General features: G+C 61.6%; 61 protein-coding genes and 1 tRNA gene (2 of these 62 cut by a window edge). 13 read left to right on the forward strand and 49 right to left on the reverse strand.

Annotated features, from left to right (window positions below; all coding sequences use genetic code 11):
- Positions 1-59, forward strand: the final stretch of a protein-coding gene (locus HALAL_RS0101730) for an SGNH/GDSL hydrolase family protein (protein WP_025272349.1). The gene continues 736 nt to the left of window position 1, outside the view; 59 of the gene's 795 nt are visible here — the last part of the coding sequence; the start codon falls outside the window, past its left edge; the stop codon is at positions 57-59.
- 71 nt (positions 60-130) lie between these two features.
- Here HALAL_RS0101730 and HALAL_RS0101735 read toward each other — a convergent pair whose 3' ends face one another.
- The 3 genes from HALAL_RS0101735 to HALAL_RS0101745 form a co-directional block, all read right to left on the reverse strand.
- Complete coding sequence (locus HALAL_RS0101735) at positions 131-730, reverse strand: TetR/AcrR family transcriptional regulator (RefSeq protein ID WP_025272350.1); 600 nt, start codon at positions 728-730, stop codon at positions 131-133.
- Between the two features lie 68 nt (positions 731-798).
- Entirely contained in the window at positions 799-1,536 is a 738-nt protein-coding gene (locus HALAL_RS0101740) for an ABC transporter permease (protein WP_025272351.1), read from the reverse strand.
- The gene (locus tag HALAL_RS0101745; protein WP_029767197.1) at positions 1,536-2,276 is read right to left on the reverse strand and encodes an ABC transporter ATP-binding protein; all 741 of its coding nucleotides are present in this window, start codon (positions 2,274-2,276) and stop codon (positions 1,536-1,538) included. The genes HALAL_RS0101740 and HALAL_RS0101745 overlap by 1 nt, the downstream gene beginning before the upstream one ends.
- Positions 2,277-2,485: 209 nt before the next feature.
- Between HALAL_RS0101745 and HALAL_RS0101750 the strand changes: the two genes are divergently transcribed.
- Both HALAL_RS0101750 and HALAL_RS0101755 read left to right on the forward strand, forming a co-directional pair.
- Positions 2,486-3,487, forward strand: a complete 1,002-nt coding sequence (locus HALAL_RS0101750; RefSeq protein WP_029767198.1) for an ABC transporter substrate-binding protein — start codon at positions 2,486-2,488, stop codon at positions 3,485-3,487.
- A complete protein-coding gene (locus HALAL_RS0101755; RefSeq protein WP_245598011.1) occupies positions 3,477-4,520 on the forward strand; it encodes a FecCD family ABC transporter permease in 1,044 nt (347 codons plus the stop codon). The genes HALAL_RS0101750 and HALAL_RS0101755 overlap by 11 nt, the downstream gene beginning before the upstream one ends.
- 77 nt (positions 4,521-4,597) lie before the next feature.
- On the opposite strand, the gene HALAL_RS0101760 is transcribed toward HALAL_RS0101755, so the two are convergent.
- Complete coding sequence (locus tag HALAL_RS0101760; protein WP_051462672.1) at positions 4,598-5,623, reverse strand: ABC transporter substrate-binding protein; 1,026 nt, start codon at positions 5,621-5,623, stop codon at positions 4,598-4,600.
- A gap of 176 nt (positions 5,624-5,799) precedes the next feature.
- Here HALAL_RS0101760 and HALAL_RS0101765 point away from each other — a divergent pair, with 176 nt between their 5' ends.
- The 3 genes from HALAL_RS0101765 to HALAL_RS0101775 are packed head-to-tail and all read left to right on the forward strand — an operon-like array spanning position 5,800 to position 8,686.
- Complete coding sequence (locus HALAL_RS0101765; RefSeq protein WP_025272356.1) at positions 5,800-6,825, forward strand: FecCD family ABC transporter permease; 1,026 nt, start codon at positions 5,800-5,802, stop codon at positions 6,823-6,825.
- Positions 6,822-7,892 carry a FecCD family ABC transporter permease gene (locus HALAL_RS0101770; protein WP_025272357.1) on the forward strand — a complete coding sequence of 357 codons (1,071 nt, stop codon included), beginning with the start codon at positions 6,822-6,824 and terminating at the stop codon, positions 7,890-7,892. Before HALAL_RS0101765 ends, HALAL_RS0101770 begins: the two co-directional genes overlap by 4 nt.
- A 5-nt stretch (positions 7,893-7,897) precedes the next feature.
- A complete protein-coding gene (locus tag HALAL_RS0101775; RefSeq protein ID WP_029767199.1) occupies positions 7,898-8,686 on the forward strand; it encodes an ABC transporter ATP-binding protein in 789 nt (262 codons plus the stop codon).
- A 53-nt stretch (positions 8,687-8,739) separates the two neighbouring features.
- Here the strand turns inward: HALAL_RS0101775 and HALAL_RS16405 are convergent, their stop codons facing one another.
- The 23 genes from HALAL_RS16405 to HALAL_RS0101890 form a co-directional block, all read right to left on the reverse strand.
- Positions 8,740-9,345 carry a hypothetical protein gene (locus tag HALAL_RS16405; RefSeq protein WP_025272359.1) on the reverse strand — a complete coding sequence of 202 codons (606 nt, stop codon included), beginning with the start codon at positions 9,343-9,345 and terminating at the stop codon, positions 8,740-8,742.
- A 20-nt stretch (positions 9,346-9,365) separates the two neighbouring features.
- Positions 9,366-10,310 carry an alpha/beta hydrolase gene (locus tag HALAL_RS0101785; RefSeq protein WP_025272360.1) on the reverse strand — a complete coding sequence of 315 codons (945 nt, stop codon included), beginning with the start codon at positions 10,308-10,310 and terminating at the stop codon, positions 9,366-9,368.
- An 8-nt stretch (positions 10,311-10,318) separates the two neighbouring features.
- Positions 10,319-11,002 (reverse strand): 2-hydroxychromene-2-carboxylate isomerase, encoded by a 684-nt coding sequence (locus HALAL_RS0101790; RefSeq protein ID WP_025272361.1) that lies wholly within the window; start codon positions 11,000-11,002, stop codon positions 10,319-10,321.
- A gap of 9 nt (positions 11,003-11,011) precedes the next feature.
- The gene (gene fabG, locus HALAL_RS0101795) at positions 11,012-11,722 is read right to left on the reverse strand and encodes a 3-oxoacyl-ACP reductase FabG (protein WP_025272362.1); all 711 of its coding nucleotides are present in this window, start codon (positions 11,720-11,722) and stop codon (positions 11,012-11,014) included.
- A complete protein-coding gene (locus tag HALAL_RS0101800) occupies positions 11,719-12,183 on the reverse strand; it encodes a 3-hydroxyacyl-ACP dehydratase FabZ family protein (RefSeq protein ID WP_029767202.1) in 465 nt (154 codons plus the stop codon). The genes fabG and HALAL_RS0101800 overlap by 4 nt, the downstream gene beginning before the upstream one ends.
- Positions 12,183-12,560 carry an ApeI family dehydratase gene (locus HALAL_RS0101805; protein ID WP_025272364.1) on the reverse strand — a complete coding sequence of 126 codons (378 nt, stop codon included), beginning with the start codon at positions 12,558-12,560 and terminating at the stop codon, positions 12,183-12,185. Before HALAL_RS0101805 ends, HALAL_RS0101800 begins: the two co-directional genes overlap by 1 nt.
- Positions 12,560-12,808: an acyl carrier protein gene (locus HALAL_RS0101810; protein WP_025272365.1), complete on the reverse strand. Its 249-nt coding sequence runs from the start codon at positions 12,806-12,808 to the stop codon at positions 12,560-12,562. The genes HALAL_RS0101805 and HALAL_RS0101810 overlap by 1 nt, the downstream gene beginning before the upstream one ends.
- A gap of 29 nt (positions 12,809-12,837) precedes the next feature.
- Positions 12,838-13,896 carry a beta-ketoacyl synthase N-terminal-like domain-containing protein gene (locus HALAL_RS0101815; protein WP_025272366.1) on the reverse strand — a complete coding sequence of 353 codons (1,059 nt, stop codon included), beginning with the start codon at positions 13,894-13,896 and terminating at the stop codon, positions 12,838-12,840.
- 31 nt (positions 13,897-13,927) lie between these two features.
- Positions 13,928-14,347 carry a hypothetical protein gene (locus tag HALAL_RS0101820; protein WP_025272367.1) on the reverse strand — a complete coding sequence of 140 codons (420 nt, stop codon included), beginning with the start codon at positions 14,345-14,347 and terminating at the stop codon, positions 13,928-13,930.
- On the reverse strand, positions 14,347-14,757 hold the full coding sequence (locus tag HALAL_RS0101825) for a DsrE family protein (protein ID WP_025272368.1): 411 nt from the start codon (positions 14,755-14,757) through the stop codon (positions 14,347-14,349). Before HALAL_RS0101825 ends, HALAL_RS0101820 begins: the two co-directional genes overlap by 1 nt.
- The gene (locus tag HALAL_RS0101830) at positions 14,757-15,080 is read right to left on the reverse strand and encodes a hypothetical protein (RefSeq protein WP_025272369.1); all 324 of its coding nucleotides are present in this window, start codon (positions 15,078-15,080) and stop codon (positions 14,757-14,759) included. The genes HALAL_RS0101825 and HALAL_RS0101830 overlap by 1 nt, the downstream gene beginning before the upstream one ends.
- Positions 15,077-15,895, reverse strand: coding sequence for an SDR family oxidoreductase (locus HALAL_RS0101835; protein WP_025272370.1), 819 nt, complete (start codon positions 15,893-15,895; stop codon positions 15,077-15,079). The genes HALAL_RS0101830 and HALAL_RS0101835 overlap by 4 nt, the downstream gene beginning before the upstream one ends.
- Position 15,896: 1 nt before the next feature.
- Positions 15,897-16,769, reverse strand: a complete 873-nt coding sequence (locus tag HALAL_RS17240) for a beta-ketoacyl synthase N-terminal-like domain-containing protein (RefSeq protein ID WP_025272371.1) — start codon at positions 16,767-16,769, stop codon at positions 15,897-15,899.
- Positions 16,769-17,917: a beta-ketoacyl synthase N-terminal-like domain-containing protein gene (locus tag HALAL_RS0101845; RefSeq protein WP_025272372.1), complete on the reverse strand. Its 1,149-nt coding sequence runs from the start codon at positions 17,915-17,917 to the stop codon at positions 16,769-16,771. The genes HALAL_RS17240 and HALAL_RS0101845 overlap by 1 nt, the downstream gene beginning before the upstream one ends.
- Positions 17,914-18,870, reverse strand: a complete 957-nt coding sequence (locus HALAL_RS0101850) for an acyl-CoA thioesterase family protein (RefSeq protein WP_025272373.1) — start codon at positions 18,868-18,870, stop codon at positions 17,914-17,916. The genes HALAL_RS0101845 and HALAL_RS0101850 overlap by 4 nt, the downstream gene beginning before the upstream one ends.
- Before the next feature lie 4 nt (positions 18,871-18,874).
- Positions 18,875-19,654 (reverse strand): alpha/beta fold hydrolase, encoded by a 780-nt coding sequence (locus HALAL_RS0101855; protein WP_025272374.1) that lies wholly within the window; start codon positions 19,652-19,654, stop codon positions 18,875-18,877.
- Entirely contained in the window at positions 19,647-20,600 is a 954-nt protein-coding gene (locus HALAL_RS0101860) for a beta-ketoacyl synthase N-terminal-like domain-containing protein (protein WP_025272375.1), read from the reverse strand. The genes HALAL_RS0101855 and HALAL_RS0101860 overlap by 8 nt, the downstream gene beginning before the upstream one ends.
- Positions 20,587-21,720: a beta-ketoacyl synthase N-terminal-like domain-containing protein gene (locus tag HALAL_RS0101865; protein WP_025272376.1), complete on the reverse strand. Its 1,134-nt coding sequence runs from the start codon at positions 21,718-21,720 to the stop codon at positions 20,587-20,589. Before HALAL_RS0101865 ends, HALAL_RS0101860 begins: the two co-directional genes overlap by 14 nt.
- Positions 21,717-22,967: a beta-ketoacyl-[acyl-carrier-protein] synthase family protein gene (locus HALAL_RS0101870; protein WP_025272377.1), complete on the reverse strand. Its 1,251-nt coding sequence runs from the start codon at positions 22,965-22,967 to the stop codon at positions 21,717-21,719. The genes HALAL_RS0101865 and HALAL_RS0101870 overlap by 4 nt, the downstream gene beginning before the upstream one ends.
- A gap of 12 nt (positions 22,968-22,979) precedes the next feature.
- The gene (locus HALAL_RS0101875; protein WP_025272378.1) at positions 22,980-23,234 is read right to left on the reverse strand and encodes an acyl carrier protein; all 255 of its coding nucleotides are present in this window, start codon (positions 23,232-23,234) and stop codon (positions 22,980-22,982) included.
- A 211-nt stretch (positions 23,235-23,445) separates the two neighbouring features.
- Positions 23,446-24,153 carry a hypothetical protein gene (locus HALAL_RS0101880; protein ID WP_156937553.1) on the reverse strand — a complete coding sequence of 236 codons (708 nt, stop codon included), beginning with the start codon at positions 24,151-24,153 and terminating at the stop codon, positions 23,446-23,448.
- A gap of 371 nt (positions 24,154-24,524) precedes the next feature.
- Entirely contained in the window at positions 24,525-25,049 is a 525-nt protein-coding gene (locus HALAL_RS0101885; protein WP_025272380.1) for a DinB family protein, read from the reverse strand.
- Between the two features lie 42 nt (positions 25,050-25,091).
- On the reverse strand, positions 25,092-25,625 hold the full coding sequence (locus HALAL_RS0101890; protein WP_156937554.1) for a hypothetical protein: 534 nt from the start codon (positions 25,623-25,625) through the stop codon (positions 25,092-25,094).
- Between the two features lie 211 nt (positions 25,626-25,836).
- On the opposite strand from HALAL_RS0101890, the gene HALAL_RS0101895 reads away from it, so the two are divergent.
- The 3 genes from HALAL_RS0101895 to HALAL_RS0101905 all read left to right on the forward strand — a co-directional run bounded on the left by HALAL_RS0101895 (position 25,837) and on the right by HALAL_RS0101905 (position 27,345).
- On the forward strand, positions 25,837-26,460 hold the full coding sequence (locus HALAL_RS0101895; protein ID WP_025272382.1) for a class I SAM-dependent methyltransferase: 624 nt from the start codon (positions 25,837-25,839) through the stop codon (positions 26,458-26,460).
- Positions 26,461-26,639: 179 nt separating this feature from the next.
- Positions 26,640-27,041, forward strand: coding sequence for a hypothetical protein (locus HALAL_RS18770; protein WP_035534309.1), 402 nt, complete (start codon positions 26,640-26,642; stop codon positions 27,039-27,041).
- Position 27,042: 1 nt separating this feature from the next.
- On the forward strand, positions 27,043-27,345 hold the full coding sequence (locus HALAL_RS0101905) for a transcriptional regulator (RefSeq protein ID WP_025272384.1): 303 nt from the start codon (positions 27,043-27,045) through the stop codon (positions 27,343-27,345).
- A gap of 65 nt (positions 27,346-27,410) precedes the next feature.
- Here HALAL_RS0101905 and HALAL_RS0101910 read toward each other — a convergent pair whose 3' ends face one another.
- From HALAL_RS0101910 to HALAL_RS0101925, 3 genes are all read right to left on the reverse strand, one after another.
- Positions 27,411-27,989: a hypothetical protein gene (locus HALAL_RS0101910; protein WP_035534311.1), complete on the reverse strand. Its 579-nt coding sequence runs from the start codon at positions 27,987-27,989 to the stop codon at positions 27,411-27,413.
- A gap of 1,370 nt (positions 27,990-29,359) precedes the next feature.
- On the reverse strand, positions 29,360-31,645 hold the full coding sequence (locus HALAL_RS0101920) for a LamG domain-containing protein (RefSeq protein ID WP_025272387.1): 2,286 nt from the start codon (positions 31,643-31,645) through the stop codon (positions 29,360-29,362).
- Positions 31,646-32,220: 575 nt separating this feature from the next.
- The gene (locus HALAL_RS0101925) at positions 32,221-34,059 is read right to left on the reverse strand and encodes a prealbumin-like fold domain-containing protein (RefSeq protein WP_025272388.1); all 1,839 of its coding nucleotides are present in this window, start codon (positions 34,057-34,059) and stop codon (positions 32,221-32,223) included.
- Positions 34,060-34,510: 451 nt separating this feature from the next.
- On the opposite strand from HALAL_RS0101925, the gene HALAL_RS0101930 reads away from it, so the two are divergent.
- Complete coding sequence (locus HALAL_RS0101930) at positions 34,511-35,824, forward strand: ISL3 family transposase (RefSeq protein WP_156937556.1); 1,314 nt, start codon at positions 34,511-34,513, stop codon at positions 35,822-35,824.
- 92 nt (positions 35,825-35,916) lie between these two features.
- On the opposite strand, the gene HALAL_RS0101935 is transcribed toward HALAL_RS0101930, so the two are convergent.
- From HALAL_RS0101935 to hemW, 13 genes are all read right to left on the reverse strand, one after another.
- Positions 35,917-35,993, reverse strand: a tRNA-Met gene (locus tag HALAL_RS0101935).
- Positions 35,994-36,161: 168 nt separating this feature from the next.
- Complete coding sequence (era, locus tag HALAL_RS0101940; protein WP_025272390.1) at positions 36,162-37,079, reverse strand: GTPase Era; 918 nt, start codon at positions 37,077-37,079, stop codon at positions 36,162-36,164.
- Positions 37,072-37,410 carry a hypothetical protein gene (locus HALAL_RS0101945; RefSeq protein WP_025272391.1) on the reverse strand — a complete coding sequence of 113 codons (339 nt, stop codon included), beginning with the start codon at positions 37,408-37,410 and terminating at the stop codon, positions 37,072-37,074. The genes era and HALAL_RS0101945 overlap by 8 nt, the downstream gene beginning before the upstream one ends.
- Positions 37,403-38,701, reverse strand: coding sequence for a hemolysin family protein (locus HALAL_RS0101950; protein WP_084471811.1), 1,299 nt, complete (start codon positions 38,699-38,701; stop codon positions 37,403-37,405). The genes HALAL_RS0101945 and HALAL_RS0101950 overlap by 8 nt, the downstream gene beginning before the upstream one ends.
- Before the next feature lie 18 nt (positions 38,702-38,719).
- Entirely contained in the window at positions 38,720-39,184 is a 465-nt protein-coding gene (gene ybeY, locus HALAL_RS0101955; protein WP_025272393.1) for an rRNA maturation RNase YbeY, read from the reverse strand.
- A gap of 14 nt (positions 39,185-39,198) precedes the next feature.
- Positions 39,199-40,212 (reverse strand): PhoH family protein, encoded by a 1,014-nt coding sequence (locus tag HALAL_RS0101960; protein WP_025272394.1) that lies wholly within the window; start codon positions 40,210-40,212, stop codon positions 39,199-39,201.
- Positions 40,213-40,406: 194 nt separating this feature from the next.
- Positions 40,407-40,769, reverse strand: a complete 363-nt coding sequence (locus HALAL_RS0101965; RefSeq protein WP_025272395.1) for a histidine triad nucleotide-binding protein — start codon at positions 40,767-40,769, stop codon at positions 40,407-40,409.
- Between the two features lie 9 nt (positions 40,770-40,778).
- Entirely contained in the window at positions 40,779-41,759 is a 981-nt protein-coding gene (locus HALAL_RS0101970) for a DMT family transporter (protein ID WP_025272396.1), read from the reverse strand.
- Between the two features lie 105 nt (positions 41,760-41,864).
- On the reverse strand, positions 41,865-42,590 hold the full coding sequence (locus tag HALAL_RS0101975; RefSeq protein WP_025272397.1) for a 16S rRNA (uracil(1498)-N(3))-methyltransferase: 726 nt from the start codon (positions 42,588-42,590) through the stop codon (positions 41,865-41,867).
- Between the two features lie 74 nt (positions 42,591-42,664).
- Complete coding sequence (dnaJ, locus tag HALAL_RS0101980; RefSeq protein WP_025272398.1) at positions 42,665-43,801, reverse strand: molecular chaperone DnaJ; 1,137 nt, start codon at positions 43,799-43,801, stop codon at positions 42,665-42,667.
- A gap of 24 nt (positions 43,802-43,825) precedes the next feature.
- Positions 43,826-44,839 (reverse strand): heat-inducible transcriptional repressor HrcA, encoded by a 1,014-nt coding sequence (gene hrcA, locus HALAL_RS0101985; RefSeq protein ID WP_025272399.1) that lies wholly within the window; start codon positions 44,837-44,839, stop codon positions 43,826-43,828.
- Between the two features lie 176 nt (positions 44,840-45,015).
- Complete coding sequence (locus HALAL_RS0101990; protein WP_025272400.1) at positions 45,016-46,146, reverse strand: CapA family protein; 1,131 nt, start codon at positions 46,144-46,146, stop codon at positions 45,016-45,018.
- Between the two features lie 81 nt (positions 46,147-46,227).
- Positions 46,228-47,403 carry a radical SAM family heme chaperone HemW gene (gene hemW / locus HALAL_RS0101995; protein ID WP_025272401.1) on the reverse strand — a complete coding sequence of 392 codons (1,176 nt, stop codon included), beginning with the start codon at positions 47,401-47,403 and terminating at the stop codon, positions 46,228-46,230.
- Positions 47,404-47,454: 51 nt separating this feature from the next.
- Here hemW and HALAL_RS0102000 point away from each other — a divergent pair, with 51 nt between their 5' ends.
- Together HALAL_RS0102000 and HALAL_RS0102005 are read left to right on the forward strand one after the other, a co-directional pair.
- Positions 47,455-48,222, forward strand: a complete 768-nt coding sequence (locus HALAL_RS0102000) for an enoyl-CoA hydratase-related protein (protein ID WP_025272402.1) — start codon at positions 47,455-47,457, stop codon at positions 48,220-48,222.
- Positions 48,188-49,117, forward strand: a complete 930-nt coding sequence (locus tag HALAL_RS0102005; RefSeq protein WP_156937557.1) for a hypothetical protein — start codon at positions 48,188-48,190, stop codon at positions 49,115-49,117. The genes HALAL_RS0102000 and HALAL_RS0102005 overlap by 35 nt, the downstream gene beginning before the upstream one ends.
- A 32-nt stretch (positions 49,118-49,149) precedes the next feature.
- On the opposite strand, the gene lepA is transcribed toward HALAL_RS0102005, so the two are convergent.
- Positions 49,150-50,997 (reverse strand): translation elongation factor 4, encoded by a 1,848-nt coding sequence (gene lepA / locus HALAL_RS0102010; protein WP_025272404.1) that lies wholly within the window; start codon positions 50,995-50,997, stop codon positions 49,150-49,152.
- A 308-nt stretch (positions 50,998-51,305) separates the two neighbouring features.
- Here lepA and rpsT point away from each other — a divergent pair, with 308 nt between their 5' ends.
- Positions 51,306-51,578 carry a 30S ribosomal protein S20 gene (gene rpsT, locus HALAL_RS0102015; RefSeq protein ID WP_025272405.1) on the forward strand — a complete coding sequence of 91 codons (273 nt, stop codon included), beginning with the start codon at positions 51,306-51,308 and terminating at the stop codon, positions 51,576-51,578.
- A gap of 146 nt (positions 51,579-51,724) precedes the next feature.
- Here rpsT and HALAL_RS17245 read toward each other — a convergent pair whose 3' ends face one another.
- Positions 51,725-51,994 (reverse strand): hypothetical protein, encoded by a 270-nt coding sequence (locus HALAL_RS17245; protein ID WP_029767212.1) that lies wholly within the window; start codon positions 51,992-51,994, stop codon positions 51,725-51,727.
- Positions 51,995-52,065: 71 nt separating this feature from the next.
- Positions 52,066-53,040 carry a DNA polymerase III subunit delta gene (gene holA, locus HALAL_RS0102025; protein WP_025272406.1) on the reverse strand — a complete coding sequence of 325 codons (975 nt, stop codon included), beginning with the start codon at positions 53,038-53,040 and terminating at the stop codon, positions 52,066-52,068.
- Positions 53,041-53,178: 138 nt separating this feature from the next.
- Positions 53,179-55,449 (reverse strand): DNA internalization-related competence protein ComEC/Rec2, encoded by a 2,271-nt coding sequence (locus HALAL_RS0102030; protein ID WP_051462680.1) that lies wholly within the window; start codon positions 55,447-55,449, stop codon positions 53,179-53,181.
- Positions 55,446-56,195, reverse strand: coding sequence for a ComEA family DNA-binding protein (locus tag HALAL_RS0102035; RefSeq protein ID WP_025272407.1), 750 nt, complete (start codon positions 56,193-56,195; stop codon positions 55,446-55,448). Before HALAL_RS0102035 ends, HALAL_RS0102030 begins: the two co-directional genes overlap by 4 nt.
- Positions 56,192-56,195, reverse strand: partial view of a DegV family protein gene (locus tag HALAL_RS0102040; RefSeq protein WP_025272408.1) — the final stretch only. 947 nt of this gene lie beyond the right edge of the window; the window shows 4 of its 951 coding nt (coding positions 948-951); its start codon lies off the right edge, out of view; it ends in the stop codon at positions 56,192-56,194. Before HALAL_RS0102040 ends, HALAL_RS0102035 begins: the two co-directional genes overlap by 4 nt.

A 56,195-nucleotide genomic window follows, 5' to 3' on the forward strand; every position in this document is an offset into this window, starting at 1 on the left:
ACCCCAACGCCTTGGGGCACTACTCCGGATTCCTACCCGAGCTGCGAGCCGTCGCCTAAATCGAAGTCGTCAGAGAAACGGGAGCGCTCAGAATGACGGTATTCTGAGCGTTTCCGATCGGATTCAGCCGTTACAGCTCCATATCCACGATGCCTTGCAGGTCCGGACCGAGAACGTCGATCAGCTCCCCGGCGGACAGGTCCGACAGCGGTTCCAGACCGATGATGTAGCGAGTGGTCACCAGGCCGAACACATGCATGGCGATCAGGGAAACCCGAAGCTCAATCCGGTCGACGCGCCCTTCCAAGACGGGTTTGACCGCGCGCAACACCTGTTCCTGAAAGATATTGCGTAGCAGGTTGGTCTGCGCGGGGTCGGCCAGAGCGTTACGCATGATCGCCAGAAGACGGTCGCTGTGCTCGCTCTCCCAGACGCCGACCACCGTACGTGCCACGTGGTGACCGATCTCGGACAAGTCCACGTCGCCCAGCCCGGCTCTGATCCGATCGGCCACGTCCAGCGGAAGGTCCACGGCGTCGTGGAACAGATCTCGTTTCGTCCCGAAGTAGTGGTGGATCAAGGCGGGGTCCACCTCCGCCCGGTCGGCAATGTCGCGGATCGTGACCTGTCGAAACGTATTCAGTGCGAACAAATCGCGAGCGGCGGTGAGAATATCGTCCTTGGTATCGGGGTTACCGCTGCGCCGCCCGGCTTTCTTCTCTTCGCTCACGGCCTCATTCTAAGGTTCCGGCAATCCCCGCCTCACGGTGTCGGGAACAGCGGTGACCGGAGGGGTGTTCATCGAGTACGACGATGCAGGGTGGCCGCACCGCAGGCGATGGCCACGACCGTGGCACCGACGACGATCGCGACGTTGCCCCAGTACTCCGACGATACGGACGCCTCCTGTTGGACGTCATGGAGCGCCTTGACCGCGTAGGTCAGAGGAAGGACGTCGGCGACCGTCTGTAGTGGTTCGGCCATCAACTCACGCGGCCAGATCAATCCACAGAGAAACAGCTGCGGTACCACGAACACCGGCATGAACTGCATGGCTTGAAACTCGGTGGTGGCGAAGGCGGAGACGAACAGCCCCAGAGCCATTCCGAACAGAGCGGTCGAGACTGCCGTGACCACGACCGCCCACGCGGGCCCGGCCGTGTCGAGACCCAGCCAGGTATAGGCCAGCAAAGACGCCAAGCTGGACTGCACCGCCGCCGCCAGGCCGAAGGCCAGAGCGTATCCGGTGATGAGGTCGCCTTTGGCCGTCGGCGTGGTAAACAGCCGCTCCAGGGTTCCCGACGTTCGCTCCCGCAGCAGGGTGATGGAGGTGGTCATGAACATCAACATGAACGGGAACGCCGCCAGCAGAATCAGTCCGACGGTATCGAAGATCGCCGGGCTGGAGTCCATGATATAGCGGATGAGCGCGATCATAACGGTCGGCACGACCAGGATGAGCGCCAAAGTACGACGGTCGCTGATCAGCTGTCCCAATACGCGACGCGCGGTGATGAGCGTGATCCGGAGTGACATCAGTTCTCTCCTTCGTTCGACACGGGCCGGGTCTGTTTGATGAGTGTCAGGAACGCGTCGTCGAGGTTGCCGGTGGCGGTGCGACGTTTCAGATCGTGCGGCTCCGCATCGGCGACGAGTTCTCCCTCCCGCAACAGCAGGATGTGGTCGCAGCGATCCGCCTCGTCCATGACATGGCTGGAAACCACGAGCGTCTTTCCAGCCGACGACAGGTCACGGAAATGGTTCCACAGTTCCTCACGCAGCAGCGGATCGAGCCCCACGGTCGGTTCGTCGAGAACCAGGATCGACGGGTCGGCCACCAGTGCACAGGCCAGTGACGTGCGTGTCTTCTGCCCACCGGACAGGCGATCGGCACGTTGATCGGCGTGGTCGGTCATTCCCACCTGTTCCAGGGTCTCGTCGACCGCAACCCGATTCCGACCGAACAGAGACGCGAAATAAGAGACGTTTCCCTGCACGGTCAAGTCCGGATAGACGGCGTTTTCCTGGCTGACATAGCCGATACTGCGGCGCAGCGGTTTACTGCCGGCTTTATGGCCGTCGACCCACACATTGCCGCTCCGAGTTTTCTGCGCCCCGACAATGGCACGAATCAAAGTGGTCTTCCCGGCCCCGGACGGCCCCAGGAGTCCGGTCACGGTTCCCGATGCGATGACGGCGTTGAAGTCTTTCAATACCGTGCGTTGCCCACGGCGCACGGTGAGGCCATCGACGGTGATGGAGTGATGCGGCAACATTGACTTCCTCCAAATTCATTGCATGTTGAATTCAGACTATCATATTTCATTGCATGATGAAATCTCTGCGCACTCCTCACCTGCCCTTATTGCAATGAACTGGCAATAGTGACTCAGGCATCTTTGGCCGTACGCCTGGACGCGAGGTAGCATCCCGACTCCTAGGATTCTCATGAGACTCATTCGGATCACAGACCTCAGGAGCCACATTGTCGCGTCGCGTCCCAGCCTTGTCCCTCAGTGCTCTCATTGCCGCCGTCGCCGCCACCTCTGCCTGCGCCGCAGACGAATCCGCGGACACCGACGATACGGCGACCAGCCTCAGCAACTGTGGGCACGAGGTGGAGACCTCGGGAGTTCCACAGGAGGCCATTACCCTGGATCAAAACAGCCTGGAGACCATGCTGGAGCTGGGACTGTCCGATCGGATTCGCGGCGCGGCCAATCTGCGGGTCGACATTCCCGATCGCTACCAGGAGGACTTCGACGTCGTCGAAGTCCTCAACGACAGTTGGCTCACCGGAGAGCAATTGCGCGAAGCGGCGCCCGACTTCGTTTACAGCGGATTCGAATCGCACTACTCCACCGATGGAGTCGGCACTCGTGAGGAGTTGGCCGAGCTGGAGGTCGCCACTTACGCCTCCGAGGTCGACTGCCCGGAACAGTCGCCCGACAAGGGCGCCTTCGACCGCCTGTTTACCGACTACCGCAATATCGGCGAGCTCTTCGACATCGATCAGAAGGCCGACGAACTCGTCGCCGATCAACGGGACACCATGGAGACGGCCGGTGAGCTCAAGTCGGATCTCAACTCCGAGGTGAGCGTGGTCTACATCTACTCCTTCTTCGACGGGCAACCGTACGTAGCAGGAAACGGCGGTATGCCGCAGGCCTTCAGCGACGTCACCGGAGTGGACAACGCCTTCGCCGACGTGGACGGACTGTGGCCGGAGGTCTCTCTGGAGGACATCGCACTGCGCGATCCCGACGTGATCGTCATCGGCGACCTGTCCGAACGCGGCATGCCCGGTGACGCGGCCTCCGAAAAGCGCGAGGAACTCGAGAGTCACCCCGTCAGCTCCGAGCTCGACGCGGTGATCAACGACCGCATCATCGAGATTCCCGGCATCGCCATGGATCCCAGCGTGAGGTCGGTGGAAGCGTTGGAGCAGTTCGCGAACGGCGTCCGCGACCTCGGCTATGTCGATTAAGACCCCGTCGCCCACACAGGTCGGCCAAGGCATGCCGCGCTGGTTTTATCTGGTCGGTCCCGCCACGTTGCTCGTCTCCATCGCGTTGGCAACGCCCTTGGGGATCGACGACATCACCTACGGCGGCAGTGTGGAAAGTGCCGTCGCTCGTTTGGGTTGGGGATCGTCGCCGTATCCACCGCTGTTGGATTCACTGTTGTGGGACCTACGCTTGCCACGCGTCTTGATGGCGGCCCTCGTCGGAGCCTTGCTGGCCGTCTGTGGGGCGACCTTGCAGACGGTGACGGGCAATGCCCTGGCCGAACCGTATCTACTGGGGATATCGTCCGGCGCCTCCACCGGTGCGGTGGTCGTCGTCGTTTTGGGTTGGGGCGGTAGCACCGTCGGTTTGACCGGCGGGGCGTTTCTCGGAGCCGTGGCGTCGTTTGCCTTGCTGCTGCTGTTGTTGTGGGGACGCACCTTGCGGCCGTTGACGATCGTGTTGACCGGTGTCGTGATCGGACAACTGTTCTCGGCGGTGTCGTCTCTGATCATCATGTCGAGTGCCGATGCCGACGCCACTCGCGCCCTGACTCATTGGCTCCTGGGATCGTTGGCGCCGTCGCGATGGGAAAACGTGGTGATCTGTGGAATCGCCGTCGCCGTAGGGTTCGGCTTGATCTGGTCGCGACATCGGGCCCTGGACGGCCTGGCCTTGGGGTCCGACACCGCAACGGCTCTGGGTGTGCGGGTCACTGCCACCCGACTGGTCCTGTTGGTGGCCACGGCGTTTCTGACCGCCGCGGCGGTCGCGTCGGTCGGCGCGATCGGATTCGTCGGCTTGATCGTGCCGCACGCAGTCCGCTTTATTGTGGGAGCCGGGCACCGTGCTTTGCTTCCCGCCTCGGCTTTGGTGGGCGCGGTGTTTTTGATCTGGACCGACGCCTTGGCGCGAATCGCCTTCGCTCCGCAGGTGGTTCCGGTGGGGGTGTTCACCGCCTTGATCGGGGTGCCGGTGTTTTTGCTGCTATTGCGGCAGCGTGGGGATATTTAAGCGCCCGTGGCGTCGGCGGTCCCGTCGCCGGTGGAGCCGTACCCCACCGACAACGGAGTCAGACGGCGTGTCGTCTCTTAGACCACCTTCGTGGCGTTGGCGATCATGTCGGCGAGCGCCTGCACCGGTCCGGCCGCTCCCGCGTAGGAGAAGCGGGGTTCGGCGTGCCAGGCGACGACTTGTCCGGCCTTGACGGCGGGCAGTTCCTTCCAGGTGGGGAAGTCGGCCATGTCGTCGGGCTGGAGCGCTTGGGCGCGGGCGTCGACGAAGAGGATGTCGGCTTCGTACTTATCGGCGTTTTCCCACGACAGTCCTTCGTAGTATCCGGCGTCGTCGGGGTTGTCGGGGACGATGAATTCGACGCCTTGTTCCAGGTAGTAGCGGAGGTCGCAGCTCATGTCGGGGACGGAGGCGTAGAAGATCTCTTCGGCTCCGGAGCAGGCGAGTACGGTGACGGGGTTGTCGGCGGCGGCTTCGGCGAGCGCGGTGACGGCGGATTCGAATTCGGCCTTGTCATCGGCGAGCTTGTCGCTGTCCAGGTCGGCTCCGAGCGCACCGGCGAGCTCGGCGTGGCGTTCGATGACGTCGGCGAGGGTGTTGCTGCCGTCGTCGACGTTGATGGCCGCGCTGGGGGCGAGGGAGAGGATTTCGTCGGCGTCTTCGGCGGGGACGTACCAGAGGCTTTCGGGGTCGTTGTGGTAGTGGGTGAGGAGGACCTGGGGGTTCATTCCCGCGTATTCTTCGACGTCGAATTCTCCCCAGGTGTTTCCGAGGACGGTGAGTTTGTCTTTGTCCAGCCCTTGGGCTTCGGGCAGCAGGTTGCCGTCCTTGTCGAGGGTGGGTCCGAAGACGCCGGTGACGTTTTTCGCGCCGAAGTCGCTGAGGGCGGCGGCCATTCCGGTGTAGGCGACGGCGGTGGTCAGTCCTTCGACGTTGACCGTTTCGTCGCGGTCGTCGGTGAAGTCGAAGTCGAGTTCGTCGCTGCCGCCGGTGGTGTCGTCTTCGTTGCCGCAGGCGGATACGGCGGTGGCCATTCCGCCGGCCACTCCGAGGATTCCGGCGGTGCGTAGGAGGTTGCGTCGGTTCAGCTGGGATGTCGTCATCGTAGGTCCTTCCATTATGTGGGCCAAGAACACACCGGAGGGCGGTTGGTGTTCGTGCCTGGTCCGGATTTGTACGTGTCGTGGACAACTCCCCGACAGTCAAGTCAGGACAGGCTCAACTAACATTTATTAGGCTAGCCTAAGAACAATATCGGTTCGGAACCTGGAGTCTATACGTGTCAACCGCCACCCTCACGCAGTCACCGCCCCGACAGCGCTCCCCCTCGCGTCGTCTCGGCCTGGTCGTCGTCCTCACCTCTCTGGTCGTCATCGCGGTACTGTCGCTCATGTTGGGGGCCAAAAGCATCGCCGTCGGCGACGTCTGGGGCGGATTGACCGATCCCGACTCCTCGCACTACGCCGTCGTCCACGGCCTGCGCCTGCCGCGTACGATTCTGGGACTCGCCGCCGGTGCCGCACTGGGCTTGTCCGGTGCCCTCCTGCAAGCGGCCACCCGCAACCCTCTGGCCGACCCGGGGCTGCTCGGGGTCAATTCCGGGGCCGCCGTCGCGGTCGTGTCAGCCACCTACTTCCTGGGCGTTTCCACCTACTCGGCCACGCTCCCTTTCGCCTTCGCCGGAGCCGCCGTCGCCGCGACCGCCTGCTACCTCATCGCCGGAGCCGGGCGCGCCACCCCGGCCGCACTCGCCCTGGCCGGAGCGGCCATCACCGCCGCCGGACTCTCCTATGTGCAGGGAATACAAATCCTCGACGCCGCCACGCTCAACCAAATGCGTTACTGGCAGGTCGGCTCACTCGTCTCCGCCCACTCCACGCCCCTGACCGTCACCGTCGCTCTCATCGCCGCCGGGCTGGCACTCGGGCTCCTTCTCGCCCGCCCGCTGAACTCCCTCGCACTCGGTGAGGCGACCGCGCGCGGCCTCGGGCTCAGCCCCACCAAACTGCGTATCGGCATCATCCTCGCCGTCACGGTCCTGGCGGGAACGGCCACCGCCGCGTGCGGACCGATCGTCTTCGTCGGACTCGTCATCCCGCACGTGGTGCGCTTCTTCGTAGGAGTCGACAACCGCTGGATACTCCCCTACAGCGCCCTCGTCGGAGCCCTTTTTCTCGTCACGGTCGACATCCTCGGACGCCTCCTCGCCCGCCCCGGCGAAGTACAGGTCGGCGTCCTGTGCGCCGTCATCGGCGGTCCGTTCTTCCTTTACCTCGTCAGTCGTCGAAAGGTGGCCGCGCTGTGACACTCACCCGAACCGACCGAACCCCCACCACCCACGTCACCGTCCGCGCACGTTCCTACTCCCTACGCCTGCACCGACGCAGCCTCCTGGTCGGAAGCGCCTCCCTTCTCGGCCTCGCCGCGCTCGTCGTCTTCGCCCTGACCTCAGGCGACACCGGCCTAGGACTGCCACGAACCGTACAGACGCTCCTGGGCAACGGCACCACCGCCGAAGAGTTCATCGTTCACACGATCCGGCTTCCCCGCCTGACGGCGGCACTCGCCGTCGGCGCAGCACTCGGCTGTGCCGGGGCGATTTTCCAAAGCCTCACCCGCAATCCACTCGGCAGCCCCGACCTTCTCGGGATCACGTCGGGAGCCGGTACCGGAGCGATGATCTGCATCGTCTACGGAATCGCCTTCTCGCCAATGGCGATCACCCTGGCGGCGGGAATCGGGGCGCTCGCGGTCGGTACATTGATCTACGCCCTCATGGGCAAGGGCGATCCAAGCGGATACCGCCTCGTCCTCATCGGTTTGGGGACCGCCGCGCTCCTGACCGGCGTCAACGGATATCTGCTGACCAAATCGACCGATATCACCGTCGCGTCGCGGGCGGTGTTCTGGCTGACCGGCGACCTCAGTGGGCGCGATTGGGATCAAAGCGCCATCGTCGCCGCTGCCGCAGTCGTCGGCATCCTCGCCGCGATGGCGTTGTCACGCCCCTTGGACGGCCTGCGCTACGGCCCCGGCGTGGCGACGGGACTGGGCATCGGGGTGCGACGCACGACGACTCTGGCGCTCGCCTTGGCCGCGCTGCTGACGGCGGCCGGGGTGGCCGTCGCCGGTCCCCTGGCCTTCGTCGCGCTGTCGGCTCCGCATATTGCCCGCACCCTCTGCCGGGGTGATAAACCCAATGTTTGGATCGCGTCGATGTACGGGGCGGCTATCGTAGTCGCGGCGGACATGTTCGCGCAACACGCCATCGACGAGCGGCAGCTGCCCACCGGCGTCGTCACCGGTGCGATCGGGGGACTGTACCTGATCTGGCTGCTCATCGCTTTCCGCAAGAAGGGAACCCAACTGTGAACGACATGCGCCTCAACGCCTCCGACGTGACCTTGAGCTACGGTAAGCAACCGGTGTCCGAATCACTGTCGGTCGACGTTCCCGACGGGGAGTTCACCGTCATCATCGGCCCCAACGCCTGTGGAAAGTCCACCTTGCTGAAGGCGTTCGCTCGGACCTTGCGGCCGCAGGCCGGAGAGGTCCTTCTCGACGGGACCGACATCCATTCCCGTCCCACGCGAGAGGTCGCCAAAACCCTGGGTCTCTTGCCGCAGTCGCCGGTCTCTCCTGAGGGAATCACGGTTGCCGACCTGGTCAGCCGGGGCCGGTATCCGCACCAAGGTCTGCTGAAACAATGGTCGGGACACGACGAAACCGTGGTCTCCCACGCCATGGACGCGACCGGGATCGCGGACTTGGCGCACCGGGGCGTCGACGAACTCTCCGGCGGGCAGCGCCAGCGCGTGTGGATCGCCATGGTGCTGGCGCAGGAAACCCCGATCATGTTGCTGGACGAGCCGACCACCTTCCTGGACATCACCCACCAGTACGAGGTACTGGACCTGTGTTCCCAGTTGCACCGCGACGGGCGCACCCTCGTGGCCGTGTTGCACGACCTCAACCAGGCGGCCCGCTACGCCACCCACCTGATCGCCATGCGCGAAGGCGAGATCGTGGCGGAAGGGTCCCCTCGCGAGATCGTCACCGCCGCCATGGTCGAAAAGGTCTTCGACCTACCCTGCCAGGTCATCGACGACCCTGAGAGCCACACTCCTCTCGTGGTACCCCGGCAACGATTGAGCGAATGGAGCTAAGCGACCGACCATGGTGAGATCCGGCCCGTTGAACACCGAGTCCGGGCCAGACCTCACTCCCTCACGCAATGCTCGAAACGGCGACACCGGTCGATTAACGACCTTTGACCGGTACGCAACGGGTCTTTCTCCGCGAGTTCTTTGAACACCAACAGCTGCTTGCGCATCATCATCAGGTCCCCCCAGGCCAAGAACCGCCGACGCAGTCGCGAGCGCACCGTCTGGTCGTCGATGTTTCCAACCGCCAGCTTCACTATCAGACGGGTCCGGTCGTCTCCCACCGGTTCGACCACATAGGTCACGATGAATAGTCCGCACAACGCCAAGGCGCGTTGGTCGGTCATGCGCAATACCATGGATTCGTTCCAACGGTAGTCGGCGAGGGTGAAGATCGTCATGACCTCCTGCCCTATCGCCAGATTCTCCGCGCCGGGGGTGAGTTCCCGGGGGCTCTGCCGCCCACGGTTGTCCAGCAGGTCGTAGCTGTAAGGGGCGACCTTCAACTGGCACAGCCAGCGGAACACCGTCTCCACTGGAGCGTCCACTGTGACCGCACGGTACCATTCTTCGGCGGGCCGTGGTCCATGGTCGTCGCCGGGAAACCGGCGGTCGACGTCGCGACGATCGGTTCCCCATCCGTGCGGTAGAGCCAGGTCCATCGCCGATCTCCTTTCGGTTGTCACTGTGGCGTTGACCGGTCGTCAGTCTGCCAGGCGCGCCCCAGAAAGTCGAGCACGGCGGCGGCGTAGTCGTCGGGATGACGTTTCATGCCTTGCAGATGCGCGGTGTCGGGCAGGCTGTGTATCTCGGCCTCCGGAAACCGGCTGCCGAAGTCCTTGACCGCGTCGACGGTGACGATCGAATCGTCCTCTCCGGCCATGAACAGTATCGGCGTGGTGAGGTAGTGGCCGGTGGCCGGGGGCGGCCAGTGGGCGTTGAGAGCCCGGATGGCGTTGGTGGAGAAGCTGTCGATCGTGGGCTGCCGCGACGGCCCGTGCCGATAGATCGCCGGCAGCGGCAGCCCGGCTTGATCGACGAATCGACCGAAGACGTCGGAGAGGTCCACGACCGGCCCGCTGTCGCAGACGACGGCGTCGACGGCGTGGTCACGCAGCACGTACGTGGCCGGGAAGCACGAGAAGGAGAACCCGTAGACGGCGATGCGAGCGTGACGGTAGGCGGTGTCGCCGCGAAGATGGGTGATGAGGGTGGCGATGTCGTCGGTGAACCGTTGGGCCATATTGTCACTGGCCGTCTCCGAACCGCTCAGGCCGTGATTGCGGTGGTCGAACATGAGCACGGTATAGCCCGCTTCGTGCAGAAACGCCGCGTGCGGCAGGCTGGCCGATTTGCTGAGCCCGATCCCGTGACCGAGGATGACGACTCGGTTGTCGTCGCCGGGAATCAGCCAGGTGTCGAGTTCTTCCCCGGCATCGTTGAACGGCAGGCGCCGTTTCTCCACGTCCAGACCGAATTCCTTGGGTTGTTTGTGGTTGCCCCGCCGAGGCGGATGGAATATCTTGCGGGCCAGCGTTTTACCCATCCACCCTGCGGTGGGGCGGGCGGCGACGGAGCCGACGGCGGTGAGCGCTCCGGTCCGAGGGCGCTGTGGTTGACGTGTCAACTGTGGTCCTATCCGCAGCCACCGGCGTGGCCTTCGTCGGTGGCGTGCTGTCGTGTGTCCTGTGTCGGAGCGGCGGGTGACGGGGTCGGCAGGGCCTTGACGAAGGCCTCCAAGCGGTCTATCCCCCAGTACTTGTCCCAGCCGCGGGTAAAGAAGGGGACGCCGAACACCGCATCGCGTTCGACGGCGGTCAGGGATTCTCTCCCGCGCCGCCGCAGTTCGGGGTCGGAGGAGGCGTGATAGGCCGGGTCGGGGTCGAGACCCAGTTCGGTGAAGATCCCCGCGATGACCTTCGGATCGCAGACGTCGTCGCCTTCCTGCCAACGAGCGCGATATACCGCTTGGATGTAGTCGTGCCCGCGCCCCTGATCGACGGCGAGGTAATACGGTAGGTGCGTCACCTCCCAGTCGGTGTGTTCGTCCATCGGCCAGGCTATCGTCAATTCCCGCTCCCGGGCTAGACGCCGGACGTCGCGCAGGATGTAGTGATGTTTGGCGGCCGACATGGGCGTGTAGAGGAAACGTACTCCCTCGTCGTTCAGCTCCTGTTCCATGTGCTCGCCGGGTTCCCAGAAGGGGATCCATTCCAGCCGGTCGATCAGGTGCGGGTGGCGGTGGCGCAGGTCGTGATAGGCGAGCCAGGAATAGGGACTGCGAAGGGAGAAGTAGAACTTCGGTGTTTTATCGACCATTATTGATCCTTACAGGATGATTCCGCCGTCGACGGGCACTACGGCTCCGGTCATGTAGGTGGCTCGAGGTGAAGCGAGGAAACCGACCAGGTGGGCGACGTCGTCGACGCTTCCCATGCGCCCCAGCGGGATGTTCTCAACGGCTTTCTTCTTCACCGATTCGGCCAGGTCGGCGGTCATGTCGGTTTCGATGAAGCCGGGGGCGACGACGTTGACGCGGATGTTGAACCGCCCCAGTTCCTTGGACAGCGCCTTGCTGAATCCGATGATTCCGGCCTTGGAGGCGGAGTAGTTGCTCTGGGTGGGGTTGCCCTGGATCCCGGCGACCGAGGAGAGGTTGATGATGCTGCCGTTTTTGCGTTTCATCATGGAGAAGGCCATCGAGCGGCACATGTTGTAGGTGCCGTCGAGGTTGGTGCGGATGACGTCGTTCCAGTCGTCACCGGTCATGGTCAACAGTGGACTGTCACGCACGATACCGGCCGAGTTGATGAGTACGTCGATGTCGCCGACTTCGTCCTCGACGGTGGTGATGAGGTCTTTGCAGGCGTTGCCGTCGCTGACGTCGACCTGATAGTGGTGGACGTCGAGCCGGTTCTCCGCGTCGGGGATCGAGCGGGAGGCGACGGCGACGGTGAATCCGTCGTCCTTCAGCCGCTGCGCGGCGGCGCGTCCGATGCCGCGGGTTCCGCCGGTGATGAGTACTACGGGTGGTGTCATTGCGAGTCGGTACCTCCGGTGAGTTCCTGCGCCGGTCGCATGGCCATGACGATGCGGTCGACGCTGAGTACGGTCTGATCGTCGACGGTGGTGTGTCCACCGCAGAGAACGGTGTCTCCCAGGTCGCGTTGCAGTTCCACGTGGTGGATGAGAGTGTCGCCCGGGAAGACGGGCCGGTGTACGTCCACATCCGACATTCCGCCGAAGAGCATGACCTTGCCTTCCACGACGGAGGGATTGGGTTTGTCCGCGGCTACCAGCACTCCGGCCGCCTGACACCAGGATTCGACGAGTAGAACGGTGGGATAGGCGTCGGAGTCGGAATGGGCATACCACGGTTCGTTGCCGCTGACGGCCTTCGCGGCCCGCAGACTCGTTCCCGGTTTGAGGTCGAGAATGCGGTCCACCAGCAGCATGGGGTAGCGGTGCGGGAGGATTTCCTTGATGTCGGTGTGCTGCATCAGTTTTCCTCCTCGTCGTACAGGAGCGTCGCTGAGGCCGCCGTTCCCGACGCGGCGACCACTCGACCACGGCAGGACCATTGCCCGTCCCGCTGTTTCCACTCCACGAACACGTCTACTTCGTCGCTGGGAAAGACCGGGCCGGTGAAGCGGGTGGAGCGGATGCGACGCAGCCTCCGTTGTGGATGGTGCTCCTGTGCGGTCTGGACGATCAGGTCCAGAAGGCACACTCCCGGAAAGATCGGGAAGTCGGGGTAGTGTCCCGCCAGTAGTGGCTCGTCCTTGGCCACCAGGTAGGTGGCCTGCGCGGCCTCCGACGAGTCAATACGCACGTCGGGACCGCCGCGCAGCGGGCTCGTGTGAGCGAGCGGGGACATTACTTCTCCCCCAGCTTGTGCGTCATGAGAGCGTGAGCCTTGTTGAGGGTGGTGATCTCCTTCAGTTCGTCCTCGGTGAGTTTGACGCCGAACTTGCGTTCCAAAACCACCATGACCTCAAGGGCCATCAGCGAGTCCACTTCCAGGTCGTCGATGAAGTGGGTCTCGTCGCCGACTTCGTCGACCTCGACGTCGAGTACCTCGGAGACGAGATTGCGCAGTTCTTCACGGTCGATTGTTACGTCCATTGTCGGATTCCTTTCGTTCTGTCTTTCTGTTATCGATAGAGGCGCAGCAGCGCGCCGCCCACACAGCCGTCAACGTCCACACCGGTCATCAAGGCGAGGCGCGGTTGATCACTCGGTTGGGAGGCCGACCGGGCGAGAAGCGCCGCGAGTTGAAAACCGCCCGACGCCGCACCCGTGTCGCCGATCCAGTCACCGACGGTCAGTTGTTCGGCCTCCGGAACATGGGTGTTCAAGGCCTCGGATTCCGCCGCCGCGTACGGTCCGGGAGCGTCCGAACGGGCGACCGCCCACAGTGGTTCGTCCGTGGACTGACGCAAGCGCTGAATCCGGTCGCCCAACACTCGAGCCACGTCGTCGGCGTCACGAGCGACGCCCATGGACACGGACACGACCTCGGCCCACGGCTGTCGTCCGGCTGACCGTGCTTCGGCTTCGGACTCCAGCAGCGTCACCGCGCAGCCTTCGGCGAGCGAGTGGTGCGGTGGCCCGACGCGGTGGCGCTCGGACAGTCGACTGCGGGTCGGCGACATTTCTTCCACCGCCCCGCACACGATCTGGCGAGCGCGGTTGAACCGCGCCAGGCGCAGGGCGTATTGCAACGTGGCGATTCCCGAACAGCGTCCGGCCGCAACGGTCGTATTGGGTCCTTTGAGTTGGTGCCAGATGGCGCTTTGCCCTGCCGCGCAGTTCATGACGGTATTGGGAAAGCGAGTGGGGTCGACGAAGTAGGGTTTCTTCTGGGTCAGCGATTCGGTGGTGAAGCCGAGCATGCTTTCGGCACTGCCGGTGGTGGTTCCCAGGACGAGACCTGTGTCGTCGGCGATGCCGGGGAGGCGCCGTCCGTCGCGGTCGTGCAGCAGTTGGCCCACGGTCGCCACGGCCAGGCCGGTCACCCGGTCCATGGATCGGGTTCCCTTCTTACCGAGGAAGTCGCGTACCTCGAAGTTCGGAACGTGACCGGAGCCGTACGGGTCGGAGGGTGAAGTGGGTGGCTGTGCCAGGTGCTCGATGAACTCGTCCTTGCCGATACCCAGCGGCGAGGTCGCTTCCCAGTCGCTGATGACCACCCGGGATGGTGCCATGGTCATGATTGTCCTTCCTGCTTGGAGACGCGTCGGTTTAGAAGAACCAGACGTGTCGGTAGTGGGGCCATTGGGCGGTCATGTCCTCGGCCGCGATCCGTCGCACTCCGCTGAGCAGTGCGGTTCCGGAGCGGTTGAAGTGGTCGCAGTCGGAGGCATCGGCCAGGACGGTGACGTCTTCGGAGATCAACGCCCGAATGGTGGCGCGCGGATCGGGGAGGGTGTCGATGTTCTGTCCGGACAGCTCGACCGCCGGTGGCCCGGGGCGGTCGAGGGCGTAGGTGACGGCGAAGTCGCGGAGGTATACGTCCAGCCCGCCTTGCGGGTCGGGCGGTTTCAGATCCCCCATCTGTCGATTGAGTTCCCGGATGAAGTACAGGGAATCGACGAACTGTGCCTCCACCGCACCTCGATAGGCTTTTTCGATGATGATGAGGACGCGATCGCGCTCGGCCATCAGACCACTCCCATCATGACGGTGGTGTCGGCGGCTTCGACGTGTTTGTTGAATGCGAACGGCGGACGCAGTCGGACATGGTCGACGTGGTCGGTCGCGCCGCGTTCCTCGCTGCAGAAGCGGCAGGAGTACCAGCGCAGATGCTCCGGGTGTTGAGCCACCAGGCCGGTGATGACCTCGGCCACGCTGGGATAGTGTGTCTGCCAGTCCAAGAGGTTGCGCGGCTTGTCGTCTCCCAGGCTCTTCTGCGTGAGCATGGTGGCGTATCCGCAGGTCCATACTTGGACATTCGCCTCACGAGCCAGGCTTGCCTCGACCAAGCGCAGGGCGGTGGTCGCCATGTCGTTGTCGTGTGGCGCGCCCATGAGCGCGACCAGTAGATCGCTGCGTTGCAATGCGGTCGGTGCCATCAGTGCCACACCACCGCGGGTCGTTCGGTCAACAGGTAGTCGGCGAGCCAGTCCATTCCGGTGACCGCGAGGCGCGGATGCAGGTCGTCGACGGTGAGTCCGCGTTGCCGCAGCGAGAAGCCGTCCACACGGACGGTTCCGCCGGCGGTGAGGAACTCTTCCAGGTCCGGGTTGTCGATACCGGCGGTGACTCCGTTTTCCAGCAACAGAACCGTGGTGTCGATGCCGAGTCCGAGGAGAGTACTGCCCCGCCGGTAGCATTCCGGTCCTTGGGGTGTGCGGACGGTGTGGGTCTCGACCAGCAAATGCGGTTGAGCGGTCATGAGGTCAAGGCCTCCCCGCCGTCAATGCCGATGACGTTGCCGGTCAACCAGGACGAATCCAGCTGGGACAACTGCGCGATCCAGGCGGCGACGTCTTCGGGTTGAGTCAATCGGCCGTGGGGATTGCGTTCTTCGGCGGTGGCCAACAGCGCCTTGTGTTCGGGGATGCGTTCCAGAGACGGCGTCACCGTCACCCCGGCCCGCAGCAGGTTGACCGCGATACCCGCCGGGGCCAGTTCCACGGCCAATTGACGGGCATGGGCGGCCAGGGCGCACTTGGCGGCCGAGACCGCACCGTAGGAGGCGGTCACCTTTTGGTCTCCGGCACTGGTCATGGCAAAGATCTTGCTGCCGGACCGGAGAAGCTCGGCGGAATGGAGCGCTTGGGTCCAATACACCAGACTGTGGGCCATCACGTCGGCGGTCATGGAGACCTGACGCGGATTGATCGCCTCGTCGGCCTCGGCGATGTAGGGCTGCAGAGTACCGAAGGCCAGCGAGTGCAGCAGCACTCGTACACCGCGCTCGGCCAGCTGTCCCTGTAGTTCCTCAACGACCTCGGCACGGGCTCTCTTATTGGCGGCGTTGACGTTGTGGAAGGTGACCTCTACGCCGTGGGAGCGCAGTTCGGCGGTCAGTGCGTCGACTCTGTCCTGTTCGGTGGCGGTGTCGAAGTGCACCCCGACGATGTTCATTCCCTGCCGAGCCAAGGTCTGGGCGCAGGCGGCCCCCATACCGCTGGAGGCTCCCAGAATCAACGCGTTGTGTCCTTTGAGGTCTTGCGGCCCGACTGCGGGCCCCTGAACGTCTGACATTTTAATCGTCACTCCGTTGTATATAGGCGAGGGACAGGTTTCCATATGGGGAGACGACCAGGACGGCGCTCTCGGTCGGACCCGACATCAGATTGCGGCGTATCAGCGCGGCGGCGGTCAAGCAACCGTGTCCCACCTCGGTGAACGCCGCCCACTGGCCCGCATTGGCGTTGGGGGCGACCAGGTGAATCGGAACGTCGTCCGCTGTCGTCCAGCGGCTCAAGGTCTCGTGGCACCAGCGTCGTAGACTGTCGGGATCGTCCGCGACGTCGGGGACGAATCGACTGGCCGCCCGCACGGTTCCATAGCGCGGTCGCGTCGTGTCGGCCGCTTCCGTCACCAGCGACACCGAACCGTCGTCGGCACCGCCGAAGGAGGCCACGGGCGACTCGACCGCTCCCACGATTACGCGTTCGGCGCGCCCCAGAGACAGGGATCGAGCGCCCAAGGCCAGAGCTTCCACTCCCGCCGTGTGCGGGGTCGTCACGCTGACGTTGAAGCCGCGTAGACCGTGCTCGGTCCCCAAACGCGACGCGATCAGGTTGACGGAGAAGTACGGGGCGGTCGCCGGACTCAACGCCTCGGCGTTCTCGTCGCGAATCGTCGAGTCCATCCCGGCGTGAAGATGGCGCACCGATTCGTTGGTGCCCACCGCGACGCCAAAGTCCTCCCCGTTTCCTTCCCCGAGTTCGACGGACGCGTCGGCGAGAGCGTCCTTGGTGGAGGCCAGAAGGTACTGTGCCGCGCGTGGCAGATACTTGTATCCGCGCCTACCGAGCCGACTGCGATAGTCGAACCACTCGTCGTCCGCCGCACCGGCGGGCAGGGCGCTGCCGAGACCGGTAACGGCCACACTCAATTCAGGCGACGTCATCAGCGCACCCCTTCCAGCAGCAAGGAAATGTTGTTGCCTCCGAAGGCATAGGCGTTGACCATCACGCGCGAACGATCCAAAGCGACCGACTCACGATTCAGATTGACCGCGCACGCGTCGTCGGTGGGGCCGACCGCCACATTGTTCGGAACCTCGCCGTGACGCAGCATCAGTACCCCGGCCACCACCGCGAGCGCCCCGGCGGCTCCGCCGGTATGCCCCAGCAATGCCTTCAGGCTATAAGCGGGCGGGCGGTGTTCGAGCGCTTCGGCCAACACCTGCCCTTCGATCTGGTCATTGAGTTCGGTTCCCGTTCCGTGCGGTATGACTGCGCCGACGTCGGCGGGTTTGGCGTCGGCCTCACGCAGTGCCGTGTCGATGGCCCGGCGGATCTGCCGCCCGTCCGGTTCAGGTGCGGTGGCATGGTGGGCGTCGCAGCTCCACGCGCTCGCACTCAACACCGCCTGCGGGGTCGCTCCGCGCCGCCGGGCGTGTTCGGCGGATTCGAGAACAACGGCGGCCGAGCCCTCTCCGAAGACGGTTCCGGCGCGGTCGGCGCTGAAGGGGCGGCAGCGTTGCGGATCGACGGCTCCCAGGCGGTTGAAGCATCCCAGCGCCACCCGCGAATAGGCTTCGCTGCCTCCGGCCACGGCGACGTCGACCGCACCGCTGCGGATCAGGTCGGCGGCCATGGAAACGGCGAATCCACCGGCGGCGCAGGCGTTGCTGACGCTGTGTACGGGCCCGTCGCAGCCGGTGCGGCGGGCAACGTCGGCGACCGTGGCGAACAGGGTGTTCTCTTCAGACGGAGGCTTCCCTTGGGAACGCTCTTGGTCGACGACACGCGACTGCCCCATGCCACTGCCGAGGACGAGGCCGGTGTTCGATCCACTCGCCGGGTCCCAGCCGGACTGCCGCAACGCTTCGGTCACAGCGGCATGTCCGAGGTCGGCGGCCGACGGCTCCGGTCCCACGTCGGTGTCCGACGGGACGAGGTACATGAGTGGGTGGGCCATGTTGGCCTGGGGATCGTCGACCGGGCGCGGAGTACTGTGTGCGCCTTCCATGCCCTCCCACAGCACGGTGGCCCCGGCTCCGAGGCAGGAGACCGCCCCGACTCCGGTGACCACGACATCGCGGTCGTTCACTGCTTCTCACCTCGCGTGAGTGCCGTCATGACCCGCTCGTCGAAGTCCACGAGCGTCCAGTTGCTCCGGTCGTCGATGACGGCGTATCCGTGGGTGATGCTGCCGGTGGCGACGGGAACGATCGTGTTGTCGCGAATGACGAAACAGTCCATGCGCGCGGTGTAGGTCAGGGTTTTGAAGACCTGCTCGATGGTGTAGACGGTGTAGAGCTGCTCTTCCATGATCGCCTCGTTGAGCAGCCGAATGCGCGAATGCGGAACGACGGGAATCCACCGCCGGTCGTCGAGCATGGTCTTGATGGAGATGCCGCGATCGGCGAGGAACAGGTCTTCGGCCTCTTCCATCTGACGCAGGAAGCCCGACATCTGGACACGCTCGTTGTAGTGGCAGTACATGTAGGGGATGCGCCATTTCCACGCGAAGGCGTTGCGTCCGGCGGTCGCCTGTTGGACGATGTCGCCGTTGAGGTCGAGGTCGGGCAGGTCCAGCGTCGTGGCGGAATCGGCGATGGACTCCACCGCGAACGGCTCCAGAAGGCCGTCGTCGTTCTCGGTGTCGAAACCGTAGGTGCCGCGCCGCAGGTGTACGTCGACCTGTGCCGTCGCCGCCTTGGTCGCCTTGCCGTCCCGCATTACCGACAACTTGACGGTGAAGGACAGCCGGTCGTCGTCTCCACTGGGAATGACGACCGCCGTCGCGGCGTCGTCGGTGTGCAGCGCCGAGAAGATACGGGTGTCGAGGTTGGTCAGATCCAAACCGAGACCGAAGCGCTCGTACAGTTCGCGCGCACCCAGGCCGTTACTGCGGAAGTGTTCCAGAACGGCCTCTTCGATCACGTAATTGACGTGTTTGAACCCGATCCACGTGCAGATGTTCGAGCCCTCGTACCGTACCGGCACGCTCGTCTCGGTGGAATTGCGCAGCAGTTTGTCTACATTGGCCTTGATAGTCATGGTCTTACTCCTGATCGGTCAGTGCGAGGTCGATGAATTCCGTGAGCGTCTTGTGAAACTCATGGGTGTTCTCGTGCATGGGGAAATGGGCGCAGTCGTCGAACACCTGCAGCCGCGAGCGCCGCAGCACCGCGTCCAGCGCCTCGGCGTCCCGCAGGAACGCCGCGCGGTCGTGGCGTCCTGCCATGATGAGAGTCGGGGTGTCCCAACGCTCCAGCGGCAAGGACGGTGTCCTGGTGTAGGCGTCGAAGAACCGCATCCAGGCGTAGGGACCGATCCGATCGCGGACGTGCCGCGCCATGTCCTCGGCGATGTCGGCCGGTATGGGACGACGACTGCGGTCGTGGATGCCCTCCGCCAGAATTTGATGGAAATTGTTGAAGTAGTAGTCGATCGCCGCCCAATCGAAGTCGCGCGCCGCGGCGCGGTAGAAGGGCGATACGACCACAAGCGCCCGTGGGGTCACGGTGGTCTCCGGTCGGGTCAACCAGTCGAGCGCCAGTGTGGCGGCGAAGGAATGGGCGACGACCACGTCGATCCGCTCGTTCAGTTGCGCGGCGGTACGGTCGAGCCACACCGCCGGGTCGTGTTCGACCGCCCAGTCGGCCACTCCTTCCGACCGCCAGGGCAGTTCCGCACTCCACAGTCGAAACCTCCCCAACCCGTCGGACACGTCCGACCAGGTTTGCGTATCGCTGGCCAGACCGTGGAGGAACAGGACGGTGGGGGCGTCGGCGGCACCGGAGCTTTCGCGGCGCAGCACGATCGGCTGTTCGTCAGACACCTGCCGTACCTCCTCGCAGGGCCATGCTGAGGGCCGCTTCCGCGTTCGCGTTGGTGGCTACGGCCAGACCGGGCTCACCGTCGCGCATGCGGGCGACCGCTTCGATCGCCTGGACGACCCCGAGGGAGCCGCCACAACGTCCCATTCCGTCCGAGATGTCACGTACCCGTTGTGGCCGTAGCGTTTCGGGAACATGCGTCTCGTCACCTCGAGGTGGGGAAAACCAGGTGAAGGCGGAATCGGCGTCGTTCAATCGCAAGCGGCGCAGCGAATCCCACGCCGAGGCGCCGCGACCCCATCCCACGCACTCGGCAGCGGGAGTGACGTCACGGTCGGCGGCACTGTCACGGGCTTCCAACATGACCGCCGCGGCACCGTCGAACAGCTCGTCCACGCCGCAATCGTGGAGGAAAGCAACGACCTCGTTGGCCGGTTCCACTCCAACGACCAGCACGCGCTGACAGCGACCCGCCCGAATCTGGAGTGCCCCCAATCGAAGAGCTTCCAAACCGGACAGTTCTCCGTCGCAGACGGTGAGGTTGGGCCCGCGCAGTTTGAAGCGAATGGCTATCGACGAGGCGATCACATTGCTGGACGCGTTGGGCAGCCCCATGGGGCTGGTGCCGTTGACCGATTCGGCGTGAATGGTCGACACGGCCCGACAGACGGTATCGACATTGCCGGTGTTCGAACTGACCACGACACCGGTCGAATCAGACGGACCCTCGCGGCCACGATCCAAATCCGAATCGTCAAGCACGCGTTGGGCGGCCGCCATTCCCAGGCTCGTCGCCCGGTCCTTATAACGCAGACCTTTGGAACCCAGAACCTCGGCGGGATCGAAGGCCGCATGACCACGGGCACGGTCGCGTTCCAAGTCGCTCACGTCGGCGACCCCGCTGATCGCGTGGCCGATGCCCGTCACGACGACGTCATTCCACTGCATCGTGGCCCCCTTCGACAATGGCCACGGCGTTTACTCCGCCGAAACCGAAGGCGTTCACCTGAGCCAAGCGAGGGCGCAGCCGGAGGCTTTCCCCGCTGACCAAACGGAAACGTTTAGCCGAACTCATCGGCTCGTCCAAACCCGCGATCGGCGGAATCGAACCGACCCGCATGCACCACAAGGCCACCGCCAAACTCAGCAGCCCCGAACCACCGGAGGTGTGTCCGGTCATGGACTTGATGGCGGTCATGGGAATCCGTTCCACCTCGTGATCGAACACCGCTTCGACCGCGCGGGCCTCGGTGTCGTCATTGAGAACCGTTCCCGTGCCGTGCAAGAACATGAGCTCCACATTCGACGTCGTCACGCCCGCCCGGCGATGCGCGTCGTCGATAGCGCGGCAAATGCCCTCTTCGTCGGGTGCCGTCACGTGCACCGCATCGCAGTTGACCGCCACCGACCGGACGCTGCCCCAACGAGACGACGTTCCTTTCCGCAAGACGATCGCCACGGCTCCGTCGCCCATGATCACGCCGCGACGTTCCTGGTCGAAGGGCCGCACCTGTTCCGGCGGCTCGGGCTGTACCCGATCCAGCAGCCCGAACATGCTTTCGGTGATCGCGTCGACCCCGGCGACCACCACCGTGTCCGCCTCGCCGCAACTCAGCAGGTCATCGGCGAGCGCGAGGGTATACAGCGACGCCGAACAGGCATTGGATACGGTATGTACCTCGGCGGCACCGAATCTCCGACGGATCGCACGGGCGAAATCCAAATCGTCCGGCTCCATCGCCTCACCACGGCTCCACGCCAATTCCAGAGTCCGCAACTCCCGCAATCCGGTTCCCACCACGATGGGAACCTCGCTCAGGTCGCTCAGATCGGCGTCCTCACAGGCTTGCTCGATCGCCTCCAGCAACCAACGCGTCGCACGCTGCGGCTGATCGACACCGTCGGAACGGTCGTCGATCTCGTAGGCGGCCTTCATCCCATACAGCTCGGAATCGAAGCCGCGTAGTGGAGCGACTGCCGACCGTCCCGCACACAGGGATTCACCGATCTCAGTTATCGAGGAGCCGACACCGGCCACCGCTCCTACTCCGTCAATCGACCAACTCATGCGCCGACACCCTCCGGTTTTCCGAAGACGACGACGGAATTGTTGCCGCCGAACGCGAGCCCGTTGTTCTGCACGACATTGACGTCCTTGCGAACGGCTTCGTTGGGGACACAGTCGACGTCGCATTCGGGATCGGTGCGACCGTGATTGATCGTCGGTGGTATGAAGCCCTCCGAGATCGCCAAGGCACAACCGATGGCCGCCAAGGCGCTTGCCGCGCCCATGGTGTGACCGATCATGGATTTGACCGAGATCGTCGGTGGGCGCGCCTCTCCGTAGATCTGACGGATCGCGTTCGCCTCGGTGACGTCATTGGCTTGGGTGCCTGTGCCGTGCGCCGAGATGAAGTCGACCTTGTCGGGGCTGACCTGGGCGTCGTGCAGCGCGAGGTCCATGCACGCGGCGATACTGTCCTCTTTGGGAGCCACGGGATGATGCGCGTCGCAATTGAGGCCGTAACCGAGCACTTCGCCGTAAATCGTGGCTCCGCGTCGCTGTGCCGACTCCAAGGTTTCCAGAACCAGGATTCCGGCGCCTTCGCCGGTGAGAATGCCTTCGCGGTCGACGTCGAAAGGGCGGCACCGACGGGGAGCGATGGTTCCCAGCCGGTAGAAGCCGGTGAACGTCTTACGGCACAGTGCGTCGGCGCCTCCGCACAGAGCGATGTCGGCCTCACCCGACCGTACGACGTCGTATCCGTATCCGATGGCGTAGTTTCCCGCCGCACAGGCGGTCGGCAGGGTCGCCGCTTCCGCACGAGACAGCTCCAGCTCTTGTGCGATCATTGTGGACAGACGAGTCGGGGAAATACGGGAGGCAACGTCCGGTTGCCAGTGTTCGTACGATTCCCGCACCTGTACGTCCGCGAGTTGATCCAGGTCCCGCGATTCTCCATCGGTGGTACCCACCGAAATAAGGACGTCTTTGTCACCCAGTTCGCCGTCCGACAAACCGGCGTGCCGCACGGCCAAGCGCGCGGCGGCCACCGCGAATTGAGTGGCGCGCCCCAGGCTTTCGATGTCGAGATTCTCGATGTGGTCGTCGGGACGAAAATCGTTGATCTCGCAGGCGTAGGAATGCTCGTAACCGGTCGTGTCGAACGATTCGATCGGTTTTGATCCGTCACTGCCGGACGCCAGTCCGTCGCGAAAGGCCTGGGCGCTGGTACCGATGCTGGACACCGGTCCGAGCCCGGTGATCACCACCCGCTGGTCCGCTGGGCGTTCGGTCGGGGATTCTTCGCTCATCGTCGGAGGGCCCTATTCGTTCGACGGAGCGGCGGAAACGACATCGTAGATGCCGGCGAGGTTGACCATTTTGGTCATTTCCGATTGCGCGATCGTGATGTTGAAGGTCTTTTCCAGGGAGGCGACGATTTCAATGGCCAGCAAGGAGTCGGCGTCGTGGTCTTCCTTGAACAGGCTGGTCTCGGTTACCTCGTCAACGTCGAGCTCCAAGATTTCACAGATAAGAACCTTGATTTTGTCTTTCATGGCGGCATCCAAATCGAGCATGGCGAGCGCCTTTCTCATGTGGGAGTTTCCTTAAACATGAGCAACGGTAATTTCGCCTTTCACGCAGCAACAATGCTTTGGCATCTAACTGTCACCGAAAGCGAGCGAACGTCATCTACCTGCTAGTAGAACTGCGAGATCGCCACGCGGCCATAAAAATACGGGTATCGCCGTGCCACTCGGCGATACCCGTATTTCGTTCCCCGGCCGGTCAGGTCAGCTGCGCGAGACGCCACGCCACCTGGAATCGAGTGTCCACGTCCAAGATCTCCATCAGGGTCGCCACATAGCGCCGATAGGTCCTTACCGACACATCAATGCGACGAGCGGCCACTTCGTCCAGACTCCCCTCTTTCAACTGACATATCACCTGTTGACACCGAGGGCTGGCGAGCGCCTTCTTCAATCTGCGGTAGCGTTCCGGGGTGAGTGAGAGGCGCCAATGACGCTCGAACAGGTCGCTCAGTGAGTGAATCAGTTCAGGTACTTCTACGGTGAATACCTGGCTGTACTCACCACCGGTACAGCTTTTGACAAGCGCGGTCTTTCCGTCGAAGATGGCGAATTCGGGTACCGGCTCCCATGCGGTACGCGCATGGACCAGATCGGGTTTCAATTCCAAAGGGATCTCATCGCTCGTGCCAAGGAGGGAATCGTCAGGAACACAGAGTGTTCGAACCCGCGTTCCTGGATTCAATCGTCGCGCGAACTCCGCATTGTCACCGAGTTCGAGCTTCCATGACGGACGCACGACGAAGGTGAAGTCGACTTCCATCGGCATACCCTTGCTATCCATATAGGATAGAATCTTCGAGAGTACGGACCGGTCGGCCCTTACATCCCCCACTCCGGAGGTCATATCGACGCCATCGCTTCCGATGACGCGGTCAATCAGTGCGATGGCCTCTTGTAGATGCATGTTCATGTCATTCGAGAAAATCTGGTTCTCGGTATTCACAATATTCAACCTGATCGATCTGTGGCTACTGAAATGACGGATTCTCTAGGGGTTCCGACCATTCCAGGTTAGAGCTGGTGAACGACTACACACATCATTCGACGGCATGCGCGCCAACCCCATTCTCACATACCTCAACCAGGGAAAAGACCTATTGGAATACCACTAAATCAACGCGAAGACGCGCAATGGACACGCACTGTTCAAGAGAAAATCAATGACAGGTTCCTGACACGGCTGTCAGTACCCGACTCCACACAAAATCTGCTATTATGTTGCCTCACAACGAAAAAAGGGGCGGTATCGATACCGCCCCGATCCGAATGTTCGATCTAGCTGCTTGTCGCGCCGTCGATGCGCTCACGCAGGAAATCGGCGTGGCCACAGTGGCGAGCGTACTCTTCGATCATGTGGATGTAGACCCACCGCAGATTGACCGTCGCGATCGTCGTCCGCACGTCCTTGTCGAGGTCGTACTTAGCGGCGCTGTCGCGCGCCTGCTCCACTGCCTTGTCAAAGAGCTTCCACACGTCCTCAGCAGGCAGGCCGTCCAGGTCGTTGAAATCGGCGTCGAAATCCTCTTCCTGTGTGAAGGTCTTCTGCGCCGCCAAGTCTTGCTGGTCCAGCAGTACACAGAACCACCACTTCTCCACGTCGGCCATGTGCCGCACGAGCCCCAGAAGTGAGATGGTGGAGGGATCGACATTGCGCTGTTTGAGCTGGTCGGGGTCGAGCCCGGTGCACTTTTTCAACAACTCGGCACGAAAATAATCGAGATAGTTTTCCAACAAGGCACGCTCGCCCAGGTCGCCGGAAAATACATTTGGTTGGTCTATTTCAGGTGCTGTCCATGTCATCCCAACAGCCTAATCCGTACCTCCGACATCGGCATTCAGATTTCAGTCCTCCTCCGACGGAGTGACACCGACCGCCGGTTCCACCCATTCGTCCTCATCGGGGTCTTCAAAACAGTCGGTGCTGACGGCGATGTTGATCGTCTCGGAATCAGGTTGCCGAGTGGCAATATACTGCGCGCCGTCGGCCTCCACTTGAACTGTCGCATAACCTGACTCACCCCAGAATATCCCATTGTCGCTGTCCCGATATCCGAGTTCGTCGGTCCACAACTCATGGACGTTTTCCACTACCGTCTCGGAGGTACCAGGTTCAACGGTAACGGAATAGCGGGCCACCATCCGATACGTCACGACTTCCTCATCGGGACACGTCTGCTGGACGGTTTCCAGGAACTCCAAATCCGCGATCTCCGCCGTTTCGATGTCGGCGATCGCCTCGTCTCCCAACACCAGCACCTCGTCGATCGCTTCCCGCTTCGGCTTGACCTCGGTGGTACAGGCCGTCAGCGCCAGAAGCACAAGCGCACCAGCCAGTACGATCGTCGTGTTTCGCACTGGTGTATTCATCAAACCCATAGGTACTCAGAATACCGTGTGTCATCCAAGCGATTATCCCGCATCCAATACCGCGAAACGAGCCCTGCACCTCATGGGCCGTGCCGCATCGACGCGACCACGACCGGATCATCGATCATCGCTATAAACTGATGACGATCGATCCGCGTGACTGTGGCTGGCGCGAAAACGTAGTATGAATTGAGAGGCCACCACGGAAGGGAGCCCGATCATGAAAACGGTTAAGACCCTCGCGGATCTACGCCACCACTGGGATAAGCACGCCGACACCTACGACCGTCAAATCACCTGGGCCGAACGGAAGTTCTTCGGCGGAACCCGATCCTGGATTGGGAATCACTCCAGTGGTCATACCTTGGAAGTTGCGATCGGAACCGGCCTCAATATCCCGCACTATCCGTCCGACGTTGACCTCACCGGCGTTGAGCTGAGCCCACGCATGCTGGAAATCGCTCAGAACCGCGCCGCCCAGGCTTCCCTTCGCACGGACCTGCGGATCGGTGACGCTCAGAAGCTCGAATTCGCGGATGACACGTTCGATACCGCCGTCTGCACGTTTTCCCTGTGCACCATTCCCGACGACCGAGCCGCAGTCAATGAGATGATCCGTGTACTTAAGCCCGGGGGTCTCCTTTTGCTCGCCGATCACGTTGTTTCCACGTCATGGTGGGTCCGTGCGCTGCAATGGACGATCGAACGCTTTTCCATTCCCTTCGCGGGTGAGTACTTCCGTCGGCGCCCCATGCGATACGTCAAAGAAGCGGGATTGACCATCGAACAGCACGCCAGATTCAAACGCGGGCTGATCGAACGAGTAGCGGCGAGAAAGCCTTGAACGATTGACGAGTCGGTTAATGATTTCGACGGTGTATCACAGGTGTAGGCCGCGAACGTATCGTTGGATGGTCCTCGGTTCCCGTCGACTTACGCATATACCTTGCACTTGCAACAGTTGAAAGTGGATGTTATTGTGTCAACTAGTTGCTTAGATGGAAGGCCAAGATGGAGCGATCAATGTCCCCCGCAGAGCAATTGGCGGCTGTGGAAAACGCACCGACACTATCCAAGAGCCCCAGCGTCCGAGTCAAGACAGCCAACACTGTCGGTATCCTTATCCTCTACATAGCCTATTGCGCCTCGTTCGCCTATGAGGCGTCCCTCTCGGTGGCGATCGGGCTCACGGCCCTGACCTGGCTTGTACAGATGTTGCTGGTGCGACTCGTGGGCTCCTATGATTCGGGGCGACGGAGGTCCTCCCGTTTCGAAGAAGGGCTGTTCTATCTGTCAATTGTCCAGGCCATGGTCCCGATTACCATGAGAGACACAGCCGAAGGGCTGTTCCCAAATGGAGCTCTCATCGCTGCCGCTCCTACGGCTGTCACCGTCGCGTACGTCCTCTTTCGATGGAGGCGATAAGGTGTCTGAGCAACCTCACACCCGCCTGACCAACGTTATCCACTCTCCTACCCGTTTGGCAGTACTCGGTGCGCTGCGGGGTGTGGGGCAAGTTAATTTCGCCGACTTGCGGAATTCCCTCGAGTTGACAGATTCCGACCTCTCCCGCCAATTGAAAATTCTTGAAGAAGAGGGCTTGGTCGATATCACTAAGTATCGAGAGAAACGAAAACCGGTGACAAGGATCAGGCTCTCTGAATCAGGCCGCGAACGTTTCGATGAGTACCTCGCAGAGCTCAGAAAGGTTGTCAACACGTCACTGTAACAGCGAACGTGGGGCCCCAAGGGAGACCCCACGTTGGACAGCGATTTAGAGGTTAAGACTTGAGGTTAAGACTTGAAAGCACAGTAGATGGACCCGGCGGCGAGTCCTGCTGCCAATCCGACAACTCCACCCTTAACGCCAACTTTGAGCCCGCGCTTTGCGGCTTCTTTGGAAATCAGCTTGGCAGCTTCCTTCCACTTTTTGTCTTCCAAGTAGTCAGCGATCTTGTTGAAGACAGCGGTTGGACCGCCGAAGAGCCCACCGAATCCGATCTTATCCAGTAGACACATCGCATAGCTCTTAGCACTACGCAGGCTTACAGTTCCGTCCTGCTTATCCTGGCGCTCATTCTCCTCGATTTGATCGAGCTGTACTTGCACGGCATCTGCGAACTCCGCACCAAACCTATCGACAGCTTTCTGGTATTCGAACGTTCCATTTGCATTAGTCAGGCTGCCGCTATGAATGTACTCAAGGTAGGCTGCCAACTCATAGATCTGATCTTCGGACACCTCATCGGTTGATTCCACAGCTGTGGCCGGACTGGACAAGCCAGTCGCCAAAGCGAGACCACATATTACAGAGACCGCGAGCAGAAATATTTGCCGCAGCCGATTCGGGGAGGATATCATTGCAGTTTCCACTGGCGAATTCCTTTCATCTGGACACAGTGGTGCACTGCCCACTGACTTTGGGGGTCTGTGGGCATGGCTGTTCGGCGGCCACGTATTTGCCTGTTCGTGGCCGCCGGACCTTGCGAAGAGAATCATACAGTTAGGTAGTATGTACGAAACGACTTCTACCACTGCATGTTACATCATCACTTGAAGCATTAAGTAATCGGGAAGTGCACCGCCCCAATAGCTCTGTTCGCCAAGACCCCTACTGCGCAATCGTATTGTTATCCTTGGATTCAAATATCGGATTCTTGTTACTTTTATCGGTGTAATTAAGATTGAAAGGGCGAGTTGGCTCCAATAAGATGCGATCACGCGAAATTGCGACTATAAAGAATCTGTGGACACTATAGCGATTTAATTGGGAACTTATCCCGTCGAACACGTCATTGGCAGTTCGACACTTCATATACTCGGGGTTGTACTCTTGCAGTAATGATTCGCACGATCGACCCGAACCCGACATCCATAGTAAATGCAACTTTTTCCACGGCGACGCTGTGGAGTTACGGTGAGATTCGTCGGACTGCCGCACAATGACAGGGAATTGTTCCAGTACAAAACAATCGAAGAACCAGGGGTGTACTCTCCAACAGCTAACGCAGTATAAACACCATCTGCACCCACCTCGTTGGCTACCGAACTGCCCGCCCTAGTCTGGCGCTTGCGACGGCAAACCGTGAGATGACGAGACAGCCACCCCACCACAGACCGATTGATGAGTAGGATGGCGGAGCATAAAACACCGGATTTCATAGAACACTCTGGAAGACATAATTTGAGTTGTAACTACATCTTCTTCCCGGAAGATCGCTTACAGGATAGACTTTAATGCCGTACCATACTTGGTATCGAATAGATGTCGATACGATCATGGTAGTTCACTATAGTAGATCATTTTTTCTAGGCAATCCCGAACAAACTCGGCCTCCTCTGGAGAAAAGTTTGTACGTTCGTCGAACTTAACGGTTGCGTACATTTCTTCTATGCCATCTATAAGATCCCATAGCTCTTCTCGATATTGAAATGAATCGTCTTCATCCATTAGACTTTTCATATCAAGGGGAAATGAATTGAAGTCCCTCATATGTTTATGTGAGTATTTGATCCGAGCAATCAAATTGCCCCGAGCGCTGTTTTCCGGGTCAATAATCACTGTCTCCCCAAAAGTCTTCCTGCTACTGGAACCACATTCGCCTCGGTATGGATTTCAAGTGTCCGTATGGTCTGGCTGCAGTGCGGCATAACATTACCCATCGACAACGGGCCTGAAGTTGACAAGAACGGGTGTTAGGGAGAGACGACTCCCCTAACACCCGTTTCATAATCGTTATCCTCTACCAGGGGTCTTCATCTCCACCGCACATCGAGGGCGGCGGGAAAATGGGCCGCTGATCAGACAGCGACTGGATCGTGTCCGCGTCAAGCGTTCCCGAGTAGGCTCTGACCGCGTCGATCGTGCCGTTCATGAACGACCACCGATCACCGGCACTGTCACCGGAAGCCCCTACGAGCAACCGACCGTCGGTGTTCCAGGGATGCTCCATCGCATCGACGGTTTCTTCAAGGGCACCGTCGACATAGAGCTGGGCTTCACCCGTAGCGACATTGTAAACAGCCGTGAGGTGATACCACTGGTCAACATTCGGGGCCGTTTCAGAAACGGCCTGAGCGCTTACGGTTGGGTCGTCATTGGCGTCCGTCATCTCAAACGTCCACCGTTCCAGCTCTGAGTCGAACTTCAGTCCGAGAGCGGACGAGGCCTCACCGGTCTCACTCACGACCGTGTAATCGCCGTTCAGATCATCCAACTTGGCCCATGCCACCATGGTGAACGATTCATCGGACGTAACCACCGAAGAACTCGTTTGAGCATAGCTCTCATTGGCAGCCTTCGGGCTGTATGCGGCTTCGCATTCGTTGAAGCGATCTTCGACCCAGTCATGACCGCCTTCGAAGGTGAGGTTGTTGTCGGCCCACCCGTCGGAACCGGATTCATCGGCTGACAGTCCCCAGTAGGAGGTACGTTCAGTCCCAGCCGGTGTGAAGTCATCGGTTGAGGCAATCCCCTGCCAAAGCCGAACTTCCCCAAAAGCGGTTTCAGGGAACGCGTTGGTGCCGTCGAATCCGCACCCAAGGCTCAACGTCTCGGCTTCGAAGGAGGAGAAATCCATGTGCGCGTCGGCGGACACCTCTTCACCGTCGACGTATAGAACTGTCCGTTTGGTGTAAGGATCGTGTGAGACCGAAAGCTGGACCCACTCGCCTTCGCTGGAATCGACCGGCGCACTGATGACAGACGAGGCAGCATTACGGTCGTCGGACTCACGAACTTTAAACTGCCATTCGTTCTTTTCGCCGTGGTATTGGAAGTACGCAAGCGAACTGTTGCTCCCGTTCACCGACGCGATGATCGGGTCTTCGCCCCCGGGCAATTGGTTGGGACGGAACTTGAGCGAAAGGCTAAACGGCTCATTGGTTTTCACGGTGTTCAGTTCAGCGTTTGGACATACCGAACCAGCGAATTCAACGGCTGAATCCTGACGACCCCAGTAGTCGGGGCCCCACGTCACAGAGTCCATGTCCGAGAACGGTCCGCTGAAACCGCTGACGTCATCGCCACTGCCACGGAATTCCCAGTCCCCAAGTAGGGCAGCCGGGAAGTTTCCTCCGTGGTAAAGATACGACACCTGGTTGGAGGACAAAGCCTCCTGATACGCCACGATGTCGTCGACGACCCCTTCCAGCGCGCCAATGCGGTCGCCACTGGACAGCTCTAGGCATCCAATGGTCAACGGCTGATTCGTCTCCCATACGTCGCCGTCAAGGACGGTGCTGCCTTCGAGTACGCCGTTGACATAGATACGGATGCTGTCGGCCGCTACGTCGTATACGCCCACGACGTGCTGCCACTCGCCAAGGGCCACAGGAGTTTCGGAAACCGCGCTGACGATGTTGGCGTCAGTCGCGTCGGCATTGCTCCGAGTCATTGCCCATTTGTCATCGTTCTCGGCGTAGGTCAGGTTGAACGAACCGCTCGCGCTTCCAGCTTGCCCAATGAAAGTAGGCGCAGAATCGCTGCCGCTGTCCGGCTTCACCCAGCCACCGACGGCGAAGGACCGGCTCAGGTCCAGACTGAGATCTTCAGGAGCCATACACGATTGTCCAGAGGCGCTGAGAGAAGCCGCAAGACCGGCGTTACCGTGACGGTCCGAAGTAAACTCAATCGATTCGTCGAGAGCAATCGAATTATTCACCGAGGAATCGTCACGGCCATCTCCATTGAGACGCCAAGCGCCCACGGAGTGAGGCGCACTGGGCTTTGTCACTCGCACGAAGAGTTCGGTCGTCGACGACGAGTCTCCAGAAGCCATAACGGCTTCCGCTTGGAGAACCTGGTCGATGGAATTGCTCGGGGGAGTAAGTTCCACTCGAACCTTCCCCTCAGCGTCAAGGTCACTGGTCGAACGGCTGTGACCTTGCCAGCCATAGCGAACCTGATCCGCTGCCGGCGCAGTGAACTCGAAGGTGACGGGATCACCGAACGACGGGGCTTCGGTCACTTGCGAGATTTCGGGTGAATCCACCGTGTCATCCGAATTCGCCGATACCGGCGACGGCATGGAAACCAGGAGGATACTTACAAGTACAACAGACAGTCCAAACAGGGAATATCGTGTCCACTGTCGAACTGAATTTTGCCTTTCATAAGGCAAATCCAGGGACATAAAGGGGCATCCAATCTAGTTGTAGACATCAGAACATCGACGAAGTCGATGTGGTTAATTACCGACTTTAATGAATCTTGCTCGCCTGTCAAGTCCTGGTTCACGCCTCATATACGGCATCAGCGAATGCAATTGAAGCTCTCAACAGCTAATACGCACACACAAGCCGGCCTTCACTTAGATCGGAAACAGTGACATAAGTCGGAGATTGGAGAAAGGTCCCAAGCCGGGACAATGAGCGTGCGTTACCTGTGCGCGACAATAACGCACGTTGGATGTGATCCCAATCAATGGAGACCGAGGGGCATTGGCATGAGTACAGTTTGTCGAAACCAGCGGGTCGCCGCCAGACGAACACACCCCCGAAAAAGGTATTACGTTCTCACACATCGTTATGCATCATGCGGATCAGAATCGGTCACGGTCCGATGTCATCGGGCGGCGCGGCTTTCCCGCCCCGCCGCACCCGACTAGAGATTTATCCGGGCTAACTCCGTCCTGAAACGACCGCGGACCACAAGAATACGACCCACCACGACTGCCACAATGGCAATGGCCGTACCGACCAGAACAATATTCGATCCCGTCTTGGTCAGGAGCGAAGCCCCGTCAGAGTCGTCAGGGCCACCTTCACCGTTGGGGCCCTCAGGCGCATCGGGTGGGTTCGCCGCCATCACGTCAGTGAAGGTACAGGTGACGTTCGGTCGGTCTTCCGTAACCGAAAACGTTACTCCATTGGAATAGTCGGAGTCGCCACCCGCATCACAGGAAGCATCTACCAAGTCCCAATCCTTACCGTCAAGTTCGGAGTTGAGCTCGACAATGGTGTACTCGCCGGTCCGAACACCATCCACCGTAAACGAGGCGGGATCGTCCTCGGCAGAGGTTTCGACATCGTACAGCCGATAAAGGCTGCGTTCCAAACGAGGCACCGAGCTGAGGTCGGCCGGCTGTGACTCCTTCACGACGAAGCTGAAGTTGCCGACTCCGCCCTGACTTGTCTTCACGATGGTGACCGATCCCGTCGGAACATACTCGTTGGTGAAAAGACAGTTCATTGGACCATCACGTGGTGGAACGTTGGCGGAAACGGTGTCTCCATCAACATCCGCGTCAACCAGTTCACCATTGCACTCCACCGATTGATGGCGCCAATGGCCCGCGTCCGTGGTGGAGGGAAGCGTTTCGGTGATCGTCACCGGTTCGGTGCGTCCAATGCCGGAAACCGTTCCCGCCTGGACCGGAAGGAGGTCGGTATCGGTGGTTGCCGTACCGATCCCTTCTGTACCGTCATCGCTCTCCAAGTCGAACTCGAACGGTCCACCCGTCCCATCGACGGTTCGCTTGTATACCCCAAGTCCTTCGGCGGCACGTTCGTTCGTATAAGTACAAGTGACGGTATCTCCCTCGGCGAGCATGACCGAGGCCGTACGGTCGGTAACGGTGGTTTGACTTTGTCCATTGTCGGACTCACAGGTCAGGTCTTCAAATACCCACCCCTCAGCCTCTTGTTCGGTAAACGTCCAAGCCTCACCCGTGTCTGCGGCGCGGTGAAACGTGGTCTCACCGACTCCATCGTCTACATTGACATCGAAACGTCCGCTGGGATCATACGTCACATTTCCCGAATAAGAGAAGGTCCAGTCGTCGGTAGCGCCACCGGCCAGTTCCTTACGAACCACGATGTCCCCTGAACCTGGGGCAGGTGCCGCCGCATAGAAGTAGCAAAATGCATGCCGTTGCCCTTGTGGGAAGTTGACCAATTCGACGTTATCGGCATTCTGGTTGTCAATCGAACAGCGCAGTGCCCCAAAAACGTAGTAATCTCCGAAATCGGCCTTATTGAGTGGATCGCTTGAGCTGCCGCCCTGCAACCAGAGAGTGCTTCGCCAGTCGCTGATTTGGGAGAGCCGATACTGTTCCTTTGTCAGTTCCACGGTAACCGCGCCTGCAATACGCTGTCCGGTATCTCCAGCCTGTGAATTCAATCGTGGCACCGAAGTTTGGGTTTTCGGCGTCGTCGAGACCGGTTCCCCTACGACTGACAGGTTATCCACATGTGCTGGGTCGCCTGCTCCCTGCCCAAACGAGAACGCCCACCCTTCCAAAGGCGTACAGTTCGGGTCGTTCGCGTCCTCGATATCGGGATCAATCGACTGGCCCTTCCGGTAGACACTGTCCGGTCCCAGGTCTTCAAGGCTTTCCTGGTAGTCATTGCGCAGACGGTTGGCCATGATGTCGCTGTAATCGTCGCATTGGCGAGCGACCAACGTGACGTAGTATCCGCTTCCTTCCGAGTCCTGTCCCATTGCGGGGAGCGGTAAGAAGAATAGGGTGCCGAGCATCAACCCGACCAACAGCCTTACAAATTTCATCGTGCCCTTCCCAGAAAAATCGAGTAGTCGGGCACGATCATGAAAGGCCAGCATGGAATTTTGTCCCACCGACACGGCGTCTGCCGCGATTCGGTGAATGGGAACACCTACAGACGACGCGACTCAGGTGAGATGTCCTGTATCTGGCTGGGCTTTCATCTTGAGCGGCAAGGTCTTAGTATTCCAAGTCTTTGGAACCGGCGAGCCGCTAGCACTGAAAGTGTGACGCGGCGGTAGTGCTGGCCGTACCTGTATGCCGGCAAACCCAACTGGCGAGTCCTCGGCTCCATCACCGTTAAATAAACCGCACCCCGCTAAACTGGCTCTTCGGAGTTTAGCGGGGTGTGGTTGGTGGAAAAGAACGAAGGTGCCTCATTGTTGATGTGTGAAAAAACGACAAAAAAGCACCTTCGTTACGTCTGATTCTAGCAAGATCGTCCAGGCGCTTGTAGGGTTCAAGGATGTTCGTGTTGTGCAGTACGAACGTCATGGCCCGCACGTCGACTTGGTTATCGAGCAGGTGGTGGATCATCCGTTGTGTTCCGACTGTGGCGGTCGGGCACGAGTTAAGGAACGTCCCCTAGCGCGCTATATCGATCTTCCGGTGTACGGGCAAGCGATGCGGTTGGTGTGGCGTAAACATCGGATGTGGTGCCCCAGCACGGCGTGTCCTCGGCAGTCTTGGGTGCTTACGGATCCGCGTATCGCTGGGGCCTCGAGTCGTGTAACGACCCGAGCCGCGAAATGGGCCACGGTCCAGGTGGGGAAGGGTCGTACCGTCAGTGAGGTCGCCACCGAGCTCGGCTGCGACTGGCACACGATCAACGATGCCGTCACCGCCTACGGTGGAGCACTACTCGACGCCGACCGCAAACGGTTGAACAAGACCACTGCGATCGGGTTGGATGAAACCAGTTTCATGCGCCTGACCAATCGACACACCAGCTACGTCACGACCGTCTGCGATGTCGACCACCACCAGATCATCGACCTGCTTCCCAGTCGTGATTTCGTTGATGTGGCAGCGTATATCAATGAGCGATCGGTCGCATGGAAGCGGCGCCTCCGCTATGGCGCGTTGGATATGTCGACCGCCTACGCTGCTGTGTATAACGTGATGCTTCCCAACGTTGTCCAAGTGGTCGATGCGTTCCACGTGGTGGCGTTGACCAACCGGGCGTTGGACGCGGTACGCCGTCGGATACAACACGAACAGACAGGTCATCGTGGACGCAAACATGACCCGCTCTACCGGGCCCGACGGGTACTGTTGGTGGGCGAAGAACGCCTGACCGACACAGCCGCCCAGCGACTGTCGTCGCTTCTGGCACTGGGCGACCCTCATGCTGAGGTAGCAATTGCCTACCGGATCAAAGAGCGAATACGTGATTTCTACCGGGAAACAAACCCTGACACGGCACGGGTGATGATGACCGATCTAGTGGCCCACTGCCGCCACCACGCGATGCCGCCCGAACTACAGAGACTGGGCCGGACCCTCCAGCGTTGGCGCGACAAGATCTGCAACTACCATCACGCTCGGGTTAGTAACGGCCCTACCGAGGCTTTGAACAACCTGATTAAACGCATCAAACGGATCGGGTTTGGATTCACCAACTTCCACAACTACCGCATCCGGGCCCTGCTGTATGCCGGCAAACCCAACTGGCGAGTCCTCGGCTCCATCACCATTAAATAAACCGCACCCCGCTAAACTCCGAAGAGCCAGCAATCGCCCATGCCGGGCGTACAACGAAAAAAGCCCGGTTCGATGAACCGGGCTTTTTGCCTTGGTAGCGGGGGTCGGATTTGAACCAACGACCTTCAGGTTATGAGCCTGACGAGCTACCGAGCTGCTCTACCCCGCGCCGTTGAATACAACTATACGGTACTTCGGCATGACTCGCAAATGGGGGGTGCGTGTTCCCCGTCACCTCCGGTTTTGCCTGCGTACGAAGCGAAAAGGCCGCGCCGACGGATTGAATCGTCGGCGCGGCCTCAGCACACACGTCTACTTGCCGGGGAACAGCGGCGAACTAAAACCCCAGCCGCTGCAATAGCTTCGGGTCGCGCTGCCATTCCTTGGCCACCCGCACGTGCAGATCCAGGTACACCCGGGTGCCGAGCAGTTCGGCGATCTGTTTCCGCGCCTTCGTGCCCACCCGTTTCAGTCGGGCACCACCTTTGCCGATCACAATGCCCTTCTGGCTCATGCGTTCTACGTAGATTTCGGCATAGATCCGGGTGCGCGGGTTCCCTTCGCTGACCTCGTGCTCCATATCCTCGATGACCACGGCGATGGAGTGTGGCAACTCGTCCTTGACGCCTTCCAGGGCCGCCTCCCGCACGAGCTCGGAAACCATCACTCGCTCCGGGTCCTCCCGGACCATGTCGTCGGGATACAGCTGCGGCGATTCAGGGAGATGACCGGACAGAACGTCAACCAGAGTTTCGACGTTCTTGCCCGTCTTGGCCGAGACCGGAACGATGTCGGCGAAGTCGTAGAGCTTGTTGACCGCGTTGAGCTGTTCGATCAGCTGGTCGGGAGACACCAGGTCCGCCTTGGTCACGACCGCGACGATCGTGCCTTTCAGTTCGGCGATCTCGTTGGTGATGAAACGATCGCCGGGACCGATCTTCTGGTCCGCCGGAAGACACACGCCGATGACGTCGACTTCGCTCCAGGTTTGGCGCACCAGATCGTTGAGCCGCTCGCCAAGCAAGGTGCGGGGCCGGTGCAACCCGGGCGTGTCAACCAGAATGACCTGGGAATTGGGTCGATGCAACACCGAACGAACCACGTGACGCGTGGTTTGCGGCCGCTGCGAGGTAATCGCCACCTTTTCCCCGATGATGGCGTTGGTGAGGGTCGATTTACCCGCATTGGGACGCCCGACGAAGCAGGTGAATCCTGCGCGGTACTCCTCGGTGGCTGCGGCATCGGCGTTAGACAAGACGGGTCACGTCCTTTCGTACCACCGCGTAGACGGGTGCGTTCTGAGCCAGGTCCTGTACGGCACGAACGCCCGGGTCGTCGTCGGTGTAGTTGAATATGGCGGCGGCTTCCAGGGCCTCTGCCCCGGCCGCTGCCGCTTGAGCCACTGCGGCTTGCAGAGCCGTCAGTTCCAAATGAGGCAATTCCACCGGGGCGGAGGCATAGGTGCGTCCAATAGTGTCGCGCACGGCAGCGCCCTTCAATTGCGTCACACGCCCAGCGGCTTGGCGCGCCATGGTGACGAGTTTGGTGTCTTCCTCCGCGAGACTGTCAAGAGTCGTCTCAGACATGTATGGAACTGCTTTCTTCTAGTTCGGATGGATCGGTGGGAGCGGTCGGAACTCGCTTCACGTGAACCGTTTCAATGTGACGACGGCGGCCAATCGCACCTTCGGCGGTCATCTCCAGTCCGGCGATGATGACGCGATCGCCGGCGACAGGAAGTTTACCCAGTTCGCTGGCGATGAGGCCGCCGACGGTGTCAACGTCGACATCACCGAAGTCCACCTTGAATTCGGTGGCCAACTCATCCAGGTTAAGGCGTGCGATCACTCGCGCCGAACCGTCGTCGCTCCAGGTGATCGGCGGCAACTCGTCGTCGTATTCGTCGGTGATCTCCCCGACGATCTCCTCGATGATGTCCTCTATCGTGACCAGTCCGGCGACGCCGCCGTACTCGTCCACCACGATCGCGATGTGGATCTGTTTGGCCTGCATTTCGCGCAGGAGATCGTCCACCGGTTTGGACTCGGGAACGAAGGTGACCTCACGCATGGTGGTGGTGATCGAACGACCTCCACCGTTGATCTGGGCGAGGTCCTTCAGGTAGGCGACGCCGCGAATATCGTCGAGGTCCTCTCCTACCACCGGAATACGAGAGTACCCGGAGTCGAGCGCTGCGGCGAGCGCGTCATCCACACTGGCTTCGGCGTTGACCCACACCATCGACGTCCGCGGCACCATGACGCCGCGTGCGACGGTGTCACCGAGCTCGAAGACCGATTTGATCATTTCGGACTCTTCGTTGTCCACGGTGCCGTGGGCTTCGGCCTGGTCGACCATTTCGCGGATTTCCACCGCCGAGGTGGTGAAGGGGCCTTCTTTGAAGCCTTTGCCCGGTGTGATGGCGTTGCCCAGGACGATGAGGAATTTGGACAGGGGCCGGAGGACCCGGGTGAGTAGGTTGACCGGTCCGGCGGCGGCGAGGGCGACGGGGTAGGCGTGTTGCCGTCCGATGGTGCGGGGTCCGACGCCGATGGCCACGAAGGACATGAAGGTCATCACTGCCGCGGTGAGGGCGACGGCGGCTGCGGTGGAGGAGATGTGGGAGAAGGTCACGACCGCCACGAGGGCGGTGGCGGTGACCTCGGAGGCCACTCGCAGGAAGATGAGGACGTTGAGATGCGCGGGCAGTCGGGTGATGACCGTGACGAGGGAGTTGGCTCCGCGCCGGTGTTGTTCTTTGAGTTCGGCCGTCCGTGCCGGGGACACCTCGTTGAAGGCCGAGTCGACCATGGCGGCGATCCCGGCGACGACGGTCAGGGCGACTGCGGTGGCTATGAGCCCCCATTGCAAAGTCATGTCATGCTCCATAAACAACTACGGTTTAACCTCACGTCTTCGCCAGGCGTCGAGGATGCGGTTCTGTAGTCCGAACATTTCTTTGGCTTGTACGGGTTCAGCGTGGTCGTAGCCCAGAATGTGAAGGATTCCGTGCACGGTGAGCATGCGCATTTCGTCGAGGGTGGAGTGTCCGGCGTCCTGGGCTTGACGTTCGGCCACTTCCGGGGACAGCACGATGTCACCGAGGGCGTCGATGTCGGATTCGACGGCGTCGGGGCGGCCGGGGAGCGCGTCGTGCATGGGGAAGGAGAGGACGTCGGTGGGTCCGGTACCTCCCATCCATCGACGGTTGAGGTCGCTCATGTGCTCGAGGTCGGCAATAAGGAACGACAGGTCGGCGGCCGGGTTGATCCCCATTTCCTGGAGGGTGTACTCGGCCATGTCCGATAGTGCCTGCTCGTCGACCTCGCTGCCGGATTCGTTGATCAGTTCGATCGCCACGGTGGTTTCCTTGTTTATTTCCGGTGCTTAGGTGCGTTCTGTTCGTTGTTGACGTCCCATTTCTCGTAGGCGTCGACGATGTCGGTCACCAGTTGGTGGCGCACGACGTCGTGGCTGTTGAGCTTGGAGAAGTGAACGTCTTCGACGTCGCTGAGGATTTTTTCGACGATCTTCAGTCCGGAGATCTGTCCACCGGGGAGGTCGATTTGGGTGACGTCTCCGGTGACGACGATTTTGGAACCGAAGCCGAGTCGGGTGAGGAACATCTTCATCTGCTCGGGGGTGGTGTTTTGCGCCTCGTCGAGGATGATGAAGGAGTCGTTGAGCGTGCGTCCGCGCATGAACGCCAGCGGAACGACTTCGATGGTTCCGGTTTCCATGAGTTTGGGGATGGACGACTGATCCAGCATGTCGTGGAGTGCGTCGTAGAGGGGTCGCAGGTACGGGTCGATTTTTTCGGTGAGGGTGCCGGGAAGGAAACCGAGTTTTTCCCCCGCTTCGACCGCTGGACGGGTGAGGATGATGCGATTGATGTCCTTGGCCTGCAGAGCCTGGACGGCTTTGGCCATGGCCAGGTAGGTTTTCCCCGTCCCGGCGGGGCCGATGCCGAAGGTGATGGTGTGGGTGTCGATCGCGTCGACGTATTGTTTTTGCCCCACCGTCTTCGGGCGGATGGACCGTCCGCGTCGGGAGACGATGTTGTGGGTGAAGACCTCCTGGGGGGATTCCTCGCCTGGGGAGTCGATGACTCCTTCGGTGCGGCGGATGAGGTCGGGGCTGATGGTTTCGCCTGATTCGGCCAAGTTCAGTAGTTCCTTAACCAGTCGCTGTACTGTGTGCAGTTCGTTGGATTCCGAACTGAGGGTGAGGGTGTCACCGCGCAAATGGAAGTCGACGGTGGGATGACGTTTTTCCAGGAACCGAAGGTTGGAATCGGCAGTTCCGAGCAACGCCATGAGGGTGTTTTGATCGGTAACGGTGATCTGGGCGTTGTGCCGGTTCGGTGCGGGTCGATCGGTCATAGACATTACCCTGGCGGGTAAGCCACCTGCTTCCTATCACTTGTGGTTGAACTGTAGATTTTAATGGTAGTCCTACACGAGTGCGGTGGGCAATCAAGATTCTCAACTGCCGCGTTTTTCACGTGTGTTCCGCCTTGTGCAGCCGTCTTCGCGGTCGTTTGACGCACTCTGTCACAAGGCGGTCGCTATTTCCGGTTTAGTCAGTTTCGCGGCGCGTTGAGCGGACCGAGTCGTTCCCCGCCGAGTACGTGGAAATGGACGTGTTGAACGGTCTGGCCGGCGTGTTCGCCGGTGTTGGTCAGCAGGCGCCAGCCGTCCGCGTCGAGCCCGTCTTTGGTGGCCGCTTCGGCAGCCAGGGCGACCACGTGTCCGGTCAGTTCGGGGTCGGTGTGGGAGAGCTCGTTGACGTTGGGGTGGTGGCGTTTGGGCACGACGACGATGTGGCTCGGCGCGGCGGGGTGAAGGTCGCGGAAGGCGTAGGCGTGTTCGCTGGTGGCGACTTCGGTGGACGGGATGTCTCCGGCGATGATGGAACAGAAAATGCAGTCTGGCTCTTTGTTCATGCGCCTATCCTAAGGCGTTGGGTCTGCTTGGTTCACGGGTCGGTCGTGGTTCACGGCAGGTTGTCGGGATTCGGCTCTCTTCCGGCTCTGTCGGGTTCGCATACCGACGACAATGCCCACCGCCACGAGAACGGCCCCTGCGGTATCGGCGATCTGCGGGTCCCCGGTGCCGATGACCCAGGTGGCGACGACGGCGGCCACGGGGGCGGCACCGGCGCACAGCCCGGTTCGTTCCACTCCGATGCGAGGAACGGCGACGAGCCAGAGGCTGAAGGCCAACGCGGTGGCGAACACGGACAAATACAGCAGGGCGATCCATTCGCTGGAGTCAGGGGTCTGGAACGCGGCCGTTCCGTCGGTCACGATCGCGGCCAACAGCAACATGGGGACGGCCGTCAGACAGGCGTACCCGGACACTCGGATGGCTCCGAGACGCTCGACCACGCTCGCCGCGACCAGGTGGTAAATCACTTCGGCGGCCAGAGCCGCCGCTCCCCAGGCAAGGCCGTACCAGGTTCCTCCCCCGAGGCCCTGGGTGAGCGTGATTCCGACGGTGACGATTCCGGCGGCGGCGAGGAGGTGCGGGGACGGCCGTCGCCGGGCGAGAAGTGGGCTGAGCAGCGCCAGTGCGATCGGAACCCCGCCAATGATGGTGCCGACGGCGGACGGATCGGCGTGACGTAGCGCCATGATCAGAAAGACGTTGAAACCCGCGACCCCGCTGAGGGCCAAGAGAACGATTCTGCCCCAATCGCCGAGACGGATAGGGGCGGTCGTGGCCGGTGACCGTCGCAGGTTCAACAGACCGACCAGCAGAAGCCCACCGACAAGGAAACGGATGGCCTGGCCGGTGAAGACGGGATAGTCGTCGAGAACGACCAAGACCGGGGTGGCGATTCCCACGAAAGTCATGGAGGCCAAGGCCGCGCCGAAGGCGAGCGCGCCGCGTGGCGGTGTGGTGAATTGCCGCAAAGAGTCAGTGAGAGCCACTCGCCTAGCCTACGGTGACAGCCGAACTACCTCCGTCGGTGCCGTGGGGCGGATGTGATCGCCGGAATTCGACCCGCACGGTTCCGGCGAGCACGCCTGCCCGGGTCACCAACGGCCGAGGCGTGCCTGGAGTACCGAGAGGATCGCCGGGCCGGCCGTCGAGGTCCGGAGAATCGTCTCGCCTAGACGGACAGGGTTGGAGAACTCTGAAAAGGCCTTGACCTCGTCGGGTGTCAGGGAGCCTTCGGGACCGATGATGACGGCGATCTCGCCTGCGTCGGCCAAGGAAACCTGCGAGAGGGGTTCCGTGGCGTCCTCATGGGCGATGATGACCTGGTCGACCTGCCGCAGACGTGACACGAGTTGCTTGGTGGTGTACAGCTCCTCCACCAGTGGCACCCAGGGGCGTCGTGCCTGTTTGGCCGCCTCGCGTGCGGTGGTGGCCCACTTTCGGCGGGACTTTTCGCCGCGAGCGCCTTTCCATTGCACGATCGACCGTGCCGCCGCCCAGGGAATGACGCTGTCGACGCCGATTTCGGTGGCCTCCTGCACCGCCCGCTCTCCCCGGTCTCCTTTGGGGAGCGCCTGCACCAACGTCAGGCTGGGGATGGGGCGGGGTGCTTGAATGCGCTCGTCGATGGCGTATTCGAGGCGGGCCTTCTCGGAGCCGGTGACGGTCGAGTGGGCGATGTTGCCGTGGCCGTCGGTCAGGCTGAGGCGCTCGCCGACGCGCAGGCGTTGCACATCGGCGGCGTGATGCCCTTCCGGCCCGTCAAGGACTCCAGCGTTGCCACTGGGCAGCTGGTCGATGAGGAAAAACGGTTCAGTCACGGTTTTCTACCTTAGACGCCTTGCGGCCATGGCTGCGGTGTTGTGGGGACGCGGTTGTCGTCCCCACGGCGAGATTACTGGTGACCGTGGAAGGCGTCGCGCATCCGCGCGAAGAAGCCCGAGCCGGACTTAACTTCCTTGATCTCCTCGTCGCGTAGTGTCGCCAGGTTACGCAGGATCTCTTCCTGTTCCCCATCCAGTTTGGTGGGGGTGCGTACGTCGAGTTCGACGTAGAGGTCGCCGCGTGTGCCGGTACCGCGTAGTTTGGGAATGCCCTTGCCACGGATCTTTTTGACCGTGTCGGGTTGGGTGCCGGGCGGTACCTCGACTTCCACTTCCTCGTCGAGGGTGTGAACGTTGAGTTTGGTTCCCAGCGCCGCTTGGGTCATGGGTACGCGCACTCGGCAGTGCAGGTCCGGTCCGTCGCGGGTGAAGACCTCGTGCGGTTTTTCGTGGACTTCGACGTACAGGTCGCCGGCCGGGCCGCCGCCGGGGCCGACCTCGCCTTCGCCCGACAGACGGATCCGCATGCCGTCTTCGATGCCCGAGGGGATCTTGACGGTGATCTTGCGGCGGCTGCGGACGCGTCCTTCCCCGCCGCATTTGCTGCAGGGGTCGGCTATGAGGGAGCCGTAGCCGGAGCAGGCCGAACAGGGGCGAACCGAACGCATTTGCCCGATGATGGTGTTCTGCACGACCTGTACCTGGCCGTTGCCGCCACAGGTGGTACAGGTTTTGACCTCTCCGGTTTCGGAGCCTGAGCCGGTGCATTCGTCACAGAGAACGGCCGTCTCCACGGTAATGTCCGATTCGGTGCCGAAGGCCAGTTCGTCCAGGCTGAGGTCCAGTCGGATCAGGGCGTCGTTACCGGGGCGCGTGCGCGAGCGCGGTCCACGGCGACCTCCGAAGCCGCCCATCGACCCGCCGAAGAAGGCGTCCACGATGTCTTCGAAGCCCATGAAGTTGCCGCCTGCGGCACCGGCTCCGGCCGATCGGTCGTGAGGGTCGCCACCGGCATCCACAATGGCCCGCTTGTCGGGGTCCATGAGGACTTCAAAGGCGACGTTGACCTCTTGCAGGCGCTCTTCGGCGTCGGGTTCGTCGGAGACGTCCGGGTGATACTTGCGCGCGAGCTTCCGATAGGCCTTCTTCATTTCGGCCTCGGAAGCCCCTTTCTCGAGACCCAGAATTCCGTAATAGTCTTTAGCCACAGGTAATCTCACTATATTTGTTGTTCAACGGTTGCGTTCCAATATGTCTGAGACATAGCGGGCCACGGCACGGACTGCCGCGATGGTCCCTGGGTAGTCCATGCGAGTGGGTCCAACGACCCCCATGTGCCCGACGACAGCACCAGGCCCGTAACCGGTGGTTACCACCGTGGTGTGCCGGAAATCATCGAGTTCGTTCTCATCTCCGATGCGGACGGTCAAATTGGTCTGCTCTCCGGGAGGACCAATGAGCCGCATGAGAACCATTTCCTCTTCCAACGCCTCCAGCAGCGGCGTGACACTGCGTATCGGCGCTACGGTGCGGGTGAGATTGGCGGCCCCGGCCACGGCCACGCGTTCCTCGCTGGAGTCCAGGAAGGCGTCCAGGAGGACACGGGTCAGTCCGGTCGCGATGCCGCGCAGCTCCGGCCGGGCCTCATTAGGCAGCCGAGACAGGATCTCGGGAGCCTCCACGATAGGTTGCCCGGCGAGTTTTTCGTTGATGAGCGTGCGCAGTTCGAGCGTGTAGTCCTCGTCGATTTCCTCGCGGAATTCCAGGTGCCGCTGTTCGACTCGTCCGGTGTCGGTGATGACGACCAGTAGAAGCCGGTACGGACCGAGACGAAGGAGCTCAAGGTGCCGCACGGTGGAACGGTTGAGGCTGGGGTACTGCACCACGGCGACCTGGTGGGTCAGTTGCGCCAGGAGACGGACGGTTCGGTTGACCACGTCGTCGAGGTCGCCGGCCTCGGAAAGATAGCGGTTGACCGCCCGGCGTTCGGCGCTGGAGAGCGGCTGGATCTTCTCCAGGCGATCGACGAAAAGGCGATAGCCCTTGTCGGTGGGGATTCGCCCCGCCGAGGTATGGGGCTGCTGGATATAGCCGGAGTCTTCCAGCCAGGCCATGTCGTTTCGCACGGTCGCGGCGGATACTCCCAATTCGTGTTGGGTGGCAATGGCTTTCGAGCCCACCGGCTCCTGAGTGGAGACATAGTCCTCAACGACGGCACGCAGCACCTGTAGTTTGCGTTCATCCATCGCCTCTCAAGTCCTTCCACTCCCCGGCCTGCATCCTTACCGCGAACGTTGTTTCGGGTCGAACGACGACACCGTCCCACGAACGTTCACGATCAAGTTTGGCACTCTTAAGGCTAGAGTGCCAAACTCAAACCCTAGAACACAACGAATACGCAGTTTAATGCCCCGTTTCCGGGCTATGAGTCAGGAAACAGGAGTTGTCCGGATTCGTCGGCCACCACGCCGGAGGAACCGAAGTCCTCGGCCAGTTCATTGATGGCGTCGAGGCCGCGCGCCTGGTCGTCGGGAGCGGGGTAGCCATTGGAGTCCATCACCGTTGGGGTGAATTTCGACTCGACGGTCTCTCCGTCCTTCGACAGCGTCACCGATAGGACTCCGCCCACACCGAGCCAGCCGTCGCCGTCCAGAATGTTCTGTCCGCCACCGAAATTACCGAGGGAGTAAGCGATGAGTTTACCGTTGTAATATTCCATTCCGCGCATGACGTGCGGACCGTGCCCGATGACGACGTCCGCGCCGGCGTCCACGCAAGCGTGCGACAGACCCATGGGGTCGCCGCGATCCTCGCCGTGAAACGTCTCGGTCCCGGCGGTGACGTGACGGGCGTCGGTGCCTTCGGCACCCATGTGTACTGAGACCACCACGACGTCGGCGCTCGCGGCCGCCTCACGCACCAATTGGTCGCAGGCCTGAATATCGCGGGAGTCGGTGAACATGTAATACGGTGCGAAACCGACGATCGCTACGGAGATCCCGTTCCGTTCCACCTGCGTGATCGTGCCCTGATGACCTGACAGCTCCATGCCGAGACCCTCCACTACGTCCCGGGTTTCCTCCGCCCCTTGTGGTCCGGCGTCCCAGGCGTGGTTGTTGGCGTGATTGAGCACGTCGAATCCCGCCTCGGAGTAGAGCGAGGCGTATTCACCGGGCAAACGGAAGTAGATACAGCCCGACTCACACTTCTGCCACTCGGCGGTGGAGAAAGCGCCTTCCAGGTTGGCGATGTTGACGTCCCCGTCGAATCGATCACTCACCTTCGCAAAGAAGGCGTCGTCGCCTTCTGCCGGAAGCCGGTCGGGCCACTTGCCGGGGAACGCGTCTCCCACGTGCGTAATGGTGACGCCCTCAACCTCCGGTTCCCGGGTCGGCGACGGCCGGGGCGAACGGCTTTCCTCACCGGCCCGGCCGGGAGCGGATTCGTCCGAATCCTCACTTCCGCACGCGGTCAAGGACAGTCCCGCACCGGCACCGAGCAATACACTGCGGCGCGCCAAGGCACGGGTGGACAGCGGAGTGGTACGAGGCATGAAAACAAGTCTCCAATGAACGCGAATCGGCTCTGTCCGGGCGGCGAGCCTCCCGGCGAGTCGTTGAATATTCAGGGGTCGTTATACGGTGAGATCGCGGATGACGGCGTCGGCCAATAGGCGCCCTCGCAGCGTCAACCGCAAGCGCCCGTCACCGATGACCACCAGACCGTCATCGGCCAGGCGGTCGGCGACCGCACGGGCCTCTCGGCTCAACAACTGTAGCGGAAGGCCCGTCGAGAGCCTAGTCCGCAACATAATCGTTTCCAAATAGTGATCACTATCAGTCAATTCCTCACCGTCGTCGACGGCGAGTCCGTCGGCCAGACGCTGTCCGTACGTCGCGGGATGTTTGACGTTCCACCAGCGTATTCCCGGCAGATGCGAATGCGCCCCGGGTCCGGCTCCCCACCAGTGGCCCCCATCCCAATAGAGGACGTTGTGCCGACAGCGACCCTCCTCACCACGCGCCCAGTTGGATACCTCATACCAACTGAAACCGGATTGAGACAGGATCTCCTCGGCCGCGAGATAGCGGTCGGCGGCCACATCGTCCGACGGCTGCGGCACCTCACCGGCGCGCACGCGTCGTGCCAGAGCAGTGCCCGGCTCCACGATCAAGGAATACGCCGAGAGGTGGTCGATATCCGTTGCCGCCGCCGCGCGGAGCGTTGCCGCGAAATCCTCCGCGGTCTCTCCCGGGGTGCCGTAAATCAAGTCGAGGCTCACATGGTCGAATCCGGCTCCGCGCGCCTCGTCGACCACCTCCAGCGCACGGCCCGGGGTATGCGACCGTTCCAGGACCCGAAGCACACGGGACGCCGTGGACTGCATGCCGATCGACACGCGGTTGAAGCCTCCCGAACGCAAGGTCGCCAGATAATCGCGATCGACCGATTCCGGATTCGCCTCCGTCGTGACCTCTACATCGTCGGCCAAGCCGAAGGCGGCGGCCAATCGATCCACGATCGCGACGAGATCGGCGGCGGGCAGCAACGTCGGGGTACCGCCACCGAAGAAGATCGTGTCGATGGTCGGCGGTTCGTCAAAGCACCGCGCGGCCCGGTCGATCTCAGCGCAAACGTATTCGACGTAATTGTGGCGCGAGACGCGGACGGCGCTACCGAGCTCAGCGGCGGTGTAGGTATTGAAATCGCAATAGCCGCACCGTGAAGCGCAAAACGGGACATGGACGTAGAAGCCGAAGCCTCGCCCCTGAGGGGTGTACGACGAGGCAATACGATCGATCGTCGGCAATAGGTCCGGTGCCGTTCGGTGGATTTGAGACACGCCCTCTACAGTAACGGTATGGAAAGCAACGACGCTCTCATCATTTCCAAGACCGACAGAGGGGTCACCACCGTGACCCTCAATCAGCCCGCCCGCCGCAACGCGCTATCGCGCGAATTGATCGGTGAACTCACCACCGCCTTCCAAGAGCTCGGCAAGGACGACGCCACCCGCGTCATCGTCCTCACTCACGCGGGACCGGTCTTCTGCGCCGGAGCCGATTTGAAGCAAAGCGCCGCCGCCACCGACACCGGGCAACTGCCCGCTGCCGCCCTACCGGCCCTGTTCCTCGCCATGGACGACAACCCCAAACCCGTCGTCGTCGCCACACGCGGCGGAGTGCGAGGCGGCGGAATGGGACTGATCGCCGCCGCCGACATCACCGTGAGCACCGACGACGTGCAACTGGCTTTCAGCGAGGTCAAACTCGGCGTCGTACCGGCCGTTATCGCCCCCGTCGTCGCCCGCCGCGTCAACCCCGCTCAGATGCGCCGTCTCTTCCTCACCGGTGAAACCTTCAGCGGACTTGAGGCCGTCGACCACGGCATCATCGACATCGCGACCAGCGGCGAAGCCTTCGACGGCGCCATCGATACTCAGGTCAACCGTCTACTCGAAGGCGGACCCGAGGCACAATCAGGTATAAAGAAGATCACCCGTGACCCCGACCTCAGCACCGACCTGGCGCGTGCGGCCGAAACCACAGCGCGCTACTTTCTTTCAGACGAAGGAAAAGAAGGAGTGAAAGCGTTTGGCGACAAACGTCAACCCCGCTGGGTACCCTAGGCGACCCCGGGCCGTTCCGCTCGGCCCCTCGCGAGCGCGACGCCTGATCACCTCAGCGTGCGCGGCGGTGTCCCTGACCGTCACCGCCGCGTGCGGCGACTTCGATTTCGACATGCCGCCGCAACAGCCCACCGGCTGTTTCCTTGACGACTCCGAGGACACCTACAACCCCAACGGCGAGCAAACCTACTACGCCGCCACCATCGCGGCGGTGGGATCGCACATGGAAGTCCCTGATCGCGGGATCACCATCGCACTGGCCACCGCCTGGCAAGAGTCGTCCATGTCCAATATCGACTACGGCGACCGAGATTCGGTGGGGCTGTTTCAACAACGCCCTTCCCAAGGCTGGGGCAGCGAAGAAGAGCTGACCGACCCCGTTTACGCTTCCACCGCCTTCTACAACAAACTGGTCACCATCAACGGCTGGCAGGAGATGAACCTGGCCGAAGCGGCCCAAGCCGTTCAGATCAGTGCCCACCCGGAGAAATACGCCAAGTGGGGACCGGAGTCCGAACTTCTCACCGAAGTGTTCGCCGGGGGAATGTCGGAAGGGGTCGTCTGCTCCGCTACTCGCAGTGCCGACGACGGTTCCACCTCCACCGACGAGTTCGTCGCCGAATACCAACGCAATTGGAGCGCCTCCAACCTGAATGTGGACGGCACCGACCTCACCGTCGACGTCGCCGACTCCCAAAACGGCTGGGCGATCGCCAACTGGGCGGTCACGCGCTCAACCATGTACGCGATCGAATCGGTGTCCTACGACGGTAAGCATTGGCAGCCCGAACAGTTGGAATGGCTCGACACCGACACGGAAGGCTCCACCTCCACGGTGACGATCACACTCACCGAGCCCACCGACGAGGCAGAAGGCGGCGGCGACGGCCAATAAACGGCCGCCCCGCCGATCGGAGCCGATAACGGTTAGTCGTCGTCGGTACGCAGCGCGGAAATGAACGCGTCCTGTGGAACGTCGACCCGTCCCACGGTCTTCATGCGCTTCTTACCTTCCTTCTGCTTCTCCAGAAGCTTGCGTTTACGGGAAATATCGCCGCCGTAACACTTGGCCAACACGTCCTTGCGGATCGCACGAATGTTCTCCCGCGCAATGATCCGCGAACCGACCGCCGCCTGAATCGGCACCTCGAACTGTTGCCGGGGAATCAACTTCTTCAAACGCTGCGCCAGCTTCACACCATAGTGATACGCCTGGTCGCGGTGCACAATGGCGCTGAAAGCGTCCACCCGCTCCCCTTGCAGCAGAATGTCGACCTTCACCAGATCGGCGTCCTGCACTCCGGCGGGTTCGTAATCCAACGACGCATAACCCTTGGTACGCGACTTCAGCTGGTCGAAGAAATCGAACACGATCTCGGCCAACGGCAGGGTATAGCGGATCTCCACGCGTTCGGGAGAGAGGTAGTCCATCCCCTTCATGGAACCCCGACGACCCTGGCACAGATCCATCACCGGACCGACGTAATCCGCCGGGGTCAACACCGTGGCGCTCACGACCGGTTCGGTCACGCTGGCCGTTTTGCCCTCGGGGAACTCCGAGGGGTTGGTGACCTGGATTTCCTCGCCGTCTTCCATGACCACGTCATAGACCACGTTCGGAGCCGTGGAGATCAGATCAAGATTGGCCTCGCGTTCGAGGCGCTCGCGGATGATCTCCAGGTGCAACAGGCCGAGGAAACCGACGCGGAACCCGAAACCGAGCGCCGCCGAGGTCTCCGGTTCGAACTGCAGAGCCGCGTCGTTGAGTTGCATACGGTCCAGGGCTTCGCGCAGACTCTGATAATCCGAACCGTCAATGGGATAGAGCCCGGAGTACACCATCGGCTTGGCTTCGGTGTAGCCGGGAAGAGCCTCTTCAGCGGGGTTACGGGCGTCGGTCACGGTGTCACCGACCTTGGACTGGCGAACGTCCTTGACACCGGTGATCAGGTATCCGACTTCGCCGACTCCGAGCGCTTTCGACACGGTCGGTTCCGGGGAGATGACACCCATTTCCAGCAGGTCGTGGTCGGCCTTGGTGGATTTCATTTCAATTTTGGAGCGGGCCTTCAATTGCCCGTCGACCATACGAATGTAGGTCACCACGCCTCGATACGTGTCGTAGACGGAGTCGAAGATCATCGCACGTGGCGGGGCCTCGGCGTCTCCTACCGGGGACGGAATCTGCTCACAGATCGCGTCCAGTAGGTCTTCGACGCCGACACCGGTCTTCCCCGATACCTGGAACACCTCTTCCGGTTCACAGCCGATCAGACCGGCCAACTCCTCGGCATAGCGGTCCGGATCGGCCGAGGGAAGGTCGATCTTGTTCAGCACCGGGATGATGGCCAGGTCGTTTTCCATGGCCATATACAGGTTCGCGAGCGTCTGCGCCTCGATCCCCTGGGCGGCGTCGACCAGCAGCACAGCCCCTTCACAGGCGGCCAAAGAACGTGAGACCTCATAGGAGAAGTCAACGTGGCCGGGAGTATCGATCATATTCAGCACGAAGTCACGTTGTTCGCCGTCCACCACCGATGATTTCCACGGCATCCGGACGGCCTGCGACTTCACCGTGATCCCGCGTTCCCGCTCAATGTCCATGCGGTCGAGGTACTGGTCGCGCATCTGTCGTTGATCAACCACCTCCGTCAACTGGAGCATACGGTCGGCCAGAGTAGACTTACCGTGGTCGATGTGCGCGATGATACAGAAGTTACGAATGGCTTCTGACGGCGTCGCACCTGGTTGATTGATCACTGATACCTCACTCATGGGCAGTGGCCCATTCTTTTGGAAAAGACTGTGCAGTGAGTATTCTGCCTTATCGCTCGGTCGACTCTGTTTTGACGTAGCGGGAGCGTGCCTATCCTCTCCACGCGCCGGTGACGGTCGCGGAACGGGCTCCGCTTCCGGCGGTGCAGTGAAATACGTCGCCGGGGTGCGCTGTGACGGGCCCCGGACTTTCGCGTGCTGGTAAGCTTGACAGTCGCGTGGAGCGTGCTATGCCCTCTACCTTTGTTGCTCACTCTGCGTAAAACTGTAAGGAATCAAAAAACCATCACGAGACTAAGGCTTCACGAGTGGCGAACATCAAGTCGAAAGAAAAGCGTAACCGGCAGAACGAAAAGCGCCGTCTGCGGAACAAAGCCGTCAAGTCGTCGCTGAAGACCTCCATCCGGAAATTCCGTGCCGCGGAGGCCACCGGCGACATTGCCAGCGCCAAAGAACACCTCCAGATCGTCGGCCGTCAGCTTGACAAGGCCGCCTCTAAAGGCGTTATCCACAAAAATCAGGCCGCGCAGCGCAAGTCGAAGCTGGCCCGCTCCCTGAACAAGCTGGAAGCCGCTGCTTAGTTTCTTCAAACACGGCCTACAGCGTCAATTCAGCGCCAGTTTTGCGCAATGCTTGTTACACAACAGTGTCGCTACCGGCCGATTGATGTGTAAGCGATAAGAGGGTTTGACAACGGACCCGCCCATCCTCGGGCCGGGTCCGTTTTTCATGCCTTAAACGGCCGATCGGGGCACGCGCCGTCCCGATCTCTCATTAACTTCATGCCGGCACCGGCGATGACGTCGTTGAGCTTCACCAGTCCGGCCACCAGCAGCGGCAGAATCGGCACGACCCACCACGACACCAGCTCGGTGAGGGCCAGGAGGATCGCCATCACGATCGCTCCCTCAAACAGCAGGACGCACCATCCGGTGGTCAAGCGGAGGTTCTTGATTCGCAAGAGTCGGGCATACCAGGGTTGACTGGGGCGCGACACGTGCCCGGAACGGTAATTCGTACCGCCCGTACGTGAGCGTATCTGCCGCCTCGTTCGCGTGGATTCGTCCATTATCGTCCCCGATTCGTTGCCAGGGCACTGATTTCCACGATGGCGTGCTCCAGCGCCCATTCTCGATCGTCCGTACCACCCTTGACTTCCCCGTTGAGACGGGCCGCAATGGTCATCGCCTGTGCCAAGGCGTGTGGAGCCCAGGTGTTCGCCTGTCGACGTGCCTTGTCCACCTGCCACGGCGCCATTCCCAGTTTGGAGGCCAATTGCTGGGCCGAGCCGCTCTCCGAGGCCACGCGGGCGAGATTGCGAACCGCCGTCGCAATGGCATCGGCTATGGGAACGGGGTCCACCCCGATATGAAACGCCGACCGCAACATGGACAACGCTTCCCCGCTTCGCCCGGCCACCACGACATCGGCGACGTTGAATCCGGTTACCTCCGCACGTCCGGAATAGTATCGATGAACCGCTTCCGACGTGAGTGAACCGTCGGTATCGGCGACCAATTGGCGGCACGCGGACGCCAGTTCGCGTGGATCCGAACCGACGGCGGTGATGATCACTTCCGCCACCTGGGCCGTTGCCGATCGCGCGGGAGCACCGGCCGCGGTCAACTCACCGCGCACGAACGCCACTCGGTCGGCCGTCTTTTTTAGTTTGGCCACCTTCGTCTGCGGTACTTTGCGTTTACGGAGCCCGTCGAGCAGCGCTTTACCCTTCTGTACCCCGGGGTGGAGAATCAGAAGGTAGACGCCGGGGGCCGGACTGTCGACGTACGACAGGATCGTGGGAAACAGATCCTTTGACACGTCCTGGGCCGAATCAATGACGGCGATGACCGCACCCCCCAGAAGCGTCGGACTGGTCAGCGTCGAAAACGCGCCAGTCGTCAGTTCACTACCGGATATCCGCGAGATCTCGGCAGTCGAGTCCTGCCGACGTACTTCCGCCAAGAATTCGGACACGGCACGGTCGGCCAGGAACGGCTCATCACCGACGATCAGTTGGACTGTTTCAGAAGAATCGGCCACACTACCATCCTAACGTTCAGGCAATTTCTTCCGAGGGCGCACAGTCCCGGCCGTCCCCCGCCGCCACTCGCACGACCGGTTCCCGTCCACGCACCGACAACGGTGAGTGGCGACAGGTGGCTTCGTCTGGATTGGGTTTCAGCTGGTCGTCAGATTCACCTGGCCGTGCCGGTCACTGCGCCACAACGTCATACCCAGCGATTCAAGCCGCCGTATCACCGAACGGTCCGGATGGCCGTGTCGATTCCCCGCACCAACACCGATGAGAGCCGTTGACGCACCGGTCCGATCCAGAAATTCATCCGATTGATATGCCGAACCATGATGCGGCACCTTCACTATGTCCGCCGACAGGTCCACCTTCCGCCGCCATAGCCGTTCCTGAGCCGCCAATTCGACGTCACCGGGAAACAGTAGACGCGTCCCGTCCACCTCTATCCGAACGACGGTGGAGTTGTTGTTCGCATCGGACCGGGTACCACTCCACTCCACCTTCGGCGGTCCCAGCACCTCCACTGTTGTGGCACCGTATCGATGCGTCTCCCCCGGTTGAGCGCGATACCGTATCGGCGTGGGGAGGTGCTTTCCCACCAGTTCATAGCCTTGCTCGGCACCGGCCGCCGGAGGGACGAGCATCGCCCGAACCTCGCGTCCCCTGTTTAGGGCCGCCGCTCCGCCCACATGGTCCATGTGGAAATGCGAGACGATGAAAAGCTCAACGGCGTCTACTCCAAGGTCGTTGAGGCACGCGTCCATGGCCGCCGGATGCGGCCCCGCGTCGATGACGATCGCCCCTTCGTCTCCGGGCACCACAAAGGCGTCCCCCTGTCCCACATCGCACATGGTGACCACCCACGATTCCGGTGTCGCCGGACGTACCACCACCAGCAATACGGCACCCAGCATCATAAGTGTCATTACAGTGAATACGACTCTGCGCCTGCGCGTCTTGGCGACCAGCCACACCACGGCCACAATCACTGATACCAGTACCGCCCCACCCCAACCTCGCGGCCACGGAAAAGTACCGTGCGGCACGGCGGAACCGGTCTCTGCCAACCAGACGAGAAATCGAACCGGAACAGCGGCAACCTCGGCGACCATTGCCCCGTAATCCACTGATATCGAGGCGATGACGGCGACCAGGATCGAAAGAAGCACGGCCGGGGCCGCCGCTACCGCAGCAACGAGGTTGACGGGAACGGACACCCATGACACGCCCTCACCCCAACCCGCGAGGATAGGGGTGACGGCCACTTGCGTCGACGCGGCGACGGTCAACGCGAGAGCAACCGGTGTCGGCCACCCTCGCAGTCGCAATCGACGCGCCCAATCGAACGCCCACACCAGCAAACCCATGGTGGCCGCCACCGATAGACAAAACCCGGGGTCGAGCGCCAACGCGGGATCGAAGAGCACCAGGAGAACCACGGCTGCGGCCAGTGCCTGCGGGGCCGCGCGTGGTCGCCCTATTGCCAGCGCCAGCAGGGCCATTCCCGCCATAACACTGGCGCGCAACACGCTCGGTGCCGGGCCGACGATCAGGTTGAAGGCCAGTAGGGCGACGACACAGGCGACCACGCGCCCGCCGACTCCGATGCGCAGGCACAGGAGAATGACGAACACGGCACCGGTCACGATTCCGACGTGGTAGCCCGAGGTCACGGTCAGATGCACCAGGCCGGTCTCGCGAAACACGTCGGACAGCTCGTCGTCGAGTGCGGTTCGATCTCCTATCGCCAGAGCCGGTATGAGACCGCTTTCCGGTGGCGAAACCGCATCGACGGCGTCCTGAGTTCGCTCGCGAACCGAGTGGGCCCATCGGTGATAAGCGGGAGCCGGATCGCGTTCTACCACGCCACCGACCCGCATGACGGCGGCAGTAAGCCCGGTGGCCTCACCCCGCCAGATGCTGCCCTCGACCACCATCTGCCGGCGATATGTGATCTGTGCCCATTCGGATCCTTTTCCTATGAGCCGAATCCGCCAGGCACCGTGTAGTTCGGTGTCGTCGATTGCAATCGCGCGCAGCAGTCCGTTGAACAGGTACGTGCTCTCCTGCCATTGGCTCTGTCGCGGCCGACTTCGCACCTCCACCGTAGCGGTCACCGGTTCATTCCCGTCGATGACGGTCACGAGATCTGGATCGTCCCGATTGACAACGTGCACGGCTGACGCCAGGGCTCCGAAGAGCCCTCCGAAACTCATGGTGGCCACAATGGAAAGCACAGTGAGCCGTCGTCGCCGCTGCCACAGGCGAGCGGCCACGAAATGCAGTAGCCATAGGATGACCGCTACACCGAGTAGGAGGTAGGCGGCTCGCACGTCGTTGAGGACGACGAGAGCTGCACTCGTCCATACCCCGACCGCGACTAGAATGATCCGCACGTCACGGCGGGGCCGGTTCACACGACGACCTCGTCGCCGATCTTCCGCAGGAGACTCTGCCCTATTCCGGCCACCTGTGCCAGATCGGTAACGTCCCCGAACGGGCCGTTATCACGTCGATACTGGACGATGCGTTCGGCGAGAACGGGACCGATTCCGCTCAGCTGCTCCAGGTCTGCCGCGTCGGCCCCGTTGAGGTTGAGCAGACCGTCCGCGGACGCTTCCGCCGCTTCGGTTGGGCCGTCGGCGATGCGGTTGACCGCTACCAGATCGCCGTCGTCCAAGGGACGGGCCAGATTGAGGAAGCCGATATCGGCGTCGTCGCTGAGTCCCCCGGCGGTTTCGATCGCGTCTATAACCCGGTCTCCCGGATCGAGACGCACGACCCCCGGCTCGTTCACCGCCCCGGCCACCGACACGATCAAGGTATCGGTCGTACTGTCGGCGGCTTCCGTGCTTTCCTTGGAGACCGGAGTGATGGAGTGGCTGTCCGTACCGGGCCAGGACAGGGCGGCGGTCATCCCTCCCGCGAGAACCGCCACGACGGCGACCGCGCCCACGATCCATCGGTTCAGATGCCCCAGGCCGGTACGATCCTGTAGGCGTTCTATCCGATCGCCGATCCGATGACGCAGAGGCCGTTTGGTCAGCGGCTCGCCGCTGGTCACGTCAACCCGTTCCTGACATCGTTGCCGGTCACGTACAGCTTGTTGGAGTCGTTCCTGCAGGCGCCGGTATGTCGCGTCGGTCGTAGTGGTATCGCTCAT

Origin of the sequence: Haloglycomyces albus DSM 45210, from assembly GCF_000527155.1 — a bacterium.
Classification (GTDB): Bacteria; Actinomycetota; Actinomycetes; order Mycobacteriales; family Micromonosporaceae; genus Haloglycomyces; species Haloglycomyces albus.

What these genes read in the sequence shown, in the direction of transcription:
- HALAL_RS0101740 (WP_025272351.1), bottom strand. Translation starts at nt 1,536, where the DNA reads ATGTCACTCCGGATCACGCTCATCACCGCGCGTCGCGTATTGGGACAG.
- HALAL_RS0101745 (WP_029767197.1), bottom strand. Translation starts at nt 2,276, where the DNA reads ATGTTGCCGCATCACTCCATCACCGTCGATGGCCTCACCGTGCGCCGT.
- HALAL_RS0101755 (WP_245598011.1), top strand. Translation starts at nt 3,477, where the DNA reads ATGTCGATTAAGACCCCGTCGCCCACACAGGTCGGCCAAGGCATGCCG.
- HALAL_RS0101760 (WP_051462672.1), bottom strand. Translation starts at nt 5,623, where the DNA reads ATGACGACATCCCAGCTGAACCGACGCAACCTCCTACGCACCGCCGGA.
- HALAL_RS0101775 (WP_029767199.1), top strand. Translation starts at nt 7,898, where the DNA reads ATGCGCCTCAACGCCTCCGACGTGACCTTGAGCTACGGTAAGCAACCG.
- HALAL_RS16405 (WP_025272359.1), bottom strand. Translation starts at nt 9,345, where the DNA reads ATGGACCTGGCTCTACCGCACGGATGGGGAACCGATCGTCGCGACGTC.
- HALAL_RS0101790 (WP_025272361.1), bottom strand. Translation starts at nt 11,002, where the DNA reads ATGGTCGATAAAACACCGAAGTTCTACTTCTCCCTTCGCAGTCCCTAT.
- fabG (WP_025272362.1), bottom strand. Translation starts at nt 11,722, where the DNA reads ATGACACCACCCGTAGTACTCATCACCGGCGGAACCCGCGGCATCGGA.
- HALAL_RS0101800 (WP_029767202.1), bottom strand. Translation starts at nt 12,183, where the DNA reads ATGCAGCACACCGACATCAAGGAAATCCTCCCGCACCGCTACCCCATG.
- HALAL_RS0101805 (WP_025272364.1), bottom strand. Translation starts at nt 12,560, where the DNA reads ATGTCCCCGCTCGCTCACACGAGCCCGCTGCGCGGCGGTCCCGACGTG.
- HALAL_RS0101810 (WP_025272365.1), bottom strand. Translation starts at nt 12,808, where the DNA reads ATGGACGTAACAATCGACCGTGAAGAACTGCGCAATCTCGTCTCCGAG.
- HALAL_RS0101815 (WP_025272366.1), bottom strand. Translation starts at nt 13,896, where the DNA reads ATGACCATGGCACCATCCCGGGTGGTCATCAGCGACTGGGAAGCGACC.
- HALAL_RS0101820 (WP_025272367.1), bottom strand. Translation starts at nt 14,347, where the DNA reads ATGGCCGAGCGCGATCGCGTCCTCATCATCATCGAAAAAGCCTATCGA.
- HALAL_RS0101825 (WP_025272368.1), bottom strand. Translation starts at nt 14,757, where the DNA reads ATGGCACCGACCGCATTGCAACGCAGCGATCTACTGGTCGCGCTCATG.
- HALAL_RS0101830 (WP_025272369.1), bottom strand. Translation starts at nt 15,080, where the DNA reads ATGACCGCTCAACCGCATTTGCTGGTCGAGACCCACACCGTCCGCACA.
- HALAL_RS0101835 (WP_025272370.1), bottom strand. Translation starts at nt 15,895, where the DNA reads ATGTCAGACGTTCAGGGGCCCGCAGTCGGGCCGCAAGACCTCAAAGGA.
- HALAL_RS17240 (WP_025272371.1), bottom strand. Translation starts at nt 16,769, where the DNA reads ATGACGTCGCCTGAATTGAGTGTGGCCGTTACCGGTCTCGGCAGCGCC.
- HALAL_RS0101850 (WP_025272373.1), bottom strand. Translation starts at nt 18,870, where the DNA reads ATGACTATCAAGGCCAATGTAGACAAACTGCTGCGCAATTCCACCGAG.
- HALAL_RS0101860 (WP_025272375.1), bottom strand. Translation starts at nt 20,600, where the DNA reads ATGCAGTGGAATGACGTCGTCGTGACGGGCATCGGCCACGCGATCAGC.
- HALAL_RS0101865 (WP_025272376.1), bottom strand. Translation starts at nt 21,720, where the DNA reads ATGAGTTGGTCGATTGACGGAGTAGGAGCGGTGGCCGGTGTCGGCTCC.
- HALAL_RS0101870 (WP_025272377.1), bottom strand. Translation starts at nt 22,967, where the DNA reads ATGAGCGAAGAATCCCCGACCGAACGCCCAGCGGACCAGCGGGTGGTG.
- HALAL_RS0101875 (WP_025272378.1), bottom strand. Translation starts at nt 23,234, where the DNA reads ATGCTCGATTTGGATGCCGCCATGAAAGACAAAATCAAGGTTCTTATC.
- HALAL_RS0101880 (WP_156937553.1), bottom strand. Translation starts at nt 24,153, where the DNA reads ATGCATCTACAAGAGGCCATCGCACTGATTGACCGCGTCATCGGAAGC.
- HALAL_RS0101885 (WP_025272380.1), bottom strand. Translation starts at nt 25,049, where the DNA reads ATGACATGGACAGCACCTGAAATAGACCAACCAAATGTATTTTCCGGC.
- HALAL_RS0101890 (WP_156937554.1), bottom strand. Translation starts at nt 25,625, where the DNA reads ATGGGTTTGATGAATACACCAGTGCGAAACACGACGATCGTACTGGCT.
- HALAL_RS0101895 (WP_025272382.1), top strand. Translation starts at nt 25,837, where the DNA reads ATGAAAACGGTTAAGACCCTCGCGGATCTACGCCACCACTGGGATAAG.
- HALAL_RS18770 (WP_035534309.1), top strand. Translation starts at nt 26,640, where the DNA reads ATGTCCCCCGCAGAGCAATTGGCGGCTGTGGAAAACGCACCGACACTA.
- HALAL_RS0101920 (WP_025272387.1), bottom strand. Translation starts at nt 31,645, where the DNA reads ATGCCGTCGCCGGTATCGGCGAATTCGGATGACACGGTGGATTCACCC.
- HALAL_RS0101925 (WP_025272388.1), bottom strand. Translation starts at nt 34,059, where the DNA reads ATGGGACAGGACTCGGAAGGAAGCGGATACTACGTCACGTTGGTCGCT.
- HALAL_RS0101945 (WP_025272391.1), bottom strand. Translation starts at nt 37,410, where the DNA reads ATGTCTGAGACGACTCTTGACAGTCTCGCGGAGGAAGACACCAAACTC.
- HALAL_RS0101950 (WP_084471811.1), bottom strand. Translation starts at nt 38,701, where the DNA reads ATGACTTTGCAATGGGGGCTCATAGCCACCGCAGTCGCCCTGACCGTC.
- HALAL_RS0101960 (WP_025272394.1), bottom strand. Translation starts at nt 40,212, where the DNA reads ATGTCTATGACCGATCGACCCGCACCGAACCGGCACAACGCCCAGATC.
- HALAL_RS0101965 (WP_025272395.1), bottom strand. Translation starts at nt 40,769, where the DNA reads ATGAACAAAGAGCCAGACTGCATTTTCTGTTCCATCATCGCCGGAGAC.
- hrcA (WP_025272399.1), bottom strand. Translation starts at nt 44,839, where the DNA reads ATGGATGAACGCAAACTACAGGTGCTGCGTGCCGTCGTTGAGGACTAT.
- HALAL_RS0101990 (WP_025272400.1), bottom strand. Translation starts at nt 46,146, where the DNA reads ATGCCTCGTACCACTCCGCTGTCCACCCGTGCCTTGGCGCGCCGCAGT.
- HALAL_RS0102000 (WP_025272402.1), top strand. Translation starts at nt 47,455, where the DNA reads ATGGAAAGCAACGACGCTCTCATCATTTCCAAGACCGACAGAGGGGTC.
- lepA (WP_025272404.1), bottom strand. Translation starts at nt 50,997, where the DNA reads ATGAGTGAGGTATCAGTGATCAATCAACCAGGTGCGACGCCGTCAGAA.
- HALAL_RS0102035 (WP_025272407.1), bottom strand. Translation starts at nt 56,195, where the DNA reads ATGAGCGATACCACTACGACCGACGCGACATACCGGCGCCTGCAGGAA.